This window comes from Bacillus sp. MT(2024) (assembly GCF_036362845.1).
GTDB classification, from domain to species: Bacteria; Bacillota; Bacilli; order Bacillales; family Bacillaceae; genus Bacillus; species Bacillus velezensis.
Genome location: NZ_CP143632.1, coordinates 288,358 through 346,028, shown reverse-complemented (window position 1 = coordinate 346,028; position 57,671 = coordinate 288,358). Strand labels below are relative to the sequence as shown.

Genomic DNA, 57,671 nt, shown 5'->3' with positions numbered 1-57,671 from the left:
TTTTCAAACGCGACCAAATGATTCAAGAGGCTGCCGTCCAGAGCGGAGCGCTTTTGAATGTCATAGAGCGGCACATAATCATAGCGCTCGGCTTCCACGGCGTTTTTCTGAACTGCCGCCATCACGTCAGAAAAGGCTGCATCTTTGTCAATCTTGATTCTGACGGGAATCGTATTGATGAACAGCCCCGCCATCGTTTCAATGCCGTTGATTTCTGAAGGACGGCCTGATACGACGGTGCCGAACACCACATCGTCTGTATAGTTGTATTTGCTGAGCACCGCACCCCAAACGGCCTGAAACAGGTTAGGCCCCGTGACTTGATGACGGTTGGCGGTCTGCTGAATCTGCGCGACCAGCTCTTCATCCCAGACAAAAGAATATTCTTCATTTTGGTAGTAGTCTTTCTTTTCTGATGCCAGACGGCCCGGGAGCAGGCTCGGCTGTTCGAAATCCGCCAGGCGGCTGCTCCAATATTGTTCCGCCTCCTCATAATCCCGGCCTCCGAGCCATTTGATATAGTCAGAGTAAGGTTTGCCCTGGCTTCCCCCGGCGGGCCGGCCGGCACGAAGCGCTTCATAGTTTTGAAACAGGCTTTTCATCAAAACGCCCATACTCCAGCCGTCCATGACGATATGATGATTGCTCCAGACGAGATACAGCTCCTTCTCACTGAGCCTGAACACCGCCGCTTTAAAGAGAATGTCCTTCGCCAGATGAAAGCCCTGCTGCTGCACATCGCCTTTATAGCGTTCAATATATTCGGTTTGGCGTGCTTCATCTAATTGACTGATATCTTCATAATGCACCTTCGTCTTCCGCTCTGCTAATACGACTTGGCGCGGTTTTTGAAGCTGCTGGTGCACGAATACCGTACGCAGGATGTCATATGTCCGGATCAGCTCGTTGACGCTTTTTTCAAAAAGCTCAAGCTGAAAGCTTCCGTGAATCCTAAGCTCTAATTGTGTGAAGTAGGAGGAAGAATGCGGATCAAGCAGCGCATGATACAGCATTCCCTCCTGCATCGGTGTGAGTGCATACACCTTTTGAATCGATTTTTTGCTCATATGTCACCTCTGTCTTTTCTGTTAGAGAATTTCCATTAATTTATCAAGTTCATCAAGCGTCAGATCATCATCGCCAAGATCGCTAGGCGTAAGCTCAGGTCCGTCTTGGGCCAGGCAGTGATCTATGATTTTCAAGAGGTGCCCTTTAAAGCTGTCACTGAACGATTGAATGGTTTTTTCATGAAATTCGAGAGAATGATAGGCAAACGTCATCGTCATCTGCCCATTTTCTATAAATCCGACAATATCAAGCGCATTCGGCTTCTCTGTGTCAGGGCTCAGCGATTGTCCTGACGGCATCCCGGATCTTGTAAATAAGCCGGAATCCGACATCTCATTAAACTGGCCTAAGTAGTTAAAGCTGATATCCGGATCAATCTCAAATGAAAGACCCTCTTTATGCTCAGGCGCCGTTACATAACGCAGAATGCCGTAGCCGACTCCTTTGTTCGGGATGTGTCTGATGTCTTCTTTCATTTGTTTCAGCTGATATGAAAGATCGTCGGCGTGCTTCATCTCAAGGATCATCGGATACATGCTCGTAAACCATCCGACCGTCCGGGTGATATTCAGGCCGTCAAGAATGTCTTCGCGCCCGTGGCCTTCCAAATGAACGCCGATCGTGTCTTCACCCGTCCACTCTTTCAGCGCCAGTCCGAGCGCCGTGAGCAGGATGTCGTTCATTTCCGTATGGTAGGCTTCATGTACGTTTGTCGTCAGCTGTTCAGTTTGTTCAGGCGTCAGAGAGAAGCTGACCGTTCTCGTATGTCTCATGCGCTGATCACCAGACTGCCTGTCTTTCGGAAGCTGAGTGCATACCTCTTTTTCCTCAAGCTCTCTCCAGTAATCCGCTTCTTTCAGAAACGCCTTCGTATTTGCGTATTCTTTGATTCTCTCAGCAAATTCGGCGAATGAATGTGTTTTCGGAGGCAGCGCCGGTTCATTGCCTTGCTTCAGCTGCGTATAAACGGACGTGAAGTCCTCCAGTAAAATCCGCCAAGATACACCATCCACGACTAAGTGATGGATTGCGAGAAGAAGGTGGTCTCCATCTTCAGCCCGGAAGAGCCCGGCCTTCAGCAGATGTCCTGTTTCCAGTGAAATACTGCTTTGAAGACGGTCTGCTTCTCGTTCGATACGGTCCTCATGGTCTTCAGCAGGTCCGTTCAGCTCAAAGACGTTCAGTTCAACAGACGCATCCTCAAGCCCTCTGTAATACGGTTTTTGTTCACGATAAATCATCCGGAGCGCATCATGGTGCACCGTCAGGACATGTAATGTTTTTTCTGTTATCTCCGGATCAAAGCCGTCTTTCGCATGAAGCATGACGGATTGGTTCCAGTGGTGTTTGTCAGTAAAGTTTTTCTCAAAGAACCAGCGCTGGATCGGCGTTAAGTCCGCTTCGCCTTCGACAGGTCCCTGATCGGCCTGCTTGCCTTCCGTCCGCTCCACGTAAGAGACGAGCTCTTCGATGGTCGGATGCTGGAAGAGATCTTTCATCTCCAATTTATACCCGTGCTGGTTCAGACGGCTCGCCATTTGAATGCCTTTGATCGAGTCGCCGCCGAGCGTGAAGAAATTATCACTTACGCCGATCTGATCAAGACCGAGCACTTCCTGCCAAATGTCAGAAAGCAGCGTCTCCATCTCCGTTTCCGGCGCTTTATACGCGGCGCTTCCCGCTTCAATGTCCGGTTCCGGCAGGGCTTTTTTGTCAATCTTTCCGTTTGCGGTGACCGGAAGCTCGGCCAGCTCCACCCAGAACGCCGGCACCATGTAGTCCGGCAGCGTGTCTTTCAGCGCGGCTTTGAGCGCTTCAATATCGTTCTGCTGAGGCGCGACATAGGCGCAAAGCGCGGTATTGCCCGCTTTGTCTTCCACAGCCGTCACCGCTGCGTCATGAACGTCCGCAAGCTGAGCGAGACGGACTTCGATTTCTGAAAGCTCGATCCGGTAGCCCCGCACTTTGACCTGCTGGTCGATACGGCCGATGTATTCGATGCCGCTCTGCGCGTTCCATTTGACGAGGTCGCCGGTCCGGTACATGCGCTCGCCGGGCACGAACGGATCTGCGGTAAACCGCTTCGCCGTCTCTTCTTCACGGTTCAGGTATCCGCGTGCCAGACCGCGGCCGGCCACGCACAATTCGCCGGCAATGCCTTCCGGCTGCACCTGATCGCCGTCGCCGAGAATATAAGCTCTCGTATTGGCAATCGCCCGTCCGATCGAAAGCGATCCTTCCTCAGGATTGATGACGCCGCTTGTCGCGACGACGGTGTTTTCCGTCGGGCCGTAGTTGTTGACGATCGTGTACGGCTGTTTCACCGCCCGCTTCAGCTTGTCGCCGCCGACGAGAAGCATGCGGAGAGAGGTATTTTCCAGCTCCATAAATTGTTCGGCCAGCTGCGTCGGCAGGAAGGTGATGGTCACGCCGTGCTCCTCGAAATAGTGATTTAAGCGGGTGATATCCAGCCGGATCGCTTCGTCAATGACGTGAAGCTCCGCGCCGATGGTCCATGTCGGGAACATCTCCCAGATGGAGGCGTCAAAACCGAAGCCCGCGTATTTGGCGCTTTTATCATCCGCCGTCATGGCGAATGCGTCGTGATGCCAGAAGCACAGGTTCACCAGCGCATGGTGTTCGACCATGACACCCTTCGGCTGTCCGGTCGTTCCTGACGTGTAAATCATATAAGCGAGATGATCCGCCGTTGTTTCCGTCTGCGGGTTCGCTTCATCGTTTTCATCAAGCGGCAGGCTCAGAATGGAGCGTCCGCCGTCAAGCAGAATCGTTTCTCCTTTGTAGCCATCCGGCACGCCCAGCGCTTCCTGTGTGAGAAGCAGCTTGGCGCCGCTGTCCTGCAGAATGTAGCTGATGCGCTCTTCCGGGTAGTCGGGATCAATCGGCACAAATGCCGCACCCGCTTTTAAGACGCCGAGTACGCCCGCGGCCATTTCCAAGGACGGTTTCGTTAAAATGCCGACACGTTCGTCAGCCGTGACGCCGCAATCCATGAGAATGCGCGCGATCCGGTTCGCCCTTGCGTTCAGCTCGCCGTACGTCCATTTCGCGCCGTTGTATGCCGCGGCCGGCCGGTTCGCGTAGCGGGCGGCCGTTTCTTCAAAGAGACGATGAACCGTTTTGTCCCGCGGCACAGGAATTGTTTTTCCTTTCCATGCACCAAGGAGGGCTTGTTTTTCTGTTTCATTCACCAATGAAAGCTCAGAAAGCTTCGCAGCCGGATTTTCCGTTGCGGCTTTTAACAGCTGAAGCCAGTAATGCTTCCACGTCTCTGCCGTTTCCGGTTTAAACAGCGCGGTGTTATATTCAAGCACAAACGTTAAGCCTTCGCCTGTGTCCTCAGCCGTCATTGTCAGGTCAAACTTGGCTGTTTTTCTGTCAAACGGATGGTGCTTCAGCTCGATTCCTTCCATGACCAGATCTTCAGCATTTGCATTTTGCATTGAGAATACCGCATCAAACAGCGGATTTCGGCTCGTATCACGCTGCACCTCAACCTTTTGCAGAAGGTCTTCAAGCGGATAATCCTGCGCGTCAAATGCATGTAAAGCGGTTTGTTTTACTTCTTTAAGATAGTCCGTGAACGTTTTGTCCGCTTCCGGATACGTACGAAGCGCGAGTGTATTCACAAAAACACCGATGACGTTTGCGAGATCCGCATGTGATCGTCCCGCAACCGGCGAGCCGACAATGATGTCATGCTGTCCGCTCAGTTTTGAGAGAAAGGCGCTGTATGACGCCAGCAGCACCATGTACATGGTAGAATCCGTTTGTTTCGCAAGACTGCGAAGAGCCGACGTCTGTTCCTCAGTCAGAGAAAAGACCAGCTTGTCTCCTTCAAAGGTTTGCACGGCCGGACGGCTGTAATCAGCCGGCAGCGTCAATACCGGAAGCTCGCCGTCAAGCTCCCGAAGCCAATGCTCCTCCTGCTTGCGGTACTGCTCTGATTGAATAAATTTCTGCTGCCATACCGCATAGTCTTTATAATGAATCCGCAGCGGCTCAAGCGTTTCGCCGCCATACAAGCGGGACAGTTCATCTATCAGCACGCCGACTGAAGCGCCGTCCGAAATGATATGGTGCATATCAAACAGCAGCAGGTGGTCATGTTCAGCCAGCTTGACCAGTCCCGTTCTGACGAGAGGAAGCTGATCCAGACGGAACGGCCGGATAAAGCTCTGAATAATCTGTTCAGCATCTTCTTCAGAGGCTTCATAATATTCCATGTCGATATCAGCTTCCGCCCATATACGCTGAACCGTTTCTCCATCCTTTATGTCAAATGTCGTTCTGAAGGCTTCATGGCGTTCTGTCAGCTGTTTCATAACGGATTTCAGCTTTTCTGCATCAAGCTTTCCTTTTAAGCGGAGCACAGACGGCATGTTATAGCTTGTTTCAGCGCCTTCCAGCTGCTGAAGCACGAACATCCGCTTCTGCGGTGAAGAAACCGGATACGTTTCCCGCTCGGCCGCCGGTGCGATGCTCTCAGCCGCCTTCCGTTCAGCCCCTTCAATCAGCTGCGCCAGCCCCGCAGCCGTCGGAGAAGTGAACAGATCCTTTAAGGTAAGCTGCACGCCGAATGTCTTCTGGATAAGGGCCAGCAGTTTCATCCCCGCTAACGAGTGGCCCCCGATCTCAAAGAACTGATCATGGACGCCGACCCGTTCCATTTGCAGCACCTCAGCCCAAATATCCGCCAGTTTTTGTTCTGTTTCATTGCGCGGCGCCGTATATGACACGGCATTCGCTGCGGTCACATCCGGCATCGGCAGCGCCCGTCTGTCGATTTTTCCGTTCCCTGTAAGAGGCAGTTCATCCAATTGAATAAAGACGGACGGAATCATATAAGCCGGAAGATCCTTCGCCGTATGCTCCCTCAGCTCCCGGGAAGAGATTTCCCTGAGGCCGACAAAATACGCGCAAAGAAGTTTGTCACCCGCGCCTTGATCCACAGCGAGCACAATGCATTCCTGAATCTGGTCATGGCTTTGAAGCTGATGCTCAATTTCGCCAAGCTCAATCCGCTGACCGCGGATTTTCACCTGATGGTCGATACGTCCGATAAACTCGATATCGCCATTCGGAAGCCATCTGGCCAAGTCGCCCGTTTTATACATCCGTTCACCTTCCTTAAACGGATGCTTTACAAATTTTTCTTCCGTCAGTTCAGGACGGTTGTAGTAGCCTTCTACGAGACCTTCCCCGCTGACGCACAGCTCTCCCGCGATACCCGCCGGCTGAATGCGTCCGGCTGAGTTCATAATAAAGACTTCCGTATTGCTGACCGGTTTACCGATCGGAACGGAGAGCGTATCCTCTTCAATGACATCCACCGGATGGTATGTCGCAAACACCGTGCTTTCCGACGGACCGTACATATGAAGCAGTCTTCCTTTTCCGACTGCCGCCAGCGCCTTTTTGACATGTTCTACAGACGCTCTTTCGCCCCCGAACATGATTTTCCGAAGCGTCGTCAGACAGGACGGCTCCATATCAACAAGCAGGTGGAACAGGGCCGTCGTAATCATCAGAATGCTGACGTTCTCCCGTTTGATCACACGGGACAGGCGCGACATGTCCAGCACCGTATCTTTCGGGACGATCACAAGCTTTGCACCGTTTAACAGCGAACCGAACATATCAAACATAAAAGCGTCAAAGACGTAGTTTGACAGACCGAGCACTGTATCCTCTTCAGAAACGGTCAAATAGTTCGTGTTTTTTACCGTCCGCAAAATGTTGGCATGTGTGACGATGTTTCCTTTCGGCGTTCCCGTCGTGCCTGATGTATAAGTGAGATTGGCAATCGTTTTGGAATCAAACGGCAATGCTGGATTGCGAGAGTCCTTTTCATAGCTCGCCTCATCATCAGCAAGCACAATGACGCCTTGAAAACCGGCCTTTTCCGCAAGCTGCTTGAGGCTTTGCTGAGTCAGGAGCACATTCGCCCCGCTGTCGCGGAAGAAATGCTGAATCCGCTGAACCGGATGCTCAGGATCAATCGGCACATAGGCGGACCCCGCTTTTAACACAGCCATAATGGAAACAATCATGTCCATTGACCGTTCACATAAAACAGCCGCGGTTTTCCCGCCGCCTCCGACCGAAAGAATATGCCGCGCAAGCCTGTTGGCGCGTTCATTCAGCTGCTGATACGACAGAGTTTCCCCTTCGAACTGAAGAGCCGTCCGGTCAGGGTTCTTTCGGGCCTGTTCTTCAAAGATCTGCACGATCGTTTGCTCTTTCGGGTATGCCGTGCGCTCCGGATTGAACCGCTGTAATTGGTTCAAAGCCTCCCGTTCAGAAAGCAGATCATATTCGCTGATTTTCGCATCCGGCTGAGCTGCCGCACTCTCCAGCAGACGGACATAGTGCGCAAGCATGCGATCCGCAGTTGAGCGCTTAAACAGCTTCGTGCAATAATCCAAATCGAGCGCAATGCCTTCCGCTGTTTCCCGGGCCTGCATTGTCAGATCGAATTTGGCGATGTTGAAGTTGGTTTCATGAAGAGACAGCGTCAGGTTGCCGATCTCCGGAATTCCGTCCGAAGCATTTTGCAGACTGAACATCGTGTCAAATATCGGATGCCTGCTCATGTCCCGGGGCACGTTCAGCTCCTCGGTCAGCCACTCAAACGGATAATCCTGATGGGAAAACGCGTCCAGCACCTGTTTGCGCACATGACCTAACAAGCCGGCAAATGTCTGATCCTGCTTCACGGAGCTTCGCAGCGCAAGCGTGTTGACAAACATCCCGATAAGCCCCTCGGTATCAGAGTGATTTCTTCCCGCTGACGGTGTTCCCACGATGATGTCTTCCTGTCCCGAATACTTAGAAAGCAGCGTATAGTATGCCGATAACAGCACCATGTAAAGGGTGGCTCCGTTTTTCTCGGCAAGCTTCTGCAGCCGTTCCCGCAGCATTTTCGGCAGCTTGGCGGACACGCGGTCACCTTCAAAGCTTTGCACTTGCGGCCGCGGATAATCAGGGAGCAGCTGAAGCACCGGCAGTTCGCCGCTGAAGACTTCTTTCCAGTACGCCCGCTCCTTCTTGTAGCCTTCTTTCGCCCGTTCCGCCTGCCATACGGCATAATCTTTATATTGAATGCGCAATTCAGGCAGCTGATTTCCGCCGTAGATGTCAGCCAGTTCCTTCAGCATGATGGAAATAGACACCCCGTCAGAAATCAGGTGATGCATATCAAACAGCAGCATATGGCGATTGTGACCGAGCGTTTGCAGGCCGATTCTGAACAGCGGCGCCTCAGATAAATCAAAACGGCGCACAAAGTCCTTCATGACCTGTTCATTCGTTCTTCCGCGCGCTTCGATCATTTTAATATGAAACGGAACATGTTCGTGAACCACCTGTCTCGGCGTGCCGTCCTCCGATTGAAACGATGTTCTGAGCGCTTCATGCCTGCTGATTAAGGCAGAAAATGCACGCTCGAGCTTTTCAAGGTCTAAAGCGCCCTCAATCATGGCCGCAGCCGGCATGTTATATCCGACTCCCGCATCTTCAAATTGGCTCGCGATATAAGTCCGCTGCTGAGCGAGCGAAAGCGGATAGCTCGCCTGCTTCTCAGACGGCTCAATCGCCCTGAATGCCTGTCCTTCGTTTCGGTTTTCCGCATAATCGGCAAGCGCCGCAATCGTCGGATGCTCAAACAAGTATTGCAGCGGAATTTCAACGCCCATTTGCTTATGAATTTTCGTCAGAAGCGTCATCGCCTTTAATGAATGACCGCCTGACTCGAAGAAATGATCATAAATGCCCGCCTTGTCCATTCCGAGGACTTCCTGCCAGATGACGGTGAGCGTTTCCTCCGTTTCGTTTCTCGGCGCGGCATATTCGGATGAGCTGACAGCCTGCACATCAAGCGCAAACAGCTTTTTGCGGTCCGCCTTCCCGCTCGGCGTGAGCGGAATTTCGTCCGTTTTTGTAAAGTAAGCGGGCACCATGTAATCAGGAAGGTGCTTGGACACATACTCCCTGTACTCGGCAGGGTGAAACTCGGTTCCTTTTTCCTGAACGATATATGCGCAAACATCTAAGCTGCCCTGCTGATCCGGCCGCGCCAGCACGACGGCCTGCGCCGCGCCCGGAGCTTTTCTGAGCACCGTTTCAATTTCTCCCAGCTCAATACGGTAGCCGCGGACTTTCACCTGATCATCTTCACGGCCGATATATTCGATCGTCCCGTCCGGCAGCCAGCGCGCCATATCACCCGTGCGGTACATGCGGCCGCTTCCGTTAAACGGATCTTGCAAAAACTTCTCTGCGGTCAAATCCGGAAGATTTAAATAGCCGCGGCCTACACCGTCACCCGCGATATACAGCTCACCGGCCGTGCCGTCGGGCTGAAGCCGCTGGTGCTTATCCAATATATACAAACGGGCGTTGCCGAGCGGTTTTCCGATCGGAACGTACGCCGCCTGTTGATTCATTCCGTTATCGGCTGACACCTGATGCACGGATGCATCTACGCACGTTTCTGTCGGCCCGTACACATTCGTCAGACGCGTCGCCCTGCCCGATTGATGAAAGAGCGTCATCAGCTGTTCAGCAACAGCGGCGGACAGGCCCTCTCCCCCAATGAGCATGTGGCGCAATTCAATTCCGCTGACATCTCCCGCCGCAACCATCATCTGCAGATGCGCAGGGGTTCCGTCAGTGGCTTCAATCCGGTTTTGACGATAATAGTCCAGCAGTGCCGAGCCATTCGTTACAGTCGTTTTCGGCACGATATAAAGCGTCTGTCCCAAAAGAAGCGAGGCAAAAATCTGTTTGACGGACGCATCAAAATGAAACGGAGCCAAAAGCGCCATTCTTAATGTCTGCTCACCGCATTGATAAATCTCCTGCTGCAGTGATTGCACCAGATGATGAACTTGCCGGTGCTCAATCATCACGCCTTTCGGCCGCCCGGTTGTACCTGACGTGTAGATGATGTAAGCCAGCCGGTCTGATTGTGTGCTGACACCGTCCGCAGCCGTTTCAAACTGAACAGCCTCGTCAAAATCAATCGGTTCGGCATCCGATACAGGCGCCTGTATTCCGGCCTCCGTCAAAACAGCCTTCGCTCCGCTGTCCTCCAAAATGTACTGAATCCGATCCGCCGGAAAATCAGGATCTATCGGCACATAGGCGCCGCCCGCTTTCAAAATTCCCAATATTGCCGCAATGACACGCTCAGAACGGCCAAGCAGCACCGCGACAGGAGTATCGGCTGATATCCCGGCTTTAAGAAGGCGTCCGGCAATTCGGCCTGACTGTTCATGCAATGTGCGATAGGACAATGTTCGGTCTTCATACACCACCGCCGGTTTGTCAGACAGTGACTTCACTTTCTCTTCAAACAGCCCCGGTATCGTCATCTCCCCGCGGTAATTCACCGGATTGCCGGAGGCCCGTGTCAGCAGCCGCTCTTTCTCGGATTCAGAAAGAAGAGTAAGCTCATCAATTATGCGATCAGGAGATGAAATCGCATCTTCAATCAGCGTGATCAAACGTTCAGAAACAGATACAATCTCCTCTCCCTTGAATATGTCGCTGCGATAGTCAAAATCAATCGTCAATTTCCCAGTGTCCCATCGTTCCTTCACATGAATCGAAATATCATTTGTACCGCTTCCGCTGAAAATAGGGTCTGTCAGGAAGGACAGATTCTCTTTTTTCTGCCACTGCATCACCTGGTACTCCAGAGATACCGTAAACAATCTGCTCAGCGAACTTTTCGAAGCGCGCAAATCATTGACAAGCAGGTTATACGGATACTTTTGGTGGCGGAGAATTTTCATCAGATCCTTCATCCGGCCTTTAACGAATTCCAAGAACGACTGTCCTCCGTCAACGCTTGTCCGCACAGGCACCGTAGATACGAACATCCCGAGCATCTGCTTTTCTTTCGCATTCGTCCGGTTTCCCATAAACGTACCTGTGACAACGTCATCCCGGCCGGTCACTTTGTAGAGATAAGTGATCAGAGCTGATTGGAACAGAGATAGTACGCTGACTTTATGCTCCTCGCAGAATGAATGAATGCGGCCATATAAGTCGTGAGGAATTTCTTGAGAAAACCGTTTCGCATCAAGACCCGCATCTGCCTGGCTCCGTTTCAGGGACACAAGCTCCGGCACGGTCTCAAACTGCCCGTTCCAAAAATCCCGATCCTTTTTAAACCGCTTCGACTGCACATATTCCTGCTCAGTCAGCACATGCTCGATAAAGGAAGGAATCTCCGTCTGTTCCTCACTTGATCCGCCCGAAAGCTCCAAATAAATATCAGTAATCGCATTGCCCAGAATCGTCATGGAAATCCCGTCTGAAATAACGTGATGCACATTAACGTAGAACCAGACCTCATTTTCGCTGATGGTATACACGGAAAAACGGAATAAATCCTGATCATATAATGCCAGAGGCTTGCTTGCCTCGTCACGTCCCCATTTTGACAGCTCTTCCGCAGAGCAGCCTGCTTGCCTGATGTCTGTATGTTCGATAGTCAGCGGACGGTATTCGCTCACATATTGAACGGGCTCCCCCTCATCATCAAGCCGCAGACGGATTCTCATCGACTCATACCGCCGGACGAATTCCTGTATCGCTTTCTCAACGTAATGAGCCTGTACGCCGTCATCAGAAATGAGTTTCCCGAACCCGGCAAGATTTGAAATACTTGTGTTCGGATAGAATTTTTCTGTATACCAGATACGTTTTTGAGCATTTGTTAAAGGATAAAAAGTTATTTCCATATGTGTGCGCCTCCCCTTTTTAAGATAAAATTGTCAATTCTCCCTTAGAAACAGCCTCCCTCAATGTCCCTAACTCATTATCAAGCCAAAAGAACCACTTACCTCCAAAACGATCCCGATTCAATCACCGCCGAAATCCGCAATCCACTCACCCGCACAGTCCGAAATGCGGCTCAAATTTATGAGAAATCAAGACAAGAATCCAATGTTTGTAAGCAACAGGGTTTACCTATTTCTTCATGAATTACTATATATCTACTTACGTTCACTTTATATGAAATTATTGTTTTTATCACCGAAAAATGGGTGAAAAGTTTCATTCGGCACACCGAAAAAAATTCCGACAATTCCAGAGGGTATTTTGCGGCATCCCGCAATTTATTTTTAAAAATATTATTTATGTAAAATTAAAAATCTTTAAACTATAGTATAAATCTTTCGAATATCCAGTTATGGCAGAATGAAAATAGTTTTCATATATGAGCTGATGGGAAAAAAACAGCGCAAGAACCGAAACAGGAGATTTAATCGTTCGCAATATGATTTCATTAAACCGCAAAAAAAGCACTCTATTTTACATAGAGCGCTTCAAAAAGATTCCTTTATTGCAGTTTTATCAATGTTGATTAATTCCATATATTCTTTTCCCCACTTATACATGGCGTCCAAAATCGGCATAAGGGTCTCTCCTTGCTCCGTTAATGAGTACTCCACTTTCGGAGGGACGACAGGGTAAACTTCCCTGTGAACGATCAGATCCTGCTCCAGCTCCCTGAGCTGATTCACAAGAATTTTGTGCGTAATATCCGGAATTAAAGCTTTCAGCTCATTAAAACGCTTTGTCCCTTCTTTTCCCAGGTGCCACATAATCAGCATTTTCCACTTCCCGCCTATCACGGCAAGCGTCAATTCCTTTTCGCAATTAAACGTTTTCTTATCCATTCGGCTCACGGGCCATTCTCCTTCCTCTTACTTTTTGTACGTTCGTCATCTATTCATACACGCTTACTTTTTTACACAACTTTCATCAGTTTATACTACCACGCAGTTTTGCTGAAACAAAGCGCATTGCCTGCGGGGACAGTATCCTCAAAGTAACTATTAGACTTCAAAGTGCGTACTTCTCAATATGCGGGGCACTCTATAGAATGTAAATACACGAAAAAGAGGAGTGGATATAAAGTGGAATTACAGCTGGCATTAGACTTAGTGAATATCCCGGAAGCAATTGAACTTGTGAAAGAGGTCGAACAATATATAGATGTTGTAGAAATCGGCACTCCCGTTGTCATTAATGAAGGCCTGAAAGCCGTACAGGAAATGAAATCAGCCTTTCCTCACTTGAAAGTGCTTGCCGATCTTAAAATCATGGATGCAGGCGGCTACGAGATCATGAAAGCGGCAGAAGCGGGCGCCGACATCATCACCGTTTTAGGAGCGACAGACGACTCAACGATCAAAGGGGCGGTTGCCGAAGCAAAAAAACAGCAGAAAAAAATTCTCGTCGACATGATTAACGTAAAAAACCTTGAAACACGTGCAAAAGAAATTGACCAACTCGGTGTTGATTATATTTGTGTTCACACAGGTTATGATCTTCAAGCAGAAGGAAAGAATTCATTCGAGGAACTGACGGCGATTAAAAAAGCGGTCAAGAGCGCTAAAACCGCAATTGCCGGGGGCATTAAACTTGATACGCTTCCTGAAGCCATCAAACAAAACCCAGATTTAATCATTGTCGGCGGAGGCATTACGGGAGCTGACAATAAAGCGGATGCTGCTGCTAAAATGAAACAGCTGATTTCACAAGGATCATGAAAACGACTGAATACTTACATGAAATACTCAATGAAATATCCCGCACCGCAGCATTAATAGCCGACAGTGAAGCTGACAAGCTTGCGGATCAGATTTTATCGGCAGATCAAATCTTCACGTCCGGAGCGGGACGTTCCGGCTTTATGGCTAAAGCGTTCGCCATGAGGATGATGCACATCGGCCTGAACGCTTACATCGTCGGTGAGACGCTTACCCCTCCCCTCCAAGAAGGCGGTCTCGTCATCATCGGCTCAGGCTCAGGCGAAACAAAAAGTCTGCTTCATACGGCTGAAAAAGCCAAAAGCCTTAACGGCATCATCACTGCATTAACGATTAACCCCGATTCAAGTCTCGGCAAACTTGCGGATCTTACGATAACGATTCCCGGCTCTCCTAAGGAAGAGACCGGCGGAGACAGAAAGACGATTCAGCCGATGGGTTCTTTATTCGAACAAACTCTTCTGCTGTTTTACGATGCGGTTATTCTAAAAATCATGGAGAAAAAAGAATTAAATTCAGCAGACATGTTTACAAAACATGCGAATCTGGAATGATTTGCTGACGGCCTTCTTATCAGATGGCCGTCTTTTTATCGTCTTGTTGCGCACGGTCATGCAAGCCAAGGTTTTCGGGTCGGACACTCGCAGACGAAGATATCCTGCCGGTGAGCTTATCGCTATAATAAGTCAATTGACGATACGGCCGCAACCGTTCATTTCTGAATAGGGAAACGGCAAAAAACACTTTCTGATCGGATATTTAATGAATAAAATTGATTTGTACGGATGGTTCTACAGATATTCAGCTGAATTGCGGCTGAGAAATATATTTTAACAGCTTTACAGCCGGCCGATTCTGCTTTATTCTTGGACCAGCTTTACAGCAATTTAAAACTGGAGGTGATTGATACTCTTGAAAACATTAAAAGCACTGCTGCTTGTTCTTATCATCATTGCCGGAGCAGTCGCGGCCCTGATCAAGGGTGATCTTTTCTCAGATAACGAGCAGACCGTTCAGAAGAGTGATTACGACAAAGTAATCCTATTTCCGTCCGATCGATATCCGGAAACAGCAAAGCATATTAAGGACGCGATAAAAGAAGGGCATTCCAGCATATGCACCATTGACAGAGACGGAGTACATAAGCGGCGTGAGCAATCTCTTAAACATGTGCCTGTCAAAACGGGATACGATAGGGATGAATGGCCGATGGCGGTTTGTAAACAGGGCGGAAACAATGCCTCCGTAGAATATATTTCTCCGGCAGACAACCGCGGAGCCGGCTCTTGGGTCGGACACCAGCTTACCAATGATCCCGACGGAACGAGAGTATTATTTAAAATCAAGTAAAAAAACAGGAGGAACAGCGCATTGAATAAATCATGGAAACCGCAAGAACTGGCCATTTCTTATCATCAATTTACAATCTTCCAAAAAGATTCAGAACCGCCTGTTATCGATTGGACCGATGAAGCCATTGAAAAAGGATATGCGGAAACTGACGGAGCTGTTTCATTCGAAGCAAGGAGAAATACGAGGGCATTTATCGTCCTCAGGCTTAACACAAGTGAACCGGTACTATCCTATGAGAAAAAAGCGACTGTTCCCTTTGAGGCTGTAAAAGATGGAATTGAGATTGAAAGCGTGATGTCAAAGCGGCTTTTCTTTAATATTCCGAAAGGCCGGTACAGCCTTACCTGTTATTCAGTGCCTGCCGAAATATCCGATCTTCATGCGGATACGTATATTATTGATGCAGACGCAATGTAAAAGAAATCCCTGAGAGAATCATATTTCTCTCAGGGGACTTTTACCGTTTGTTTCAATTACATTTTGGTACCAATAAAAACTTCTTTTCCTGATCCGTTTCAAATCCTTTTCATCTTCTTCATCTCGATTGATATACACAAACCGTAGCGTTTTTGATAGCCGTTCAGCCAGCTTAACAGATCAGTGAATGACCAGCTGCAGCAGCCGATGAGATGAACTCCGTCACTAATGGCCTCTCTGCACTGTTCACCCATACTGAAGGTCCTTTACCGCCTTTATTCCAGGCTCCTTCCACCTGATAGGCAGACGAAGCTGACCCCCATAGAAATGTATCAGGGAACAGGCCCTGTTTTTTATGTACCATGGGTTTCATCCTCCTGATGCGTATGATATTGATATCATACGTTATGAAACGCATTTCAGAGCAATCCCGATCAAAACAAAAAAGCATCCGGCTTGCCGGATGCTTAAGAATGATGATGCCGCTTTTCCAATTTATGAGGCGGAGGCTTCGGGACAAAGCCATTTTGTTTCATCATATTAAAGCGCCTGTCCATATGCTGTTTAATATGTTCTGCTTTTTCTTTCGGCAGGACCCCGTACTCAACATATTTGGATATGACATGTTTGCGTTTTTCGAGCACTTCTTTTTCAAGTGATTCAATTTCTTTTTTCTGCTGTTCCGTGAGTGACATTGTTGAAGGCATTTTTGTTTCGGCGTGTGCCGGCATTGTGAAAACCATTGCTGTAATGAAAAACGCAGCTAAAGACAATGCAGCTTTTTTCATGACTCTCTCCTCCTTTAACGTTTGTTATATGTTGCTCCCTCATCCATTTTTTATGCAAAAAAAAGAGCGAAGTTATTCGCTCTTTTCAATCGATTCGTCCGGCAGCGCGTATGTGACATACGTTCCCGCTACAAAATCGTGGATTGACCGTTTGTCTTCTCTCATTCCGACCATGAATGCGCTCACGATCACACCGATTCCAAACGTCACGCCATATATCAGGCCGCCCACAAGCACTCTCAAAATCATAGTGAGAAAGCCTACCTGAGTTCCGTCTTTTTTGACGATGCGGATACCGCAGATCTTTTTGCCGATAACATAACCGTTCCAGTATACAGGGAGCAAAATACCATAAAGAGTCAAAATGATGCTGATCATTGCGCTCTCATTCGGATCTTTTCCTGTTGCCAGCATAAAAATAATCGCCAAAGGCACTGAAGTAATTAAATAGTCGAGTACAACGGCTCCCAATCTGATCCAAAATCCCGCCGGTCTGTAAATATTCATCATGTTTCCCCTCGCTATGGCTTCAAAATCACTTTAATGTTGCCATCTTCTTTTTTGTCAAATATATCATATGCAGCAGGAGCTTCCGCAAGACTCATTTTGTGTGTAATGATATCCGTCGGATCAATTTCATTTTGTTCAATCATTTGATACAGCATCGGCATCAGATGAATAACGGGTGCCTGGCCCATTTTTAAAGAAACGTTGCGTGTGAAAAAATCGCCGAGCGGAAAGCCGTCCGCTTCAGAAATGTATGCGCCCGTGAGCTGCACGGTTCCGAACTTCTTAACGGCTTCTGATGCTGTAAGAATCGGGCTGATCGTTCCGAACTGATTCGGTTTTTGCTCTGCTTTTTCTTTTGAAAGCGGCGTGCCGTCCATTCCGACACAATCAATCACTACATCCGCGCCCCCTGACGTTTGTTCGTGCAGCAGTTTCCCGATCTCATCATGTTCTGAAAAATTGAAGGTCTCTGCTCCGTTTATGCGTCTCGCATGTTCAAGGCGATGCGGGACTTGATCAACTGCGATAACCCGTTTAGCTCCTTTTTTCCACGCGAATTTTTGCGCCATTAAGCCGATCGGACCTGATCCCAGAATAACGACTGTATCTCCTTTTTTCACTCCGCTGTGCTGAACGCTCCAAAAGGCGGTCGGCATGACATCTGACAGAAGCAGCACCTGCTCATCTTCAAGCTCACTGTCTGCCGGAACCAGAAAAGAAGAGAAATCAGCATAAGGAACACGTAAATATTCAGCCTGCCCGCCGGGGTAATTTCCGTTAAACTCCGAAAAACCGAATAAACCGCCGGCATCTGTATGAGGATTTGGATTTGATTCATCACACTGGCTTTCCATCTGATGTTTGCAATAACGACATTCTCCGCAGCCGATGTTAAAAGGAATCACGACCCGGTCGCCTTTTTTCAGCTTTTTGACTTGACTGCCCGTTTCTTCCACAATTCCCATCGGCTCATGCCCGACAATATAACCCGGATCGGCTGGTATTCCGTTTTTATATAAATGAAGGTCTGAACCGCATATCCCGGTTGCGGTAATTCGAACGATGACATCTCTCTCATCTTGAATGGCGGGTGCCGGGACTTCTTTCACTTCCATATGTTCTTTTCCTTGGTATGTCAATGCTTTCACACTTGGTCAGCTCCTTTTTCATCACTCCTTCCCTTTTCACCTGCTTCTAAACTTGGCCGGTATGTTATTCGGCCCGCTGAATATCCCATTGAAAAGGATCTTCAAGCTGCGACCAGTCGGAATCGAACTCAGACGGCGTGAGCAGGCACTGATCCAATTCCTTTGTAATGGCTGCTTCATCTAAATCTGTTCCGATAAACACCAGGTTCGTATGACGATCTCCGAATTGGTCGTCCCAATCTTCCAGAATCTCCGGTTCCTGCTGTTTGATCTGCTCCTGCTCAAGTTTCGGCATTGCCGCCACCCAATAAGAAACAGGCTCAATCGAAACCGCCGGACCCGCCTGAGACATCAGCAGCGCAAGGCTGTTGCGGGTTGCGCACCAAACAATTCCTTTTGCGCGCACAATGTTGTCAGGCATTGATTGATGCAGCCAGCTGTCAAAACGAACGGTATGAAACGGCAGACGCCGCGAGTACACAAACGAAGTGATGCCGTACTCTTCCGTTTCCGGAGTGTGCGCTTCATGACCTGCCGTCAGTTCCTTTATCCACCCTGCTGATGAACTCGCTTCCTCAAACTCAAATAAACCGGTATTCAATATGCATTCGGCGGGCACTTCTCCGCGGACGGACCGGATCAGTCTGGCACGGGGCTGTAATGCGCAAAGAACCGTTTCCAGCTGTTCAAGCTCTTTTTCGCCCACCATGTCGCATTTATTTAAAATGAGCACATCACAAAACTCGATTTGGTCAATTAATAAGTCGGCAATCACCCGTTCATCCTCTTCTCCCGCCGCTTCCTTCCGGTCAAGAAGGGTGTCACCGGACTGGAAATCATGCCAGAAGCGGTTTGCATCCACCACGGTCACCATTGTGTCCAGCCTGCAGAATGTTGTCAGATCAATGCCCATTTCTTCATCTATATAAGAGAATGTCTGGGCAACGGGAATCGGTTCGCTGATCCCTGTTGATTCAATGACAATATAATCAAACCTGCCGTCTTTCGCGAGTTTCTCAACTTCGACTAATAAATCTTCACGCAGCGTGCAGCAGATACAGCCGTTGGATAATTCCACGAGTTTCTCATCCGTCCTTGACAAACCGCCTCCCTGCTTCACCAAGCCCGCGTCTATATTTACTTCGCTCATGTCATTGACGATGACGGCAATTTTTAAACCGTTGCGGTTTTGTAGAATATGATTCAAAACGGTCGTCTTTCCGGCACCAAGATAGCCGCTCAATACTGTAACCGGAATTTTTTCCATATCAATAGCCCCCTAACAAAATAGAATGATTACGATTTATATCCCGCAACTCCCTTATTATCACGATGTACATGGTTACAAATCGTAATCGTTACTATTTATTTTGATATATTCTCCGTTAAAAATCAAGTAAAAGTCAGACATCATACATTGTTTGTCCCCATCCATTGGTCTGACACGCAAAACGTCAACGATTTAATTGGTGAAGCCTTCGATCCGGACTGTAAAATGCCCGGTTTTAAGATGTGTGCGGTACGAATCAGCCCTATCTAATTTTTCATAAAATTTTTAGATTTTTTCGTATTTTTTGTTACATTTCATAACATGCATCTTAAATATTTGTTTTTGCTGTGCTACGCTGAAAAAAACAAAGATAGGAGCGGATCATCTGATGGGAAAAAAACAGCTAGTCCTTGTTGGAAATGGAATGGCCGGGGTAAGAGCGATTGAAGAAATACTGCGTGTTTCAAAAGATGAATTTGAGATTACAATATTCGGGGCCGAACCTCATCCCAACTATAACCGAATCCTTCTGTCAAAAGTGCTGCAAGGCGATACCGACATTCAAGACATTACGTTAAACGATTGGAACTGGTACAAAGAAAACAACATTCAGCTGTACACCGGTGAAACAGTCATCAAAGTTGACACGGAAAACAAAACCGTCATCACCGATGCAGACAGAATCCAGCCTTACGATGAACTCATCCTGGCGACAGGCTCTGTCCCTTTTATCCTTCCGATTCCGGGCGCAGACAAACAAGGCGTCACGGCATTCCGAGACATAAAAGATACCGACACGATGCTCGCCGCGTCAAAACAATATAAAAAAGCAGCCGTCATCGGCGGAGGACTGCTGGGTTTGGAAGCCGCGCGCGGACTGCTGAATCTCGGCATGGACGTGTCTGTCATCCACCTCGCCCCATTCCTGATGGAGCGCCAGCTTGACGCAGCGGCGGGACGCCTGCTGCAAAACGAGTTAGAAAAACAAGGCATGACCTTTTTCCTTGAAAAACAAACCGAAGAAATTCTCGGTACTGACCGTGTCGAAGGCGTACGCTTCAAAGACGGCACAAGCATCAAAGCTGATCTGGTCGTCATGGCTGTCGGCATCCGCCCGAATACACAGCTTGGCACAGAAAGCGGCATCCCGGTAAACCGCGGAATCATTGTCAACGATTATATGCAGACTGAAATTCCGCACATTTACGCGGTCGGTGAATGTGCCGAGCACCGCGGAATCGCATACGGTCTTGTGGCGCCGCTCTATGAACAGGCAAAAGTGCTGGCCAAGCATATTTGCGGCATTGAAACAAAACCGTACGAAGGCTCCGTTCTCTCCACTCAATTAAAGGTATCAGGCGTCGAGGTCTTCTCTGCCGGCGACTTTGATGAATCAGAGGACAAAAAGGCAATTAAAGTGTTCGATGAACAGGACGGCATTTATAAAAAAATCGTCCTGAGGGGCAATCAAATTGTCGGCGCTGTTTTGTTCGGAGACAGCAGCGAAGGCAACCGCCTGTTTTCTATGATTCAAAAAGAAGCAGATATCTCTGAAACCTCCAAAATATCAATCTTACAGCCTCTTGATCAGGAAGCAGGCGCAAGCATGACCGCGGCGATGAGCGACGATGAAATCATCTGCGGCTGCAACGGCGTTTCAAAAGGTGCGATTATACAAGCCATTCAGGAAAAAGGCTGCACATCAACGGACGAAATCAAAGCATGCACCGGGGCATCCCGTTCCTGCGGAGGCTGTAAACCGCTCGTAGAAGACATTCTTCAATATACACTGGGCTCAGAATTTGACTCATCCGCGCAAAAAGAAGCGATTTGCGGCTGCACCTCACTGTCGAGAGATGAAGTCGTAGAAGAAATCAAAGCCAAAGGGCTCTCACATACAAGAGAAATCATGAACGTGCTCGGCTGGAAAACGCCGGAAGGCTGCTCCAAATGCCGCCCTGCCCTCAACTACTACTTAGGCATGATTAATCCGGCTACATACGAGGATGACAGAACATCCCGTTTTGTGAACGAACGGATGCACGCCAATATTCAAAAAGACGGAACATACTCAGTCGTTCCCCGGATGTACGGGGGCGTAACCAACTCTCAAGATCTCCGCAAGATCGCCGATGTCGTCGACAAATATGAGATCCCGCTCGTTAAAATGACCGGCGGCCAGCGAATTGATCTCATCGGCGTTAAAAAAGAAGATCTGCCGAAAGTATGGGCCGAGCTTGATATGCCGTCAGGCTACGCGTACGGAAAAACACTCCGCACGGTAAAAACGTGCGTAGGCGAACAATTCTGCCGCTTCGGCACACAAGACTCCATGGCACTGGGTATTGCGCTTGAGAAAAAATTCGAAGGGCTCAATACGCCTCATAAGGTTAAAATGGCCGTGTCCGCCTGCCCGCGGAACTGTGCGGAATCAGGCATTAAGGACCTTGGCGTTGTCGGCATCGACGGAGGCTGGGAGCTTTATGTCGGCGGAAACGGCGGAACCCATTTGCGCGCCGGTGATTTGCTGATGAAAGTAAAAACGAATGAAGAAGTCTTAGAATACGCGGGTGCTTACCTTCAGTACTACAGAGAAACGGCAAACTATCTGGAGCGGACATCCGCATGGCTTGAGCGCGTCGGTTTATCTCATGTCCAATCCGTATTAAACGATCCGGAAAAACGGCAGGAGCTCAACGACAGAATGAATGAGACACTCTCTGTCCACAAAGATCCGTGGCAATACTTCCTTAAAGATAAAAAAGCATCTAAAGATCTATTCGAAAATGTCGTCACGACTTCATAAAACAGTAAGGGGGAACGGACATGGTTAATAAAGATATGACAAAGGTTTGCATAGGCAGAGTAAACGAATTACCCGAGGAGTTAGGAAAAACCGTATATATAGAAGATAAAGAGCTTGCCGTATTTAAGCTTTCTGACGGGAACATCCGTGCCGTCGAAAACCGCTGTCCCCATAAAGGGGGCGTCCTGGCTGAAGGCATCGTCAGCGGAGAATACGTCTTCTGCCCGATGCATGACTGGAAGATTTCCTTAGAAGACGGAAAAGTCCAGGAGCCGGATCATGGCTGTGTCAAAACATACGAAACACTGATCGAAGGAGAGAATGTATACCTCCTGTATTGATCAAAGACCGGATCACTTTTTCAAGTGGTCCTTCATTTTTTAAATTGCTGAAGGGATGACGCCATCATGAAAAACGGAATCGTATATTTTGTCGGTGCCGGACCAGGAGACCCGGGGCTGATCACCGTAAAAGGAAAACAGGCTCTGGAGAAAGCGGATATCATTTTGTATGACCGGCTCGCAAACCCAAAGTTTCTAGAATACGCCTCACCGGACTGCCGGTTCATTTATTGCGGAAAGCTGCCCGACCGCCATTTTATGAAACAGTCTGAGATAAATGCCCTGCTGATAGAAAAAGCGGCGGAGGGCTACACCGTCGTCCGCTTGAAAGGCGGAGACCCAAGTGTGTTCGGCAGGGTCGGCGAAGAAGCAGAGGCGCTTCATCAGCATGGCATCCGCTACGAAATGGTGCCCGGCATCACCTCGGGAATTGCAGCGCCGCTATATGCGGGAGTCCCCGTTACCCATCGTGATTTCGCTTCGTCCTTCGCGATGATCACCGCTCATGATACATCATTGCAAGGCAGGCCGAATCTCGACTGGGAAGGGCTTGCCCGAAGCGTTCAAACGCTTGTGTTTTACATGGGCGTTAAAAATCTGTCATTTATATGCCGGAAGCTTATGGAGTACGGAAAATCCCCTTCCGTTCCCGTACTCGTCATTCAATGGGGAACGTGGGGGCGGCAGCGGAGTGTTAAAGGAACGCTTCAGGATATCCATGACAAAGTTCAAAGCCAAAACATCACCAACCCTGCCATTATCGTCATTGGTGATATTGTCAATTTTCAAACACACAGCTGGTTTGAAAGCAAACCGTTCATCGGACGGCATATCATGGTGGTCACTCATGGCGATGATGAACATACATTGACAGACAAGCTGCGCGAGTATGGCGCCGATGTTATTGAATGGCCGAAGCGGATCGTTAAAAAAATGCCCGCAAACGAAAACATCCTGAAACAGATCAGCACCTTTGAACAACTATTTTTCACATCACGCCTTGCGGTATGCGAATTCTTTGACACACTGGCTTTCAAGCAGATCGACATCCGCCGGGTGACCGCAAGCCTGAATGCAGCGACTGAAGCCGCAAAGACGGAACTGACAAAACGGGGCTTTCTCCTATCCGAATGGCAAAATGATTCTCCGCATTCTCTCATTGTAGGGAGCCGTCAAGCAGCAGAAAACTTGCCAGACTCAAAATCATGCCCGTTTTATATCACCCATGAACATATCTCGGATGAGCGATTCACTTCCATGATCGAACGCACGATCAGTGAGTCTCCTCTGCAAATGATTATCTGTACGGGCAAAGAATCCGCTCAGCATTTGATCAGCGCCGGAAAACAAATCGGCATATCACCGAATCCATCAGGAAACCGCCCTCCCGTCATCTGCATGGGCGAAGACGTCCCCGCCGGCTGCGGGTTTACCGCCGTGAAAAATCAGGAACAGTTATTTGCGTTTATACGAAATGAAATGAAAGACATGCTCGTTCACAGCTGATACGCCGGAATGCTTTTCTGACCCCCGGGCTCAACATCGGGGGTCAGCCCTTTTTTATTGTGTCACCAATTTTTTATGATGAGTCGAATACATCGCCATCTGATCCGCCTGCGGGTCCAAATAGGCTTTGGCGCTGTTCACGGCGGTCGGCCCCTCCGTGAAACCGCCGGCAATCAATCTGAGCTTGCTTTCATAATGGGCGGCGTCACCGGCGACAAACACGCCCGGAAGATTCGTCCGCATATGTCTGTCAGCTTTAATCCTGCCTTCTTCTATCTCAAGCCCCCAGTCCTTCATCGGACCGAGATCAATTTTAAACCCGTGGTTGATAATGAGCTCATCAAGCTTGATGACTTCAGAAAGTCCGGACTCAGTTTGACAAACGGTGACGCTCTCGATCCGTTCCCCGGTGCCATTGAGATGCTTCAGACGATACGGCGCAAGCACCCGCACGGAAGACCGCTTCATTTTCGCCACGCTGCTTTCCAAACCGCCAAACTCCTCACGGCGGTGCAAAACGGTAACAGACGCCGCAATCGGTTCCAGCTCATTCGCCCAGTCAACCGCGGTATCTCCCCCTCCGGAAATCACGACATGCTTATCTCGAAACGCATCAAGCTTCTCCACCTTATAATGAAGGTTCTTTCCTGAATACCGGCTCGCATCCGCGCTGTCAAGTTCATTGACCTCAAGCGTCCCCATGCCGACGGCCAAAATCACCGTGCGCGTATAGTGCTTTTCCCCTTTGGAACTTTCGAGCACAATGGTTCCGTCTTCCAGCCGTTCAAATCCGGTCACCCGCTGATTCAACACGATATCCGGCTCAAATGTCGCCGCCTGCTCCTTCAGCTGCCTAATCAGCTGTTCCCCGGCAATCCCGGGTATTCCGCCGATATCACGGATGATTTTTTCAGGGAAAAACATAGACACCTTCCCTCCGAGCCGCGGTAAAAACTCGATCACCTTCGTTTTCAGCTCCCGCATCCCGCAATAAAAAGCCGCAAACAGGCCGATCGGGCCTCCGCCTATAATCGTGACGTCGTACACCTCATGATTTTCCGCCATCGTTCTGCCTCCCGTTTAGATCTATACTTCATACATTTTTAATTGAGAATCAATATCAATGAAAGTATAACACATATTGAGGAGCAGTGTTTATTCATTTCTCATCTTGCGGGAAAGGAGTGATTCAGAAGTGAGGTTCTGAGATTGATAAGCGGGAAGGTATTAAAACTGAAACCAGTACGGCGACTGGTTTCTTTTTTATCTCTTTTTCATCAGCATGATATCGAGATACAGCTGGCACCTTGTCCTGAAGTCGTTTAAATTAATTGATGTCATGTCAAGAATCTGTTTGATGCGGTAGTTCAATGTGTTTTGATGAATAAAAAGCTGTTCTGCGGCTGGTTTTGTTTTGCAGTTATTGAGGAGATAGATTTCTAACGTTTTCAGCAGTTCGGTGCTGCTTTCTCTGTCTTTGGCTTTTAATAACGCTAAATCATCGTTTACATATTCCAGTGAGGCGTTTTTTTCTTCGATGCTTTCAAGATAGCGGTAAATCCCGAGCTTACTGTATTCGTACGGGATATTTTCCTGGTTTCCGGTAATTTCGGCGGCCTTTATAACTTCAAGGGCTTCTATATAACTTTTGCCGAGCTTCAGGATGCTGCTGTATTCATTGCCGATTCCGATATAGATGGGAGTGGGGATCTTCTGAAAGTGAAAATGAGTCAGCAGTTTGTGGATGAATTCAGATGCTGCCGAAGTGCCGGAGCTTTTTTGCGAGAAGCTTGCGACGACGATGACAATATTGGAATCAATGGTTAAGACGTGACTGACTTTATCCCGCAAATTCAAGTACGATTTGATATTTTCCTTTACATCTTCGACTGCCTCCCCATCCCCATTTGCGGCATGCAGGACGACTACCGAAAAAACCGACGGCAGCACGGCGTTCATCTTTTCCGCTTCCCGCCTGAACTCCTTTTCAGAGGAGAATTGCTGAAAGATCGCCCGTTTCACCAGGTCTTCCGCTCTCTCTTCTTTTTCCTGTTTCAGCCGGTTCGTTTTATAGATGATTTTTCCGACATGGAATGAAGTTTCATATAAAAAATCGAGCTCCTCGTCCGTCAAGTTTCGGTCGAGCTCCTGAATCCAGATGTAGCCCATCACTTCCCCTTTATGTTTTGCGCTTACAACCACTCTCTGATTCAGTCCGATACTGTCTATTTTTTCGACACGGAACGGTTCAGGAACGGTTTTCAGCTTTTCGATCACCCCGTCCTTCAGAAACCTTTCAAAAATCTGCACGGGGCATTTTTTTGAGAATATCGTCTGCTGGTTGGCGGAGTCGAAGTGATTAATGTAATAAGAATTATAGGCAAGCAAAAAGAAATCCGCGCTTTCCAGAATAACGGGCTTCTGCAATTCATAACTGATGAAATCAATTAATTTATCAATGTCCGTAAATGAAAAAACTCTCTCTAAAAGCTCTTCCATACCTATTTCTCCTATGCTCTTTTTATCTTTATCATACTCTGAGGGGTGACTTTTTGTATAGAAAAAAATTCATATACTCCCAAAACGGAATGATCCGAAAGCCTGTATCGTGAAAAGAGGAAAAAGGGCGGTCCCTTCTTCCTCTCGTTCCTTGCTTTTATTGAGAAAGTGTATCACGGTAGTCATGAAACTGATCTGTGACATCTTTTGACGGAGCCTGTGTCAATAAGCTGACGACAAATACAGCGGCAAGGCTTACAGCAAAGCCCGGAATGATTTCGTACAAAAAGTCTGAAAGACCGGCATTCGCCCAAATGATTACGGTAATCGCTCCCGCAATCATGCCGGCGAGTGCCCCCCATTTCGTCATCCGTTTCCAAAATAAACTGAGCAGTACGACCGGCCCGAATGAAGCGCCGAATCCCGCCCATGCATAGCTGACAAGACCAAGTATCGTGTTGTTTTTCTCCCAGGCGAGCACCAGGGCGACGATTGACACCGCAAGCACTGCCATTCTCCCCAGAAATACGAGTTCCTTATCAGAAGCTGAACGCCTGAACATGGACTTATACAAGTCCTCCACTAAAGAACTGGACGTAACGAGCAGCTGAGACGAAATCGTACTCATAATGGCCGCTAAAATCGCAGAAATGAGAAATCCCGTAATAATCGGGTGGAACAGAATGTTGCCGAGCTGAATAAAAATGGTTTCCGGATCATCCAGCTTCAACCCGCGCTGGTGGTAATACGCGATTCCCGCAAGACCCGTAAACAGCGCGCCGAGTGCAGACAAAATCATCCATCCCATTCCGATCCGTCTGGCGCGTTTGATCTCTTTCACAGATGTGATCGCCATAAAGCGCACAATAATATGCGGCTGCCCGAAATAGCCGAGCCCCCACGCAAATAAAGAAATAATGCCAAGGACGGTGGTCCCTTTGAACATATTAAACAGTTCCGGGTTGACGGAACGGATATCGGCAACGGTTTCTCCCGGGCCGCCCGTATGGAAAATCGTCACAATCGGCACAAGAATAAGCGCCGCAAACATGATGATCCCTTGGACAAAGTCCGTCCAGCTTACCGCCAAAAAGCCCCCGAACAAGGTGTAGGCGACAACGACGCCTGTCACGGCCCACAGGCCGGTGTGGTAATCCCACCCTAAAATGCTGTTGAATAAGACACCTCCGGACACCATGCCGGATGATACGTAAAAAGTGAAAAAGACGAGAATGACGAGACCCGAAAACAGTCTGAGAAGCTTCGTATGATCACCGAAACGGTTTTCAAGGAAACCCGGAATGGTGATGGAATTCCCCGCTTTTTCGGTATACGTTCTCAGCCTCGGCGCCACGAAAAGCCAGTTCGCCCAAGCCCCGAGCACAAGTCCGATTACAATCCAAGCGCCGCTTAATCCCGTCGAGAACATGGCGCCAGGAAGCCCCATCAAGAGCCATCCGCTCATATCCGCCGCTCCCGCGCTGAGCGCTGTGACGGCAGGGCCTAAAGAACGCCCACCGAGCATGTAATCCGTCAGATTCGACGTCCGTCTGTAGGCGAAATAACCGATAAACAGCATGCCCGCCATATAAATACAAATGGAAATAATCAACTGAATGTTTGCTATGGCATTTCCTCCTCCGCTTTATAGGTTTATGGTGAAATGGACACCCCCCGCGAGGAGGATGCCCATTCAGTCCCTCTTAAAACATTTCACTGATTGTTTTCGCCTGCATGTGGAGGGCCAAATAATCCGGGCCGCCCGCTTTTGAATCAGTGCCGGACATTTTGAAGCCTCCGAACGGATGGTAGCCGACAATCGCTCCCGTACAATTGCGGTTGAAGTACAGGTTGCCGACATGGAATTCCTGTTTCGCCCGTTCAATATGTTTGCGGTTATTTGTAATGACCGCGCCTGTCAAACCGTATTCAGTATTGTTGGCCACTTCCAGCGCCTCATCAAAGTTTGATACTTTAGAAAACGCCACGACAGGCCCGAAAATTTCTTCCTGCATGAGTCTGGCTTTCGGATCAAGGTCAGCGAAGATCGTCGGCTTGATAAAGTAGCCTTTTGAATCATCTCCGGTGCCGCCGCTTACTAAACGGCCTTCTTCTTTTCCGATTTCAATGTAGCTCATGATCTTGTCGTAAGAACCTTGGTCGATGACAGGTCCCATATACACGTCAGCGCTGTCAGGGCTTGCCGTCACTTTTGATTCAGTGATTTCGATGACGCGCTCCAATACTTGATCATACACTTTTTCATGGACAACTGCACGTGAACCTGCAGAACATTTTTGTCCCGCGAAGCCGAATGCTGATGTAAAGATGGATTGAGCCGCCAATTCAATGTCCGCGTCCTCATCGACAACAACCGTATCTTTACCGCCCATTTCAGCGATAACACGCTTTAAATGCTGCTGGCCCGGCTGCACTTTCGCCGCGCGTTCGAAAATTCTCGTACCGACTTCACGTGATCCCGTAAACGTAATGATGCTTGTTTTCGGGTGATCGACGAGATAGTCTCCCACTTCCGCTCCGCTTCCCGGCACAAAGTTGACAACGCCCTTCGGAAGACCTGATTCCTCAAGCACTTCTACGAATTTCGCCGCGATGACCGGTGTCGCGCTTGCCGGTTTAAGAACGACCGTGTTGCCCGTTACGATCGGTGCCACCGTCGTTCCCGCCATAATCGCAAAGAGGAAGTTCCATGGCGGAATGACGACCGTTACGCCGGTCGGTGTGTAGACATATTGGTTCTTCTCGCCGTCGCGGCTGTTGACCGGCTTGCCTTTTGCTAATTCAACCATCTGGCGCGCGTAGTATTCCATAAAGTCGATGGCTTCCGCCGTATCCGCATCAGCTTCGTTCCAAGGTTTTCCCGCTTCCTTGACGAGCAGGGCGGAGAATTCGTGCTTTCTGCGGCGGACTTTGGCAGCTGCGCGGAACAGAACGGCCGCTCTTTCTTCAGGGGATGTGTATCTCCACTCTTCGAACGCTTTCGCAGCCGCTTCAATCGCCTGCTCAGCGTGCTCCTGGGACGCCTTTGACACTTTTCCGACGACTTCTTCTTTGTCTGCAGGGTTAATGGATACGATTTTCGCTTCCGTCTCTACCTTTTCACCGTTGATGACGAGCGGATAATCTTTTCCCAGATACTCATTTACCTTCGCAAGCGCTTTCTTAAATTCTTCAACGTTCGATTGATCTTGGAAATTCGTGAATGGTTCGTGTTTATAAGGTGTAGTCATTGTCATCTCTCCCTTTTTTACTTCTTAGTCATTCCTTTAAAGGCGAATGCGATGTTTGAGGGGCGTTCGGCGAGCCGTCTCATGAAATAGCCGTACCAGTCATCCCCGTAAGGCAGGTAGACTCTCATGCGGTATCCTTCTTCCACCAGGCTGAGCTGGGTTTGCGAGCGCATGCCGTACAGCATCTGAAACTCAAAACGGTCGTTTGAAATGCCGTGCTCTTTGGCAAGCTGTTTTGTAAACTCGATCATTTTGTCATCATGCGTGGCGACTGCCGTATAATGTCCTTTTAAAAGCTGTTTGCGGATGAGTCTTTTATAATTTTCATCGACGTCGCTTTTTTCAGGATAGGCCACCTTTTCCGATTCTTTATAGGCCCCTTTGACAAGCCGCAGAAACGGATTCAGCGGGCTGAGGTCATCAAGATCCTTCTCCGTTCTGTACAGATAAGCCTGCACCACGGTGCTTACATATTCATACCGGCTTCGGAAGTCTTTAAAGATATCCAGCGTTTTCTGGCATCTCGTTTCATCTTCCATGTCAATCGTCACCATGACTTTATGTTTTTCAGCCGTCTGGAGGATTTTCGTCATATTTTCATAGACGAGATCGAGATCTATATCAAGACCTAAAGACGTCATTTTTAATGACACTTGGGAATTCAGCTGTTCATCAGCAATTAAGGCGATGGTCTGCATGCACTCCTCGGTGCGTTCTTTCGCGACGTCACCGCTGTTGACAAATTCCCCCAAATGATCGACAGTAACTGACAGCCCCTGGCTGTTCAAATGTCGGATTGTCGGGATAGAACTGCGGAAATCCATTCCTCCGATGATTTTGCCGGCTGCCACACGGCTTCCCCAGCTTCGCGCCATCTTATTGAGAAAGCTGCTCTTGGATAAAAATAAGAAAAAATCTCTTGTAATCACTTCCAACCTTAACACCCCGCAATCTAAGAAGTATTTGTATGAGTCTATTGTAAATGGACAAAACATCCTCTCACAATATTCTAAAAATACAAAGATTCTGATAAATTTTTGTGGTTTTACCACAATCAGCTTCTTAGATAGCAGGCGGATTATGCCGAAAAAAGGCGGACGGAAATGACGGCAATCGTCAATTTCCGCCTTTTTCCCCCCACGCCTCTTCGACAGTCTGAATCAATAGCTGATTCAGTTCCTCCGTTATGTCAGGTTTCGGCGTTTTGATGGTTTTGACATAGTGCCCGATGCGTTCTATTTCTTCTTCTATAAACGCATGAATCATCGTATTTCTCGGTTCCGGAGCCAGCTCCTGACCGCTTTTTTTCCTTGTAAGCAGTATATTGATTTCAGAAATGAGCGCTTCATCCGTCAATAAGGCATCGGCCAGTACGGGAAATGACATCGGCGGTACGGAGCCGAACGTTTCAATCCATCTGCAGGCAAGGAGAGGACGCAGAACATAAAAATACTTTTTAATCTTCACTTCACTGCCCTGCAATTCCGTTTTTTCATTCCGTTTTGCCATATTGAGATAATGATAAATGCCGGCTTCAGGCGAAAAGGCGCGGATTTTCAGTTTTCGAAGCTTTTCAGCCGCTGAGAAAGCTTCATAATAGATCATCTCAGAAGAGAGCCATTCCAAAAGAGGCGGATTTGATTTTTTAAAAAGCCGCAGCGCTTTTCTCAGTTCCCAGCCGCTGATGTCAAGCATGTCATGAATCGGCTCTTCTATGACATCCCTATGCGGTTCGATCGAAAAGTACCATTCTTTTTTCGGCACATAGAGAAACCGCACATCGTAGTCGCTGTCGCTTGACGGAAATCCCCATGCGCGGCTCCCTGATTCTACGGCGTAAAGCACCTTGACGCCGTGCTGTGCTTCAATTCGTTTTAATTCTTCGATGATCCTTTGTTCCATCTGTATCCGTCCTTTTCCGTGATCATTCCTGAAAAAAGCCCAAGTACTTGGGCTTTTCGCTGTTGTCAGCCTTTCAGATGCGCTTTCAGAAAGGCCAGCTTTTCCGTATGGAAAGAAGGTATGTATTCATGTCCGAAATATCGGTACACCTTCAATTCTTTTTCCGTTTCCAGATGATTGTAAGCGGCAAACACCGTCGACGGCGGAGTCACGCGGTCAATCAGCCCGATGGACATGAGCACCGGAACTTTTACGCGGTCCGCCAGATTCATGATATCAAAATAGGCCAGTGTATTCATCGCGGCCTTCTCCGTCTCAGGGCTGCCGTTCTTTCTGAAAAAGGAGTTAATCTCAAGATACGGCTCATCAAGAGCGACATCAATGGCCCGCTCAAAATTGCTTAAATAAGGATAATCGGCCGCAACCGCTCTCGGAATGTCAGATAGTGCCGCCGCGGCGATTGAAAGTCCGCCTCCCTGGCTCCCGCCGATGACGGCGATTCTCGTTTCATCCACTTCATCAAAGCCGCTGATGACTTCCAAAGCCCGGACGGCGTCTAAGTACACGCCGCGGTAATAATATGTATCTTTATCTAAAATCCCTTTCGTCATCCAGCCGGGAACGTGTCCGTGCGGTGAGACGCTTGTATCTGTGCTGCTGTGCTGGCCGCGGACAAGCATCCCGAACGCGGCATATCCGTGAAGCGCCCAATTTACGATGTCATGTATATCCCCGTCATAGCTCGCGTTGTAGCCGTGATATTTCACGATGGCCGGATGCGGTCCTTGCCGGTCGGGAACGGCGTACCATCCCTCAATTTCCGCCTTGCCGAAGCTCCGGTATGTCAGCCGGAATACTTTCACACCGTCAGCCGGGTAGCTTTCAGCCGTCAATTCAGGCTTTGCCTCTTCCTTTGCAAGCTCATGTAATGATGATGCCCAAAAATCCGAAAAGTCATGAGGAGCGGTTTTATTTGGTTTATAGGTTTGCAGTTGGTCGAGCGGCAAGTCGTATAATTGCATATCCGATTAATCTCCTTTGTTTTATAAGATTTAATTTTCTGACTCTATCTTAACACGATTTTACACTCATTTTCTAAAAATTTTAATAAACGTTTGTTTAAAAGAAAACAAAAAAGCCGTACGCTCACAGCGTCACGGCTCTTTTTACATCGGCTGATACAGATCCCAGCCGATTTTTAACGTTTCAACGATATAATTTGCGATTTCTTCTGGTTCCAGATTATCCGTCGCCACTTTTGAATTATGTTTATCATAGATGCTTTGGCGCTCGTTAAAGAGCTGTTGCATTTCATCCATGGAACGGTTATGCAGAACGGGACGGCTTTCAATCAGCAGATCAGCCCGCTGCTTCCAATTCTCCCATGATAAATCAAGATGGAGCACGAGACAGTTTTCAAGGCAGCACTGTCTGATTTCCTCTTGTTTAAATGAACCGCCCCCAAGTGACACGATCTTGAATTTCGTATTGCGGCAGATATCTAATATATAATCCTTTTCGGTCTGACGGAAAAAGGCTTCACCTTTTTTCTCAAACATTTCAGGGATGGACATATTGAAATCTTTCTCAATCTGCAAATCAATATCAATGAAGTCTCTGTATAATTTCTTAGCGACCAGCTGGCCGATTGTTGTCTTTCCGACACCCATGAATCCGATCAGTACGATATTTCTTTCTCTTACGGGAATGGCACGTTTTGCGTTCATCTTCGGCGAAATCCTCCTAAGAAATGAAAAAGTTATGTTTATTATATGATAACTCAATATTGAAATATAGAGATAATGCAATGAAGGAAAACCCATCATTTATAAGAAGAGATGAGTTTTTCTTTCTATCGGAGCGTAATGCGTTCCACCTTTCCGACAATGAAAATATAAGAAAATGCCCCGATAAATGCGACAGCGCCGACAAACAGAATCGCTCCGTTATATGAACCGGTCGCAGAAACGATAAACCCGATGATAAGCGGGGTGATAATGCCGGCCATATTGGCGAAAAAGTTAAACACGCCTCCTGCCAATCCGATTGTTTCGCTTGGCGCCACCTCACTCAGCATCGTCCAGGATATATTGGACATGCCCTGCGCAAAAGAAGCAATGGATAAGATCGTCAAAACCGCAGGAGCAGAATCCGTAACATTCGCGAGCACGATGGAGCCTGTCAGCAGAAGACCGAGGATGACGGGGGTTTTCCGGGCAATGTTCACCGACACGCCCCGTTTCATCATTCCGTCAGACCAATATCCGCCGAACAATACGCCGAAAAAGGCGGCGATATACGGGATTGATGCGGCGAAGCCGACTTTTAAGAATGCCATGTGCTTTGCCTCCGCCAGATAAGTCGGAAACCATGTCAAAAAGAAGAACAGTGTGGAGGCTACGGCGAATTGGCCGATATACAAGCCGACAAGCTTGCGGTATTTAAGAAGCTGGACGAAATCCCGCCACGTGATCCTGCCGGCTGATTCAGACACCTCTGTCAGTCCGCCGCCTTCTCTAATATAATCAAGCTCTTCCCGGTTCACTTTCCGGTACCGATTCGGCTCGTGATACATTTTGAACCAGAAAACGGAGAAAACAAGCCCGAGCACCCCTGAGGAAATAAAGACGGCGCGCCAGTCAAATGCCGTTAACACCCAGAATAAAACCGGTGTGGCGAACGCCAGTCCCACATATTCCCCCGCCGTATAAACACCCGTCGCAAAGGCGCGTTCCCGCCTTGGAAACCATGTCGTGACAATCCGGTTGTTTGCCGGAAACGCAGGCGATTCAGCCAGCCCGATAATCAGGCGGCAGCCGAATAAAAACCCGAAACTGGCCGCAAAAGCCTGCACTCCGGTGAAAACAGACCAGATCATTAAAGAAACGCCGTACGTCCGTTTTGACCCGAATTTGTCCAAAATGAGCCCGCCGGGAATCTGCATACCCGTATAGGTCCAGCTGAATGCGGAAAAGACGACGCCCAAAAGCGCGGGGCTTATGTTCAGCGATGTCTGAATGGACGGGGCGGCGATGGATACACTGGCACGGTCTATATAATTAATCGCAGTGATAAAAAACAAAAGAAACAGTATCACATAACGAGCGCGAGTCGGTTTATTGCGGACGGGACTGAAGTCCGTCAGCTCCGTTTCATTTTTCAATGGCTTCTCCCCCCTTACTCGAATGAAATTAATTGTACAACACTTCGGTCAATTATTTAATACTTTGACGCAAAAAAGCGCTAAACAATTTGTATGCCGCACTGACACCCTGCTTATAAAAGTGTCTGCCCTTTTCACCTGTTTATCCGTATCTCACCCGGGGAAAAGTACACATATACAGTTACGGGAGGATTACCGATGAAACTGAGTTTTTGCACGACAGGATTTAAAAAAAAGCATATTTTCGACATCATTTCTTTCGCAAAGGAGCACTCCTTTGACGGAATCGAACTGTGGTACGGACACGCTAAACAATATATAGAGGAAATCGGCCCGCTCGACAGGCTTGATCAGCAGCTTCAGGAGGAAGGCATCGGGGTGCCTGCCGTCAGTTTGTACACTGACTTCGCCGCTCAGGATGAAAGGCAGGCGTTAAAGGATGTTCAAAGGGCATTAAGCGCGGCACGACAGCTGCACAGCCCCTTGATCAGAGTCTTTGCCGGCAATCTTCCTTCGCATCGGACGTCACCGGAAAAGTGGCAACGTGCGGTTGATCAATTTCAGCAGTCGGCACGGCTCGCAGATGACTATGAAGTCGATATCGGGCTTGAGATTCATTACGATACGTACGCGGATACACCGGAGGCGGCGCTGGCATTTTTGGAGGATGTCGGCCATCCGCGGGTCCGCACCATTTTTGACGGCTCCAACCTACGCGTCAATCACGTTGACCAAATGTCCGCTTTAGAAAAGCTGTATCATACCGTAAGCCATATTCATCTGAAAAACTATCACTGGAATTTTGACAACTGGTATCTCAGCAAGCCAACTCCGATTTTTCAAGGAGATCTCGATCAAAAAGCATTTTTAAAAGAGCTGATGAACAGACAATATGACGGTTTTGTTTCTCTTGAGTATTTTGGAGAACATGCCTTTACGCATATAAAGGAATCGCTCCGGGAATATACGTCTGTTTTTTCCCGCTGACTCTTCGATCGAAGGGTCTTTTTTTGTATCATATAGAAAAAGGGGGATATCATGATGATCATTTGGATAAATGGGGCTTTCGGTTCCGGAAAAACACAAACAGCGTTTGAACTGCACAGAAGACTGAAACCGTCTTACGTATATGATCCTGAAAAGATGGGGTTTGCGATGCGTTCGATGATACCGCCGGATATCGCTGAAGATGACTTTCAAAGCTACCCTCTATGGCGGGAATTCAATTACAGCATGCTTTCCTATTTGTCAGATACATATCAGGACATCATCATTGTGCCCATGACCATTACGAACGATCAATACTTCCATGACATTATCAGCAGGCTGAGACAGGATGGCCGGACCATTCACCACTTTACCCTGCTGGCTTCAAAGGAAACATTGCTGAAACGCCTGCGCACCAGAGCGGAAGGAAAAAGCTCCTGGGCCGCAAAACAAATCGACCGCTGCATCAACAGCCTGTCTGATAGCCTCTTCACAGAACATCTCCATACAGACCAAATGTCTATTCAGCAGGTCGCAGAAACGATCGCTGCCCAAGCAAATCTGCCTCTTGAGCCTGATTCGAGAGGCAGCCTTCGAAGATTCACCGACAAATTAATGGTGAAGCTGAATCATATCCGTATCAAATAAAAAAATGTTTTGAAAACATGTCCCTGATCCATGCAAATGGATCAATAAATAAAAAGTCCCTCCGAAGAGATGTTTTTTTCAATTTAAGAAAAAAATTTTAGAAATAAAGGAGGAATTATATGGATAATCGTCTAATTATTAACACTGTAATACATTTCATTTGAAAAGGGAGTGTTCGAAATGAAATTCAAAAAAGTGTTAACCGGTTCTGCGCTGTCTCTTGCCTTACTGATGTCTGCCGCTCCTGCCTTTGCCGCATCACCAACAGCATCTTCATCCGTGGAAAATAGCCCAATCTCAACGAAAGCAGATGTTGGCATTAATGCCATCAAGCTCGTTCAAAGCCCTGACGGCAATTTCGCTGCTTCTTTCGTTTTAAACGGAACAACGTGGATTTTCAAAAGTAAAACTTATGACAGCGGCAGAGGGATTTGGATAGGGGTTTATGAAAGTGTAGATAAATAAAAACGATAACAAAAACCTCCCTTTCAAAAGGGAGGTTTTTTCATTCTATTTCCACCAATCATCAAACATTGATGCCGGCACCTGGCGCTTGTGCTCCGTACTGAGGTAGCGTTTTTCCAGCGCCTCAATCACTTCGGAAGAAACGTCCTTGCCTTCTAAATAATCATCAATGTCATTGTATGTGATGCCGAGTTCGGTCTCATCCGTCTGCTGCGGTTTTTCATCAAGCAGATCGGCCGTCGGTAATTTCAAATACAGGCGTTCCGGCGCGCCGAGCTCTTCTAATAAACGTCTGCCCTGGCGTTTCGTTAATCCGGTCAGCGGCAGCAGATCAGCTCCGCCGTCACCGTATTTCGTGAAGAAACCGGTCACCGCTTCAGCCGCATGGTCGGTTCCGATGACAAGCAGCCCTTCTTGTCCGCCGATGGCATATTGCGCGATCATCCTCATTCTGGCTTTTACATTTCCTTTGTTAAAGTCAGACAGCTGATCGCCCGTGTCTTTTTTGTACTGATCGGCGAACGCGCTGACAGCGGACTTAATATCAAATGTCCATGATTTATCAGGTTTAATGAATTTGAGCGCCAATTGGGCGTCATCCTCATCCTGCTGTGTGCCGTGCGGAAGACGGACGGCGATAAATTCCGCGTTTCCGCCTTCTTCTCTGATGCTTTCAGCCGCCAATTGGGCGAGGCGTCCCGCAAGCGTGGAATCCTGCCCGCCGCTGATGCCGAGCACAAAGCCTTTGGCACCTGTTTTTTTCAAATATTGTTTCAGAAAGTTCACTCTGTCCTCAATTTCTTGTTTCGGATCAATTGAGGGTTTTACATGGAGATCATTCATAATTTGTTTCTGGATGCTCATCCCAATCACTCCTCCTGCATTGTTTCTTTATGATTCATTTCCCGTTCATGCTGAAAATGAATCATGCCACTATGTACGACTCTTTGTTAAATATAGCACAGGTGCGGATTTTAAGTGAATCAAATACACCGGGATCAGCTGATTTCCACCCGCAGCGCCGTGATGCTGTCGCCGTTGCATTTTCCTTTTTCGATCGGACAGGATGAAAATGCAACGACGAGATCCATTTCCGCACGGAGCCGTACATAATCACCCGCGTCAGAAAGAGGCGTTTCGACTGATAAGTTCCCCTTCTCATCGAGCACCGTGTTCATAAAGATGGCAAATGGGTAATGCATATGCGGCCGCGGCACCCCGAACGGTTCAAGCGCCCCGCTCATATTGTCATAGCACGTATCCTGGAGCTCATCTTTATGCTTTCCGTATAAAAGCCTGTTCATATCCGGACGGCAGGCGGGAAGCAGCAGGTCATGCTTGCCGACTGTATCCTCAATCAGCGTCAGCATCGGCTTGTATAAATTCGAATAAATATGATCACCCGTTTTTACATGAATGGACTGGTTGGCATCGATCGTCGCGCCCTGATCAAGATGTTCATAAAAATCCTTGGCATGATATGCCGTAAAATCAGCCACCTGCTGTCCTTCCACATCGACAACTTTTATAATCTGCCCTTTGTGAACCTTCAGGCCGAGCCCTTTTTTCGGCGGTACGATAAATTGCTGTGTCATCAGACTGCTCCTTTTTTTCTTCTATTATGAACTCCGGCCGTTTGTTTCATGTAAAGCAATTTATTGGATGTATATTCCCCTTCTGACGGCCGCAATCTAAGCTTTGATAAAGGGGTTGAACTTCATGGGTAAATCACAGGACCAGCCTAAAGGAAATCTCGCTTGGTGGCAGCTCTCCTTAATCGGTGTCGGCTGCACAATCGGGACGGGCTTTTTTCTCGGGTCCAGCATCGCTATTGTCAAAAGCGGATATTCCGCGCTGATCTCATTTCTTATTGCCGGGCTCGGCACCTATTTTGTCTTTGAGCAGCTCGCGAAGCTTTCGGCTAAACAGCCCGAAAAGGGGTCTTTTTGCGCTTATGCGAGAAAGGCTTTCGGCACTTGGGCCGGTTTCAGCAACGGATGGGTGTACTGGTCGTCCGAGATGCTGATCACGGGAAGCCAGCTGACAGCGATCTCGCTGTTTACGAAGCATTGGTTTCCGAATGTGCCGCTGTGGATTTTCGCCTCCATCTATGCGGTGCTCGGTCTTTTGATTATATTTACGGGGCTGTCCGTTTTTCAAAAAACGGAAAATGTGCTCGCTGTTGTCAAGACGGCGGCGATTTTTATGTTTATCGTGATCGCCATATTGGCGCTGTGCGGTATATTTTCTCATAAACCGGATGTGCAGGTGCCGAACGAATCGAAGGATTTGTTCCTGCACGGAGCGATGGGGTTATGGACGGGACTGATTTATGCGTTTTACGCCTTCGGAGGAATTGAAGTCTTGGGGCTGATGACCGTACACTTGAAAAAACCGGAGGAAGCCTCAAAATCAGGCCGGCTGATGCTTGCCGTACTTGCGGTGATTTACGTCATTTCTCTCGGCCTGGCGCTGCTGTTAGTGCCGCTGGGCAAATTCACCGAACAGGACAGCCCGTTTATTACATCGCTGAAGGGTTTTCATTTAGATATCATTCTTGATATTTTTAACGGAATTTTTATTATTGCGGGATTTTCCACGCTCGTCGCCTCGCTGTTTGCCGTGACGACATTGCTTTGTACAATGGCCGATGACGGGGATGCGCCGAAATGCTTCAGATTAAAGGAAAACAAAAAAATCTGCTGGCCCGCGCTCGGATTGACGTTTGCCGGACTCATCGTCTCCATCATCCTGTCATTGGTGCTGCCGAAAAATATATATGAACACATGACAACCGCGGCGGGCCTCATGCTTCTGTATACGTGGCTGTTCATTTTGTTCTCGGGCAAGAAACTGCTTGAAACGACAAAGATGGGAACCGTACAGATTGTTATCGCCCTTGTGCTGATTGTCGCGGCCGTCTCCGGGACGCTGTTTGAGAAATCGAGCCGGCCCGGTTTTCTGGTCAGCCTTTGTTTTCTCGCCGTCATTGCGATCGTGACATGGATCGTACAAAAAAAGCAGGGACACAGCCCTGCCGGATCATAGCTTATTTCATCGGTTTAAACAGTCTCTTCAAATAAGAAAAAGGACACTTTGACACTTGCGTCTCATCATCACGGAGGAAATATTGCTTCCATTCTAAATTGTCTTTTCCTCCGTACCACCCCAATCGGGGATGAAGAGGGGCTTCATCATACGCCTCTAAGCGTTTTCTGATCAGCCGGCTCATGTTTCGTCCGAATGCGGTTGAATCGTTTAATCCTTCGAAAACCCATCTCGGCTGAAACGCCAGCATAAAAAACGGGAAGCTTCTGCTTTGTCTCGCTTCATGCGCAGGCGTCGCGCACAGAATAAAATACGGTTCGCCGTCAAAGCAGAACTCCCATTTATAATGTTCAGGGTCTTCCGGCATGTCTTCCGGCCAGTCTTTCGGGTCGCAGCCGCTCAGCCGGTTTAAAAAAGACCAGAACAGCTCTTCATACGCCTCAACGGAATAATGCTCAGCTAAATCCTCAGGCGTATCAAAAATCACAAGCAGCGACGCGTATCTTCCGGTATTCCTTGAGATCTTTCCGTACTCTGACAGCAGCATCCCCACTTCCTCCGGGGTTCCCTCTTCGCGGGGATCACCCGCAAAGGATATCCGGAGCTGATCTGTCAAAAATCCCTGACGTCCGGGAATGCACGGAAACGTATCCGCTTTATCGCCTACTTTTTCTGATAGAAGCTCAAAAGCGATTCTCTGCCAATTTGGCAGATCCAACAACTTTTCCTCAAGGCAACTTTTTGTGTACAGCCCGCTTGCCATCGGCCCACCTCCAGTATCGTCATGATACGTTATGACGGAGATAGGCGATGGGTGACTCTTCTATTTATGAGATGAGCATTTGAATCCCCTGCCATCCGAAATAAAACCCGAAAACGATCAAAGACACACCCGCCGCTCCCGTCAGCCAGCGGAGCGCTTTTTCATGAAGGAGATTTCTGAAAGTGCTCGCGGCGACCGCCATGCAGAAATCCCAGATCAAAATGCCGAGAAGAATGCCCGAGCTGTAAATCAAAAGCTGATTTGCATCGAAGGATTCAGCCGTTTTGGCGAGAATGCTCCCGTATATGCCGAGCCAGAATAAAATGCTCAGCGGGTTGGAAAGAGAAATAAAAAATCCCGCGCCGAAAGTTTTGTAAAAAGCCGGTTTTCCTTTTCCGCTTCTGACATTCATGGCTTCCCTGATATTTTTTAACGTTTCGACTCCCGTGTAGGTCAGCACGAAAAAACCGAAGAGCCACAAAAACGTTTTTACAAAAGGAGCGGTCAAAAATTGAGACAGCCCGAAATAGATCAGAATCATATACAGCCCGTCCGCGGCCATAGCGCCGAGACCGAAAATCCATGCATGCCAAAAGCCATTTTTGATGCCTTTGTCAATTTGCGCCGCATTGACCGGTCCGACAGGTGCTGACAATGACAGCCCGAGAACGATGTAGCTTAAAAAGATGTTCATTGGCTTCCCCCTCATTCATGCAACTTGTACAAGTTATTCATGAATGGGCCGTGCTATGATATTTTATTTTAATTTCTCAAGCTCGTCTTCCATTATGTCCGTCACTTTTCCTAAAAAATCGAATATCAGCCGCAGTTCTTCTTCTTTATATTGCCGGCAAAGGCTGATCGTGGACTGGGATAAGGAGCTGAACAATTGCTTCACATTCGCTTTTCCGGCTGTCAGCGGCACGATTATCACCCGCCGTTTGTCTTCGGGGTCTTTTTTCCTCATGACATATCCCGCTTTTTCGAGCCGGTCAATGAGCGCCGTTACCGAACCTGTGCTGAGGCCGGTTTTTTTCCCAAGCTCGCCTGCGGTCATCGGGCCTGCTTCATTTAAGATATCAGCTGATTTCAAATCGGTCGGAAACAGACCGAGAGATTGAGCGGCCGCCTGATGAAACAGGATCGTCCTTGTGGCCATCTTCCGGAATAACTGTATGGCGGTTTCCTCCGTCTCGCTTCTGGTATTTCTTGTTGACAACTGACAGGCCTCCCTATAAAATCAATTTATCTTGACGATCAAGATAATTTTCGGCAAATCTAATATGATCATAGCAAATTTAATGATCAAAAGTAAGTATGGGAGGAAAAAAGCATGGAACAAACAGCCGCGAAGGACGCCACGACAAAGTTTGTCGTCATCGGTCTTTTGCTGGGCATTTTAATGTCGGCTATGGATAATACAATCGTTGCCACTGCGATGGGAAATATCGTGGCGGACCTCGGAAGTTTCGATAAGTTCGCGTGGGTGACGGCATCATACATGGTAGCCGTTATGGCCGGTATGCCGATTTACGGAAAACTGTCCGATATGTACGGACGCAAACGTTTCTTTTTATTCGGTCTTATTCTTTTCTTAATCGGATCTGCATTATGCGGAATCGCCCAAACAATGGATCAGCTCATTATTTACCGCGTCATTCAGGGAATCGGCGGAGGCGCGCTGATGCCGATCGCCTTCACGATCATTTTTGATTTATTTCCGCCGGAAAAACGCGGAAAAATGTCGGGCATGTTCGGTGCCGTTTTCGGCCTTTCCAGTGTTCTCGGGCCGCTTTTAGGCGCGCTCATTACCGACTCCATCAGCTGGCACTGGGTGTTTTATATCAACGTGCCGATCGGTATTTTATCATTGTTTTTCATTCTTCGTTATTATAAAGAATCCCTTGAACACAAGAAACAGAAAATCGACTGGGCCGGCGCGATTACGCTGGTGGTTTCCATTGTCGGTCTGATGTTCGCTCTTGAGCTCGGCGGAAAAACGTATGATTGGAACTCCGTGCAGATCATCGGTCTGTTCGCTGTGTTCGCCGTGTTCTTTATCGCCTTTTTTATCGTGGAAAGAAAAGCGGAAGAACCGATTATCTCATTTTGGATGTTTAAAAACCGTTTATTTGCTACGGCACAGATTCTGGCGTTCCTTTACGGAGCCACGTTCGTCATTTTAGCGGTGTTTATCCCGATCTTCGTTCAGGCTGTGTACGGAAGCACCGCGACAAGCGCGGGCTTTATTTTGACGCCGATGATGATCGGTTCTGTTATCGGAAGTATGATCGGCGGAATTTTCCAGACGAAAGTGCGGTTCCGCAATTTAATGCTGATTTCCGTGGTCGCTTTCTTTATCGGAATGCTGCTGCTTTCCAATATGACACCGGATACGGCGCGTACGATGCTGACGGTATTCATGCTGATCTCAGGATTCGGCGTCGGCTTCAACTTCTCACTGCTGCCGGCTGCGTCCATGAACGATCTGGAGCCGCGTTACCGCGGAAGCGCCAACTCAACAAACTCGTTTTTGAGATCATTCGGTATGACGCTCGGTGTGACGATTTTCGGAACCATCCAGACGAATGTGTTTACCAACAAGCTCACAGATTCATTCAGCGGCATGAAAGGAGCAGGCAGCGCGATGCAGAACATCGGAAATCCGCAGGACATTTTCCAGGCCGGCACGCGCGCTCATATTCCGCCGCACATTCTGGATCGCATTATTGACGCCATGTCGCAAAGCATCACATATGTATTTACGCTTGCGCTGGCGCCGATCGTCATTGCGGCCGTTACCATTTTGTTTATGGGAAAAGCGAGAGTAAAAACCTCTCAGGAAATGGCGAAAAAAGCGAATTAAAAAAAGCAGTACATGGCGTTTGTCATGTACTGCTTTTTTGTTTACTCTGCGAAATGCGGAGCGAGAATATCTTTCAGCACGTGTGCGCTGCGGCTGAATTGAGCCTGTTCTGTTTCATTCAGCTCAAGTTCCGTCACGCCTGCGATGCCGTTCCGATTGACGACGGCCGGAACGCCGATAAAGACGTCGTTTACACCGTATTGGCCGTCCAGATATGTGCTGACGGTTAAAATGCTGTTTTCATTACGCAAAATCGCTTTTGTGATGCGGGCGAGGCTCATCGCCACTCCGTAATATGTCGCGCCTTTTTTCTCGATAATATGGTAGGCCGCGTTTTTCACATCGTCAACGATCTGATCCAGCTCGTCCTGTTTGTAAGCTGCATTTTTCTCCAGCAATTGCTGTACCGGCACTCCGCCGATATTGGCGTGACTCCATACAGGAAGCTCGGTATCGCCGTGCTCACCGATAATGTGGGCGTGTACGTTTTGCGGAGCGGCGCCGAAGTATTCACTCAGCATATAACGGAATCGCGCAGAATCCAGTGTCGTGCCGCTGCCGATGACGCGTTCTTTCGGCAGGCCGCTGAATGTCCATGTCGCATAAGTGAGAATGTCGACCGGGTTTGTGGCAACGAGGAAGATGCCGTCAAATCCGCTTGCCATTACTTCACCGACAATGCTTTTAAAAATGGCGAGATTTTTTTCGACCAGCTCAAGTCTCGTTTCGCCCGGTTTTTGATTGGCCCCGGCACAGATGCACACGATATCGGCATCCTTGCAATCCTCATATGTGCCGTAAGACGTTTTGACCGGATGAGGCGCAAATGCCTTTCCGTGATTTAAATCCATGACATCGCCCATGGCTTTTTCTCTATTTACATCAATGATCACAAGCTCATCTGTGATCCCTTGGTTAATTAACGCAAATGCATAACTGCTTCCAACAAAACCTGCTCCGATTAATGCTACTTTGTTCACTCGTTCGTTCATCATGTATGCTCATCCTCCAGTGTTTCGTGGTGTCTGTTTTTAACTTGTGAAGTATTTCACATTTATATTGTGCAATACTTCACAAACTTTTGCAAGAGAAAAGTTTGATTTTTGGACAAAAAAATATCGGTGATGGTTTCCAGATTGTTGACAACATCCTAAAACGGAACCGTTTTAGGATGTTGTCATCTTTTCAGCGTGATTGAAGATGCGCTGTCCTTTTCCCAGAAGCAAGGGTTTGCCGGCACGCTGATGTAATGATAGCCCTATCCATTAATGCGGAAGATAACCGTTTAAACCGGAGTTGTTATACAAACCATTCTGCACATAATCAAATCCGGGCTGGTTCTGTCCGGGCACTTGGGCGCTGCCATTGTTAAAAATCACTTTGGCATTAGCCGTATCCGCATTCGCAGGCAGCGTCAGCGTGTAAATTCCATTTGCATTCTTAGTCATTGCTTTCCCCGGCCACGATCCGGTTAATTCTATGGCCCTGCCTCCATCATGTTTGTAAATATAAGCATTTACCTGGCCCCAATGATCCGGATTTTGATAGCCAATGATGTTGGTTTGGGCCGGGTCTTTTTTGACAAACGTGTATTCTTGGGTTCTCTCTGCACCCTCGCCGTTCGTTCCGGTTAACTTGATGTTGTATGTCGTGCCGATTGGATCTCCTTTCCCGATCGTTAATCGGTCTCCATCCTTAAATGCTGTCTGCTGCCCATTATTGATTTGGTAAACGGCTTTTGTTGTTTTCGCATTTGCACGCAGGGTGACCGTCAGCTGATCATTGAAAGAATGGACTGCCCCCGTTTGGTAATTCTCAAGAAAGACCTGAGGCGCATTTCCAATATCATCAGAATAAAGAACAGCCGCGGATCTGGCATTGATCGTACCTGTCAGTTTGCCGTTCGCCACTTGAAATGAACCGGCGCCGGCCCTATTATCATACCTGCCGTCAGGCAATTTCGTTGAAGTATTGACGGTGACAGAAGACGATCCTGCATTAGCCAGCACAACGCCTTTTGAGCCGCGCTGATTCATAAATATTTGATTGTTCCCATTCGGATTCGAGAGTTCCTCAGGCTGCCCGGCCATTACATTGTGAAATTGATTGACCGCGGTGATCGCCTGATCTTTAAATAAGGCGCTCCCGCGATCTCCTATTTGACTTTTTCCGGGAAATCTTACACCATTTCCTCCGCCCTCAGGTCTGGAAAAGAAAAGAGGGGTGCTTCCTGAGCGGGAACCAATCACTGCCCAGCCTAAACGAATATCGTCATCACTCATCCATGTGGACTCTTCCTCATCATTGGCATACGTATCATGTGATTCCACCCATGTGACTAACTTGTCCGCAGACACGTCAGATGCATAATGGGAGATATTCGACACACTCAGATTACGGTTCTTTAAAGCGGATCTGATGGAATGCCCATAGTTAGAAGCCGTCACATTCATATAATTCGCATAAGCAGTATCTCTGGACGCGCTGTCTTGCAGGATTTCTCCGTATTGGAACTCCGCCGATGTATTGGTGATATTCGGCCAAAATCGGCTGCCGTAATTCCCATCATCCGGAAGCTCTATATGCTTGGCGGCATCATAGCGGAACCCGTCTGCTCCGTCATTCAATGCTCTTTCCAAGAAACGTTTCAGATAGGCCTGCACCTCAGTATTCTGTGTATTCCAATCATACAGCCCAAGCAATGAATTTTGAGTGACGTCCCACCTGTCCGACCAATTTTTAATTTGTGTGTTTCCATGGGTCCAGTTTGGAATACGCTTAATCTCGTCAGAAATCGCGGCGTAATCGCTGGTGGTATGATTGATAACCGCATCGACAATGACTTTTACGCCATACTTTTCCGCGGCTGCACACATGTCCTTAAATTCTTGTTCAGTGCCTAAGTAACGGTTGCCGATTTGGTACGATGTCGGCTGATACAGCCAGTACCAGTTCCTCATGCTTTTATCTCCTTGGTTCCCTTCCTTTACTTGGTTAATCGGAGACGTCTGAATAGCTGCATAGCCCGCATCACGAATATCTTTCATATTTTGTGTTAACGTATTGAACGACCAATTCCAGGCATGAAGGATGGTCCCGTTTTTGACCGATGACGCGGCCGCCTCATTCGATTTGTTTGCAGTTTCAGCGTTTGCAGCCGCCGGGCCTGACAAAACCAAATGAAACAGCAATAAAAATCCGGCGAATAACGGCAGTAAAGAGGTTTTGAATCGTTTTTCAAACATTTTTGACACTCCTTATTTCATTTTTGAAGACTGACTGCGGAGTCAAAAATTCCTCTTACTCTTTCTTCAGCTCCTTTCAACTGTTGTGAAGACTGGAGAATTCTGTTAACGCTTACATTTCAACTTATCACACTCTCTCTATCAAAGCAACGTGACAGAGTGAATTCAAATCTATATTCCTATCAAATCAAAAGACTTCCCGATTTCAAACAAAAAAAGAAACCACCTGTCAAGATGATTTCTTTTTTATTTCTTTTATCGCTCTTCTGTAAGACAGCTTCACAATGACATACCGAAGCAAAAATAGAACGCCTCCGCAGACGATAAAAAGAAAGATCATTTTCAGCCAAGCAAAGAATGTATGGGGAAACCCCCTGTCGTACATCGTAAGCGCCGCCACCGCAAAAGTGACCGCAATTGAATCTATCCGCTGCTGCTTCACCCGCTTTTTCAGTTCTTCTTTGGTGTCTATTCTCGGCATGAGCATTCCCGACGCTCCCGCCCTGATGCAATAATAAACAATTATAATGAAGAAAACCGCCAAGCTTCCGGCCCATTCCCTAAATGGACAGTTCAGAACAAGTCCGCGTACGATGATGTCAAGCAAAGACAGTGTGCCCACAAGCATTCCGACTTCTGACCAAATCATTCGTTCTTTCTCTTTCACACTCTCACTCTTTCCATTCACGTTTGAAAGTCCGTTCCGACGCTGATTCATGACTTCCTCCCGTACTATTAAGAATGGCTTACAACTCCCATTATATCTTGCCGATTCATAATGATAAACCGAAATATCATTGACAAAATGTTTAATAAGGACCCCAATTGATCAGGACGCCTATGCAGATAAACACGAGGCCGATGACAAACCAAATCAGCGCCAGCGGAATCATGAAGCGAAGCCACTTTACGTACGGAATGCCGCTGGCAGCCAGTACGGCCATCAGCACGCCGGAAGTCGGATTGACACAGTTTACGACGCCTTCCCCGAGCATGACCGCTTCAACCGCGACCTGTCTCGTGATGCCCATCAGATCGGCAAGCGGCGCCAAGATCGGAATAAATACGACCGCCTCCCCTGAGCCCGATGATATCAGAAAATGAAGCAGGGCGCTGGAAATATACATTCCGATTGCGCCTGCCATCGGGCTGAAACCGTGCAGCAGTGACGCAAGCCCATTGACTACCGTATCAAGCAGCTTTCCGTGTTCCAGAATAACGGAAATGCTTCTCGCCATTCCGACGATCAGCGCGCCGTAAACGAGGCCCTGACAGCCTGTAATAAACGTTTTTGCGATATCATTTGCCGCCATTCCCGCAATCAGGCCTGACACGATTGAGATAAAAATGAACACGGCGGCCATCTCTGAATCAGACCAGCCAAGAGTAAGCGCGCCGTATAAAAAGCCGGCAAGCGACAAAGCCGCGACAGCCAGAATCAATTTATGGCGGACGGTAAACGGGACTGGCTTGTCCTCCGGATCGGAAGCCTGCGGGATTGAACCTGCCGCCGGAAACCAATCGTTTCCCAGCAGACTGGCGTCCTTTGCTTTTCTGAGCCTTCTCGTATACCGATAAATATATAAAATAGATGATAGCAGAAAACAAATGTAGACGGCAATCCGCAGGCCGATGCCGGAAAACAGCGGCAGCTCCGCGATGCTTTGTGATAACCCGAGCGGTGAAGGTGATAAAATCGTCGCGTTAAACCCGGCATAGCAGCCGATATAAATGACGGCCGCTCCGGCCACGGCGTCCCATTTCAGCGAACGGGCGACGATCAGGCCGATCGGAATAAAACCGATCACGGAATTAACGACGATGCCGGTTGTGCCGAGGATCGAAAATAGAGATCCGACAATCGCAATAAACAGCAGCTGTTTTGTGCGGAACGTACTGATGACATTACTGATCAATCCATTGATGGCGCCCGTTTTCTCCAAAATCGCAATGGTGCCGCCCGTAAACAGGATTAAAAAAATAATCGGCGCGGAACTTGTCATCCCTTCCTGAATCGCGGTAAAAAAAGCGATCGGGCTGACAGGAGACTGGTCTAAAGAATGATAACTTCCCGGGACGGCGGACGTCACACTGCCCTTTGTCACCCTGTCAAATTCCCCCGCGGGAACGATGTACGATGCTATCGCGCATAGTAAAGCGACAATGAACAGCAGCACATAAGCATCAGGCATCACAAACAATTTCTTCTTTTTCAATACAGGTTCGGCCTTCGGCACAGCCATAACATCACCATCCCGCTTTAAATTTATAAACTATTCAGAAAATACAGATATGTGCTATATTATATACAGACCGATTGCCTGTTTTCAATATCAAAAAATAAAAAACAGACAGCTTTTGAAGGAGGACTTACGGCATGAACAGACTCACAGAGCATGAAAAGCAAGTCATTATGGACATTTTTGACCACCTGCACGCCAATCCCGAAGTAAGCTGGAAAGAATATCAAACAACTGAATATCTGACTGAAAAACTGAAAGAGGCCGGCTGCCGAATCCGTACGTTTGATGATTGCACCGGTGTTGTCGGCGAAATCGGAGAAGGCTCGCCCGTTGTGGCTGTCCGGGCGGATATTGACGCGCTGTGGCAGGAAGTGGACGGTGTCTTCCAGGCGAACCATTCATGCGGACATGATTCACATATGACGATGGCGCTCGGCACGATGATGCTTTTAAAGAGTCAGCCGAAGCTTCCGAAGGGCACCATCCGCTTTATTTTTCAGCCGGCTGAAGAAAAAGGCGGCGGAGCGCTGAAAATGATTGAAAAAGGCGTACTGGATGATGTTGACTTCTTATACGGCGTGCACGTGCGCCCCGTACAGGAAACGGCAAACGGCCGATGCGCACCGTCCATTCTGCATGGCTCAAGCCAGCATATAGAAGGCCTGATTATCGGAGAAGAAGCCCACGGCGCGAGACCGCATCTCGGGCTTAACAGTATCGAAATCGCCGCTCTTCTCGTCCAAAAACTCAGCTTCATTCATCTTGATCCCGGCATCCCGCATTCCGTGAAGATGACAAAGCTTCAGGCAGGCGGAGAAAGTTCCAATATCATTCCGGGAAAAGCATCGTTCAGCCTTGATCTCCGCGCACAAACCAATGCCGCCATGGAGAAATTAACCGCCGAAACCGAAAGAGCCTGTGAGGCGGCGGCTGCCGCATTCGGCGCAAAAATCGAACTGCAAAAAGAACACAGCCTCCCGGCAGCCGAGCGAAACAAGGAGGCGGAAGCCATCATGGCATCTGCGATCAGCAGCATTCTCGGAGAAGAACATGTGGATGAACCTCTTGTGACAACCGGAGGAGAGGATTTTCACTTTTACGGGTTAAAGGTTCCGAACTTGAAAACGACGATGCTCGGCCTAGGGTGCGGCCTGGAGCCTGGACTTCACCATCCCCAAATGACATTTGACCGAAGCGCCATCTTTACTGGCGCTGAGATATTAACGGCCGCCGTCCTCAAATCGTTTGAAGCATAAAAAAAAGCAGCCCGTTACAGGGCTGCTTTTCCTCATTACTTCTTCAGATCTTCAATTGAATTGACGTTTTTCATATACTGAGGAACGACCAGACCCATCTTGACGCCTGTCAGACTCGTTCCTACATCTTCATATTTGCCTTTATATTTAGACGCATATGCCTTATGGGTATTCGGAAGCCAAGCAGACAATGACGCATCCGCGCTGCCTGTCGCAATCGCAGTCCACATCGGTCCTGCCTCCACTTGCGTCAGCTTCACGTCATAGCCGAGGTCTTGAAATACTTTTCCGATTACATTCGTACTTGCGATTTCACTGTCCCATGCCACATAAGCCAGGTTGATTTTATCCCCTTTGACTTTATGGGCGCCTTTTGTCCATTGAGCCACTTGGTCTTTATGTTTTTTCACATATTCAGCAGCGGCTTTGGCCGGCTTTTCGCCTTCCTCAACGGCAATCATGACTTCTCCCATATCGTCCTGCGTCCATTTGAACTGGCTGAGAACTTTGGCCGCGTTAGGCTGTTCCTTACTGAAGCCGGTTCTTGTAATCGTATGAATCTGCTCGGCAGTTCCGTACGTTTTTTTCGGATCATCAAGGAACTTCAGCTTGTATCTGGAGAACATCCAGTGCGGCGTCCAGCCCGTTACGATGATCGGCTTTTTCCGGTCATATGATTTCTTCAATGTCGCCGTCATGGCAGCACTTGACGCCGTGACGACATTCCAGTCTTTCAATCCGTAATCGTTCACGGCCTCATCCGTCAGGGCCATGATGCCCGATCCCGGATCAATACCGATAATGGTTTTGTTCACCTGGTCCGCAGCCGTTGCCTTACCATCAGTCTGCGACCCGCAGGCAGCCAAAGAAAGAGCCAGCGCAGCGGTAACGCCGACACCGATGATTTTCTTAAGCATCAGGCATTCCCCCTGCTCTTCTTCTTCACTTTAATGTTTTGCGTGATACGGTCGAGTGTAATCGCTACGATAACGATCGCGATACCCGCTTCCACTCCGACACCGGTTTTCAACTGTGTCACGGCGCTGTATACTTCAGAACCGAGGCCCGGCGCACCGACCATGGCCGCGATAACGACCATTGACAAAGCAAGCATGATGCTTTGGTTAATACCGGCAAGAATTGTTTTTGTGGCAAGCGGAAGCTGCACCTTGAACAGACGCTGAGACGTCGTTGAACCGAATGCTTCCGTCGCTTCAATCAGATCAGCCGGAACCTGTTTAATACCGAGAACCGTCATGCGGATCGTCGGAGGCATCGCGAAAATAACAGATGCCACAACGCCTGGCACAACCCCGATATTAAAGAAGAAAATTGCAGGCAGCAGGTATACGAAAGCCGGCATGGTCTGCATTAAATCCAGAATCGGTGTGACAATGCGGCGGACCGTTTCTTTCTGAGACGCCCATATGCCGATCGGAACCCCGATAATAATGGAAATCAAAACAGATGTGACGACAAGCGCCAACGTTTGCAGCATCGGCGACCAATAACCCAAATAATCAATAACAAGGAATCCGATTAACGTAAAGAGTGCAATTCCTCTCGTACTGATCCACCAAGCGAGAGCTGCAAAAATAACAGTCAATAAAATAGACGGGATGAAACCCAAACCGCTCACAATCGCGTTTACGAAAGCGGCCAAACCGTTTGAGATTCCGTCAAAGAAACCTCCGAACGTCATGGTAAGCCAGTCAACAAACCGGTCAACGATATCTGCTAACGGAATTCTAGGCAATCTGTCCATTTACTTCACCCCCTGAACAGAAGAATCCTGAGCTTGTTCAGCAGAATCTTCAACATTTATATAATCGTTATTTCCTGAAAGCGCGCCGATTAATGCGCCTTTTACGACAATGCCTTTCATGCGGTCCTTATCGTCCGTGACGGCGATCGGAATATTCGCATCAGACACGACATCGAAAATTTCCGTCAAGTATGTGCTTTCATGCACAGTCGTAAATTCAGTATTTAAAATATCCTGAAGCGATAAGTCGGATTCCACCGCTTTTTTCGCATCCGCCGCGTGAATGACGCCGAGAAGCTGTTTCTGTTTATCAACGGCGTAAATAGAAGAAATACCGAGATTCTTCATGAGCTGCAGCGCTACACGAGGCCCTTTGTCAATCCGCACGGTTTCAGCGCGCTTCATGATGTGGCCCGCTGTCAGAACTTTGGATAAGTCAACGTCCTCAACGAATTTCTCAACGTATTCATTGGACGGGCTCATCAGAATTTCTTCAGGCGTCCCGATCTGAACGATGTTACCGTCTTTCATCAGCACGATTCTGTCACCGATGCGCAATGCTTCATCAAGATCATGCGTGATGAAGATGATCGTCTTGCCGACAGAGTCATGAAGGTCTAAAAGCTCATCCTGCATGTCTTTGCGGATCAGCGGATCAAGCGCACTGAAAGCTTCATCCATCAGAAGAATGTCAGGATCATTCGTCAATGCGCGGGCAAGTCCGACACGCTGCTGCATTCCTCCGCTGAGCTGATCAGGGAATTGGTGTTCAAAGCCTTCAAGACCGACAAGTTTAAGCGAATCAAGCGCTTTTTGCTCACGCTCTTTTTTGTCGACGCCTTGGAGTTCCAACCCGTATTCCGTATTTTCAAGAATCGTTCTGTGCGGAAACAGCGCAAATTTTTGAAAGACCATGCTGATTTTTTTCCGGCGCACTTCCCGGAGCTGGTCTTTTGACATATTTGTTATCATGTCACCATCAATATAAATATTCCCGGCAGTCGGTTCAATAAGCCGGTTTAACAGCCGAACTAAAGTTGATTTACCGCTCCCCGATAGACCCATGATGACAAATATCTCCCCATCATATACATCAAAGTTTGCTTGATTGACACCAACGGTTGATCCGGTCGCTTTCAGGATCTCTTTTTTGTTTTTTCCGCTGGACAGCATCTGAATGGCTTTTTTTGTCTGTTTTCCGAAAACCTTAGATACATTTTCGACTTTTATCTTAATTGGTTTCTCATCCAAATTCATATTTTCCCTCCATAATAAGCAATCTTTAATACCGTAACACGTTTGTAATAAGTCAAACAAACATCATAATCCCTTTTATTTTGTATCATTACTTTAAAAACATCCCTGTGTCTTATTTTCCTCTGGTATGCTTCTAAATACTCTCTAATCCTCCTTATTGAGGATAAATTATAACGGAAACCGGGCTTTTATCAGGCTTGAGAACGTTTCCATCGAATGTGCTGCAAACTGATTTCCTATCCTTTTTTTACAAATACAAGAACTTTTTTGCGACATTGTCCCGGAAAAAGAAGTTTTCGCTTCCTAAAAATAAGGAATTTTAAGGAAAAATATAGGCCTGTCAACAGACAGCCCCACTAAAAAAAGCACCCCAAAAGGGTGCTCATTGCGCAAGCTCTGTCTGTTTCGTTTCTTTTCCGAGAATAATAATGGTGATGACGGCAATCAGGATGGCCGCACAAAAGACGGCGAAAATCACTGTAAACGAAACGTTCCGTGCTGCAAGCGATCCGACGAGAAGCGGACCGAAAATGCCGCCGATTCTGCCGACGGCCGCCGTTGTTCCGGAACCGGTCGCACGGATCGCCGCAGGGTACTGCTCCGGTGTATAGGCGTAAAGCACGCCCCATGCGCCGAGATTGAAGAAGGACAGCAGCATGCCGGCTGTGAGCAGCATGCCCAATGAATCCGCGGCACCGAAGAAATAAGCGCTGCCCGCCGTTCCGAGCAAATAGATGACTAAGATGGTCTTCCGCCCCGCTTTTTCGATCAGCCACGCCGCTGAGAAATATCCGGGAAGCTGGGCAAGTGTCATCAGAAGGACGTATTCGAAGCTCTCAATCATGCTGTAGCCTTTCATCAGCATCACGCTCGGTAGCCATAAAAACATGCCGTAATAAGAAAAGACGACACAGAACCAAACGACAGACAGCAGCACCGTCGCCCGGATATACGGTTTCGTCCAGAGACTTCCCGCCTGCCCGCGTATGCTTTTTTTCTGCGGCAATGCCTGATGCGCCGGTGATTCCGGAAGGCTTTTCCGCAAGTACAGCGCATAAAACGCGGCCAGCGCCGTTAAGAGCAGCGCGGCCTGCCAACCGAATGCCGGTATGACAAAGTAGGAAATCACCGCCGCAAGAAGCCAGCCCGCGGCCCAAAAGCTCTCAAGCAGCACGATGATCCGTCCCCGCTTTTCGGGAGCGGACGCTTCTGACACGAGCGTCGAGGCAACAGGCAGTTCCCCGCCAAGCCCCATTCCGATCAGAAAACGCAATATGAGAAAAACCGTCAATCCCGTTGCGAAAGCGGATATGCCGCTTCCGACAGAAAAGAATAACAGCGTGATCATAAACACTTTTTTCCGGCCGATCCTGTCGGCCAGCATTCCGAATACAAACGCACCCGCTGCCATACCTATGGAATTGACGCTTCCGATCCATTTCATTTGATCGGGTGTTAAATTCCAATCAGTGTGTAGCGCGGCGATAATAAACGATAAAATTCCGACATCCATCGCATCAAACAGCCAGCCCATTCCGGCAATCGCCAGAAGTTTTCGCGGAGTGACGGCAGGTTGTTTGTTCATAAGCAGCACCTCAAATCGAAAATGATTACCGTATAAGTTTACACCTGTCTTTACACATTGTCATTACCTTTTTCACAAAAAAATCCCGCTTGCCGTAAGCAAGCGGGGTGTGCGTTAATTCTTTAAGACTGCGTTTTTAATATTATCCTGAAGCTGTTGAATCCGTTTCGCTCCGTCTTCTCTGATACGTCTGTTCTCTTCCTCGATCTGTTTCGTTTCCTGCATACCGCTGACAATCGTATTCCAAGACGTTTCAATCGTCTCAATGTCAATGCTCGGACGGCCTGCCATACGGGCAATCTCCACGCTTTGGTTTGAAATATTTTCAGCGTTGCGCTTCAGCATTTCATTCGTGCGGCGGTCCAGCTCGCTCATTGAATCAGCCACAAGCTTTTGCCGTTTGACTGTGACAGCCTGAATAATGCCGTTTTTGAAAATCGGAATTGTAATGACGAAAGCGGAATTGATTTTCCCGATGAGCTTCGTATTTCCGCGCTGAAGGAGGCGGATCTGCGGTGCCGTTTGCAGCGCCACCATCCGCGCCATATCTAAATCATAGACACGTTCCTCAAGCGCCTGAAGCCCGTCACGCAGCGTGTCAAGCTGCATTTGCGCAAGCTGGTTCCCGCCGGCCGCTTTTTCTTCATAAGAAGGAATGAGCGCCTGCATTTCCTCAAGCTTCATCTGCCCGGCAACGACATATTTTTCAAGCTCCATGTAGTAGTTAATGTTGTTTTCATACATCTCTTCAAGCGTATGGTTCGTCTTTGCCATTTCATCTTTGTATTTCGAAATTTCGACGTGGATTTTTTCAATTTCTCCGCCCAGGGTGCGGTACTTTTGAAAAATCTTTTCAATCATGCTGTTGCCGCGTTTGAACATTTTAGCGAGAAATCCTTTTGGTTCATCGAAATCATTTTTGTCGAAACGGTCCATGATTTTTCCGAGCTGCGTCAGCATTGTGCCTGAATCCGTGACACTTGTTGTTTTCATCATATTTAAGATGCGGTCGGAGAACTTCGAGATTTCAACTGCCGGTTCTTTTCCGTACTCAAGCAGCTCCATTTGGTTTTTCACGTCAATCTGCTGCGAAATGCGCTGCACTTCAGGGTCTTGGCGCAGCTGCACCCTGATGTCATCTGCTTTTTGTTCAGAAATCTCTTCATTTTTATCAAGAACAAGCGGATTTTGATTTTCTGTCATGTTTATTTACTCTCCCTGCTTTTGCGTAATGGTTCTAAACAGCTTTCTTACGAGTGACGGCTCCTTATATTCCTGCCGAAACACCATGTCCTCCAGCCAATGGACATCAAATTGGCTTTCTTCAATATAATGCTCAATGTCCTGATGGCCCGGCGGATTATACAAGATGATATCGACGCCGAATTTATTTAAAAACAAAAGAGCGGCAGCATCAGAACGTGTGAGTTCGCCATTTTGTTCCGTATGATATAAAACGAGTTTCGGAACGGTTTGGGCGTAATCAAACGTCTGAATCAATTGCAGCAGCGAAGCGGGCAGATTCGTCGCCTGGCGGAACAAATAGATTGCGGCATCCCTTGACTGCTCCCCGGGCAAAGTCTTCAGCCCTGGGTTTCTGCACATGTCAGAAATCACATTGGCGATGGCGCTCTGCACACCTGAAGGCAGATGCTTGTACTGCCAGATGTTGCTTCTTTTCAGCCTGTCCGCGTCAATCGCTCCTTCTTCGTTCAAAACCTGACTGTAGTGATACTGGTAGTTGGCTTTCAGCTCTTCCGTAAACGGAAAACTGCGGATCATGTGTGTCTCCTGATAGTCTGCGGCGGTATGGAGTCTGTTCCAATATTCTTTCGTATCTTTGGAAACCCCCATCACTTTCGCAAAAAGGTTCGGAACGGCCACCCGCTCCCTGTCCGCTTTAAATTGCGGCCGGATAAACGCCCGCTCCTTCGCAATGAGAAATAACTCATCATATGTCGTTTTTAAGGTCACGGACTGCGGGGTGTGCTCCCTGAACTGCCAAGGCTTATACATCATGGATTCCTCATGGTTCAGCACATGCTCAATTTCTTTCGTTGACCGGTAGGCCGTCGTGGACGTTCTGTCCGGCTTTTCTTTCGGAAAAGGATCAAGACTGCCTGTTGCGGGGAGCTTTATCACAAAGCTGAGCTCCTCATCCGGATCAATCAAGCTGAACGGATCTTCCGCAGCCGGATGAAACAATAGGACATCACAGCCGATCAGCATGAGATAATAGAGAAAATAGAGCTGGCTTTTGGTCGCGTCTCCATACCACACCACCTTCGGCATCTCACGCTCTATATCGGCTTGTTCGAGCCATGGATTCAGGTGGTTCAGCGAAAACTTTGACACATCCAAGAGCACACGCCGGAAATCGGGATGATTCAGCCCGTTTTCATGCCGGTCCGCAAAGGTTTCCAAAAGCGTCATAAACGCGGTCCTCAGCCGGCGGTGCATAAGCGGATCGGCGTGTTTGGCAAGCAGCCTGCCCCCATCGAGAAACGCGACAAACCTGGAAACCGAAAGCCCTTTCTCTTTTTGATTGACCGAATGGATGTGCTGCAGCGCCTGAAACGTTTCCGGCGCGATGGTCTTATCCAGCGTCTCGCTCAACACATGGATGTTTTCATGAGAAGACAGCTCGAAAAGCTTATTGTAATACTCCGTCTCATCATAAGGAGTGCCCAAAATCCGGACGGCAAGACGGGTAAACGCCAGCCCGTTTTCCCGCTCGTAACCGGGACGTTCCGGCAGCGGCCGCATCAGAAACGTTTCCCAGTCATCATTTTCCGGCTCGGCCTTTCGGATCACCAATTCCTCCTGCTTCATCATTTTCCTCCTTTCTCTTCATGATAATCGGTACAAAAAAGGAAGGAAATGAACTCTCCCTCCTTTTTTGTTTTATTCTTCTTTAGATGCAGCCGT

At 48.2% G+C, this 57,671-nt stretch carries 46 protein-coding genes and 2 pseudogenes (2 of these 48 only partly in view); 14 read left to right on the top strand and 34 right to left on the bottom strand.

Features of this window, described 5'->3' with window-relative positions; translation table 11 throughout:
- From srfAB to VP472_RS01795, 3 genes are all read right to left on the bottom strand, one after another.
- Positions 1–1,067: the 5' end (the start) of a surfactin non-ribosomal peptide synthetase SrfAB gene (gene srfAB / locus VP472_RS01815; protein ID WP_153986645.1), read on the bottom strand. 9,697 nt of this gene lie to the left of the window's left edge; only the first 1,067 of its 10,764 coding nucleotides appear in the window; the start codon lies at positions 1,065–1,067; its stop codon lies off the left edge, out of view.
- 21 nt (positions 1,068–1,088) lie between these two features.
- Positions 1,089–11,843 carry a surfactin non-ribosomal peptide synthetase SrfAA gene (gene srfAA / locus VP472_RS01800; RefSeq protein WP_153986644.1) on the bottom strand — a complete coding sequence of 3,585 codons (10,755 nt, stop codon included), beginning with the start codon at positions 11,841–11,843 and terminating at the stop codon, positions 1,089–1,091.
- Between the two features lie 588 nt (positions 11,844–12,431).
- On the bottom strand, positions 12,432–12,794 hold the full coding sequence (locus VP472_RS01795; RefSeq protein WP_016936795.1) for a transcriptional activator HxlR: 363 nt from the start codon (positions 12,792–12,794) through the stop codon (positions 12,432–12,434).
- A 231-nt stretch (positions 12,795–13,025) separates the two neighbouring features.
- On the opposite strand from VP472_RS01795, the gene hxlA reads away from it, so the two are divergent.
- The 4 genes from hxlA (at position 13,026) to comJ (ending at position 15,431) form a co-directional block, all read left to right on the top strand.
- Complete coding sequence (hxlA, locus tag VP472_RS01790; protein WP_014304319.1) at positions 13,026–13,661, top strand: 3-hexulose-6-phosphate synthase; 636 nt, start codon at positions 13,026–13,028, stop codon at positions 13,659–13,661.
- Positions 13,658–14,215 (top strand): 6-phospho-3-hexuloisomerase, encoded by a 558-nt coding sequence (gene hxlB / locus VP472_RS01785; protein WP_077721772.1) that lies wholly within the window; start codon positions 13,658–13,660, stop codon positions 14,213–14,215. The genes hxlA and hxlB overlap by 4 nt, the downstream gene beginning before the upstream one ends.
- A gap of 358 nt (positions 14,216–14,573) precedes the next feature.
- Entirely contained in the window at positions 14,574–15,011 is a 438-nt protein-coding gene (locus VP472_RS01780) for a NucA/NucB deoxyribonuclease domain-containing protein (RefSeq protein WP_003156588.1), read from the top strand.
- 21 nt (positions 15,012–15,032) lie between these two features.
- Positions 15,033–15,431 carry a competence protein ComJ gene (gene comJ, locus VP472_RS01775; protein ID WP_077721770.1) on the top strand — a complete coding sequence of 133 codons (399 nt, stop codon included), beginning with the start codon at positions 15,033–15,035 and terminating at the stop codon, positions 15,429–15,431.
- 18 nt (positions 15,432–15,449) lie between these two features.
- Here the strand turns inward: comJ and VP472_RS01770 are convergent.
- From VP472_RS01770 to VP472_RS01750, 6 genes and pseudogenes are all read right to left on the bottom strand, one after another.
- Positions 15,450–15,679 (bottom strand): annotated as a pseudogene (locus tag VP472_RS01770) (family 1 glycosylhydrolase); the annotation flags it as partial.
- Positions 15,604–15,795 (bottom strand): family 1 glycosylhydrolase, encoded by a 192-nt coding sequence (locus tag VP472_RS20035; protein ID WP_071392145.1) that lies wholly within the window; start codon positions 15,793–15,795, stop codon positions 15,604–15,606. The pseudogene VP472_RS01770 and the gene VP472_RS20035, both read right to left, overlap by 76 nt.
- 103 nt (positions 15,796–15,898) lie before the next feature.
- On the bottom strand, positions 15,899–16,174 hold the full coding sequence (locus VP472_RS01765; RefSeq protein ID WP_369719109.1) for a YckD family protein: 276 nt from the start codon (positions 16,172–16,174) through the stop codon (positions 15,899–15,901).
- 117 nt (positions 16,175–16,291) lie between these two features.
- On the bottom strand, positions 16,292–16,726 hold the full coding sequence (locus tag VP472_RS01760; protein ID WP_021494203.1) for an RDD family protein: 435 nt from the start codon (positions 16,724–16,726) through the stop codon (positions 16,292–16,294).
- 14 nt (positions 16,727–16,740) lie between these two features.
- Positions 16,741–17,877 carry a zinc-dependent alcohol dehydrogenase gene (locus VP472_RS01755; protein WP_146276090.1) on the bottom strand — a complete coding sequence of 379 codons (1,137 nt, stop codon included), beginning with the start codon at positions 17,875–17,877 and terminating at the stop codon, positions 16,741–16,743.
- Between the two features lie 64 nt (positions 17,878–17,941).
- Positions 17,942–19,144 (bottom strand): GTP-binding protein, encoded by a 1,203-nt coding sequence (locus VP472_RS01750; RefSeq protein ID WP_146276088.1) that lies wholly within the window; start codon positions 19,142–19,144, stop codon positions 17,942–17,944.
- A gap of 144 nt (positions 19,145–19,288) precedes the next feature.
- Here VP472_RS01750 and VP472_RS01745 point away from each other — a divergent pair.
- The 4 genes and pseudogenes from VP472_RS01745 to cobA all read left to right on the top strand — a co-directional run.
- A pseudogene (locus VP472_RS01745) lies at positions 19,289–19,417 on the top strand (hypothetical protein); the annotation flags it as partial.
- Positions 19,418–19,535: 118 nt separating this feature from the next.
- Positions 19,536–21,953 (top strand): NADPH-nitrite reductase, encoded by a 2,418-nt coding sequence (gene nasD / locus VP472_RS01740; RefSeq protein WP_071181520.1) that lies wholly within the window; start codon positions 19,536–19,538, stop codon positions 21,951–21,953.
- A 20-nt stretch (positions 21,954–21,973) separates the two neighbouring features.
- Positions 21,974–22,294 carry a nitrite reductase small subunit NirD gene (nirD, locus tag VP472_RS01735; protein ID WP_146276086.1) on the top strand — a complete coding sequence of 107 codons (321 nt, stop codon included), beginning with the start codon at positions 21,974–21,976 and terminating at the stop codon, positions 22,292–22,294.
- A 66-nt stretch (positions 22,295–22,360) separates the two neighbouring features.
- Positions 22,361–23,800 (top strand): uroporphyrinogen-III C-methyltransferase, encoded by a 1,440-nt coding sequence (cobA, locus tag VP472_RS01730; protein ID WP_076851416.1) that lies wholly within the window; start codon positions 22,361–22,363, stop codon positions 23,798–23,800.
- A 54-nt stretch (positions 23,801–23,854) separates the two neighbouring features.
- Here cobA and VP472_RS01725 read toward each other — a convergent pair whose 3' ends face one another.
- The 9 genes from VP472_RS01725 to VP472_RS01685 form a co-directional block, all read right to left on the bottom strand.
- On the bottom strand, positions 23,855–24,865 hold the full coding sequence (locus tag VP472_RS01725; protein WP_076851417.1) for an NAD(P)/FAD-dependent oxidoreductase: 1,011 nt from the start codon (positions 24,863–24,865) through the stop codon (positions 23,855–23,857).
- Between the two features lie 198 nt (positions 24,866–25,063).
- Positions 25,064–26,299 (bottom strand): proline utilization transcriptional regulator PutR, encoded by a 1,236-nt coding sequence (locus tag VP472_RS01720; RefSeq protein ID WP_003156600.1) that lies wholly within the window; start codon positions 26,297–26,299, stop codon positions 25,064–25,066.
- 157 nt (positions 26,300–26,456) lie between these two features.
- Entirely contained in the window at positions 26,457–27,911 is a 1,455-nt protein-coding gene (gene putP / locus VP472_RS01715; protein ID WP_076851418.1) for a sodium/proline symporter PutP, read from the bottom strand.
- A 91-nt stretch (positions 27,912–28,002) separates the two neighbouring features.
- Positions 28,003–29,550 carry an L-glutamate gamma-semialdehyde dehydrogenase gene (gene pruA / locus VP472_RS01710; protein WP_071181519.1) on the bottom strand — a complete coding sequence of 516 codons (1,548 nt, stop codon included), beginning with the start codon at positions 29,548–29,550 and terminating at the stop codon, positions 28,003–28,005.
- A gap of 17 nt (positions 29,551–29,567) precedes the next feature.
- Positions 29,568–30,479, bottom strand: coding sequence for a proline dehydrogenase family protein (locus VP472_RS01705; protein ID WP_102421795.1), 912 nt, complete (start codon positions 30,477–30,479; stop codon positions 29,568–29,570).
- Positions 30,480–30,666: 187 nt separating this feature from the next.
- On the bottom strand, positions 30,667–31,452 hold the full coding sequence (locus VP472_RS01700) for a nucleotidyltransferase domain-containing protein (protein WP_025650333.1): 786 nt from the start codon (positions 31,450–31,452) through the stop codon (positions 30,667–30,669).
- A 65-nt stretch (positions 31,453–31,517) separates the two neighbouring features.
- Positions 31,518–32,474, bottom strand: coding sequence for a cephalosporin C deacetylase (gene cah, locus VP472_RS01695; protein ID WP_025284201.1), 957 nt, complete (start codon positions 32,472–32,474; stop codon positions 31,518–31,520).
- A gap of 144 nt (positions 32,475–32,618) precedes the next feature.
- Entirely contained in the window at positions 32,619–33,179 is a 561-nt protein-coding gene (locus VP472_RS01690; protein ID WP_146276082.1) for a shikimate kinase, read from the bottom strand.
- Between the two features lie 125 nt (positions 33,180–33,304).
- A complete protein-coding gene (locus VP472_RS01685; protein ID WP_146276080.1) occupies positions 33,305–34,615 on the bottom strand; it encodes an MFS transporter in 1,311 nt (436 codons plus the stop codon).
- 198 nt (positions 34,616–34,813) lie between these two features.
- On the opposite strand from VP472_RS01685, the gene VP472_RS01680 reads away from it, so the two are divergent.
- The 3 genes from VP472_RS01680 to VP472_RS01670 all read left to right on the top strand — a co-directional run bounded on the left by VP472_RS01680 (position 34,814) and on the right by VP472_RS01670 (position 36,715).
- Positions 34,814–35,602, top strand: a complete 789-nt coding sequence (locus tag VP472_RS01680) for a sugar phosphate isomerase/epimerase family protein (RefSeq protein WP_146276078.1) — start codon at positions 34,814–34,816, stop codon at positions 35,600–35,602.
- Between the two features lie 54 nt (positions 35,603–35,656).
- Complete coding sequence (gene tmrB / locus VP472_RS01675; protein WP_077721765.1) at positions 35,657–36,250, top strand: tunicamycin resistance ATP-binding TmrB; 594 nt, start codon at positions 35,657–35,659, stop codon at positions 36,248–36,250.
- A gap of 180 nt (positions 36,251–36,430) precedes the next feature.
- Positions 36,431–36,715 carry an antimicrobial peptide LCI gene (locus VP472_RS01670; protein WP_017419366.1) on the top strand — a complete coding sequence of 95 codons (285 nt, stop codon included), beginning with the start codon at positions 36,431–36,433 and terminating at the stop codon, positions 36,713–36,715.
- Between the two features lie 45 nt (positions 36,716–36,760).
- On the opposite strand, the gene nadE is transcribed toward VP472_RS01670, so the two are convergent.
- Positions 36,761–37,579, bottom strand: a complete 819-nt coding sequence (nadE, locus tag VP472_RS01665; RefSeq protein ID WP_007409061.1) for an ammonia-dependent NAD(+) synthetase — start codon at positions 37,577–37,579, stop codon at positions 36,761–36,763.
- A gap of 134 nt (positions 37,580–37,713) precedes the next feature.
- Positions 37,714–38,310: a DUF1989 domain-containing protein gene (locus VP472_RS01660; RefSeq protein ID WP_011996295.1), complete on the bottom strand. Its 597-nt coding sequence runs from the start codon at positions 38,308–38,310 to the stop codon at positions 37,714–37,716.
- Positions 38,311–38,434: 124 nt separating this feature from the next.
- Here VP472_RS01660 and VP472_RS01655 point away from each other — a divergent pair, with 124 nt between their 5' ends.
- Positions 38,435–39,763 (top strand): amino acid permease, encoded by a 1,329-nt coding sequence (locus tag VP472_RS01655; RefSeq protein ID WP_070081336.1) that lies wholly within the window; start codon positions 38,435–38,437, stop codon positions 39,761–39,763.
- A gap of 1 nt (position 39,764) precedes the next feature.
- Here the strand turns inward: VP472_RS01655 and VP472_RS01650 are convergent, their stop codons facing one another.
- The 3 genes from VP472_RS01650 to VP472_RS01640 all read right to left on the bottom strand — a co-directional run bounded on the left by VP472_RS01650 (position 39,765) and on the right by VP472_RS01640 (position 41,745).
- On the bottom strand, positions 39,765–40,526 hold the full coding sequence (locus VP472_RS01650; RefSeq protein WP_101562683.1) for a YqcI/YcgG family protein: 762 nt from the start codon (positions 40,524–40,526) through the stop codon (positions 39,765–39,767).
- A gap of 64 nt (positions 40,527–40,590) precedes the next feature.
- Positions 40,591–41,220, bottom strand: coding sequence for a LysE family translocator (locus tag VP472_RS01645; protein ID WP_007409057.1), 630 nt, complete (start codon positions 41,218–41,220; stop codon positions 40,591–40,593).
- A 63-nt stretch (positions 41,221–41,283) separates the two neighbouring features.
- Positions 41,284–41,745: a MarR family transcriptional regulator gene (locus VP472_RS01640; protein ID WP_017419364.1), complete on the bottom strand. Its 462-nt coding sequence runs from the start codon at positions 41,743–41,745 to the stop codon at positions 41,284–41,286.
- Positions 41,746–41,859: 114 nt separating this feature from the next.
- On the opposite strand from VP472_RS01640, the gene VP472_RS01635 reads away from it, so the two are divergent.
- Entirely contained in the window at positions 41,860–43,392 is a 1,533-nt protein-coding gene (locus tag VP472_RS01635; protein ID WP_146276076.1) for an MDR family MFS transporter, read from the top strand.
- A 41-nt stretch (positions 43,393–43,433) separates the two neighbouring features.
- Here VP472_RS01635 and VP472_RS01630 read toward each other — a convergent pair whose 3' ends face one another.
- The 4 genes from VP472_RS01630 to VP472_RS01615 form a co-directional block, all read right to left on the bottom strand.
- The gene (locus tag VP472_RS01630) at positions 43,434–44,387 is read right to left on the bottom strand and encodes an L-lactate dehydrogenase (protein ID WP_017419362.1); all 954 of its coding nucleotides are present in this window, start codon (positions 44,385–44,387) and stop codon (positions 43,434–43,436) included.
- 270 nt (positions 44,388–44,657) lie between these two features.
- On the bottom strand, positions 44,658–46,637 hold the full coding sequence (amyE, locus tag VP472_RS01625) for an alpha-amylase (RefSeq protein ID WP_146276074.1): 1,980 nt from the start codon (positions 46,635–46,637) through the stop codon (positions 44,658–44,660).
- Positions 46,638–46,866: 229 nt separating this feature from the next.
- On the bottom strand, positions 46,867–47,355 hold the full coding sequence (locus VP472_RS01620; RefSeq protein ID WP_064107321.1) for a DUF6773 family protein: 489 nt from the start codon (positions 47,353–47,355) through the stop codon (positions 46,867–46,869).
- Positions 47,356–47,446: 91 nt separating this feature from the next.
- A complete protein-coding gene (locus VP472_RS01615; protein WP_003156632.1) occupies positions 47,447–48,880 on the bottom strand; it encodes a YfcC family protein in 1,434 nt (477 codons plus the stop codon).
- A gap of 134 nt (positions 48,881–49,014) precedes the next feature.
- On the opposite strand from VP472_RS01615, the gene VP472_RS01610 reads away from it, so the two are divergent.
- Entirely contained in the window at positions 49,015–50,136 is a 1,122-nt protein-coding gene (locus VP472_RS01610; protein WP_094247259.1) for a M20 peptidase aminoacylase family protein, read from the top strand.
- A 35-nt stretch (positions 50,137–50,171) separates the two neighbouring features.
- On the opposite strand, the gene VP472_RS01605 is transcribed toward VP472_RS01610, so the two are convergent.
- The 7 genes from VP472_RS01605 to VP472_RS01575 form a co-directional block, all read right to left on the bottom strand.
- Complete coding sequence (locus tag VP472_RS01605; RefSeq protein ID WP_077721760.1) at positions 50,172–51,053, bottom strand: glycine betaine ABC transporter substrate-binding protein; 882 nt, start codon at positions 51,051–51,053, stop codon at positions 50,172–50,174.
- Positions 51,053–51,901, bottom strand: a complete 849-nt coding sequence (gene opuAB / locus VP472_RS01600; protein ID WP_003156639.1) for a glycine/proline betaine ABC transporter permease subunit OpuAB — start codon at positions 51,899–51,901, stop codon at positions 51,053–51,055. Before opuAB ends, VP472_RS01605 begins: the two co-directional genes overlap by 1 nt.
- The gene (gene opuAA, locus VP472_RS01595) at positions 51,902–53,158 is read right to left on the bottom strand and encodes a glycine/proline betaine ABC transporter ATP-binding protein OpuAA (RefSeq protein ID WP_003156640.1); all 1,257 of its coding nucleotides are present in this window, start codon (positions 53,156–53,158) and stop codon (positions 51,902–51,904) included.
- Positions 53,159–53,540: 382 nt separating this feature from the next.
- A complete protein-coding gene (locus tag VP472_RS01590) occupies positions 53,541–54,743 on the bottom strand; it encodes an MFS transporter (RefSeq protein ID WP_146276072.1) in 1,203 nt (400 codons plus the stop codon).
- A 114-nt stretch (positions 54,744–54,857) separates the two neighbouring features.
- Complete coding sequence (locus VP472_RS01585; RefSeq protein ID WP_007609246.1) at positions 54,858–55,946, bottom strand: toxic anion resistance protein; 1,089 nt, start codon at positions 55,944–55,946, stop codon at positions 54,858–54,860.
- 6 nt (positions 55,947–55,952) lie between these two features.
- Entirely contained in the window at positions 55,953–57,575 is a 1,623-nt protein-coding gene (locus VP472_RS01580; RefSeq protein ID WP_146276070.1) for a YceG family protein, read from the bottom strand.
- A 72-nt stretch (positions 57,576–57,647) separates the two neighbouring features.
- Positions 57,648–57,671, bottom strand: the final stretch of a protein-coding gene (locus VP472_RS01575; protein ID WP_003156644.1) for a TerC family protein. 750 nt of this gene lie beyond the right edge of the window; the window shows 24 of its 774 coding nt (coding positions 751–774); its start codon lies beyond the right edge, outside the window; its stop codon occupies positions 57,648–57,650.

Coding starts and splice junctions, on each gene's coding strand:
- VP472_RS01720 (WP_003156600.1), bottom strand. CDS start 26,299: ATGGAAGAGCTTTTAGAGAGAGTTTTTTCATTTACGGACATTGATAAA.
- amyE (WP_146276074.1), bottom strand. CDS start 46,637: ATGTTTGAAAAACGATTCAAAACCTCTTTACTGCCGTTATTCGCCGGA.
- VP472_RS01650 (WP_101562683.1), bottom strand. CDS start 40,526: ATGGCAAGCGGGCTGTACACAAAAAGTTGCCTTGAGGAAAAGTTGTTG.
- nirD (WP_146276086.1), top strand. CDS start 21,974: ATGGTTAATAAAGATATGACAAAGGTTTGCATAGGCAGAGTAAACGAA.
- nadE (WP_007409061.1), bottom strand. CDS start 37,579: ATGAGCATCCAGAAACAAATTATGAATGATCTCCATGTAAAACCCTCA.
- cah (WP_025284201.1), bottom strand. CDS start 32,474: ATGCAATTATACGACTTGCCGCTCGACCAACTGCAAACCTATAAACCA.
- VP472_RS01655 (WP_070081336.1), top strand. CDS start 38,435: ATGGGTAAATCACAGGACCAGCCTAAAGGAAATCTCGCTTGGTGGCAG.
- VP472_RS01645 (WP_007409057.1), bottom strand. CDS start 41,220: ATGAACATCTTTTTAAGCTACATCGTTCTCGGGCTGTCATTGTCAGCA.
- cobA (WP_076851416.1), top strand. CDS start 22,361: ATGAAAAACGGAATCGTATATTTTGTCGGTGCCGGACCAGGAGACCCG.
- opuAB (WP_003156639.1), bottom strand. CDS start 51,901: ATGGACAGATTGCCTAGAATTCCGTTAGCAGATATCGTTGACCGGTTT.
- VP472_RS01765 (WP_369719109.1), bottom strand. CDS start 16,174: ATGGTTTTCACAATGCCGGCACACGCCGAAACAAAAATGCCTTCAACA.
- nasD (WP_071181520.1), top strand. CDS start 19,536: ATGGGAAAAAAACAGCTAGTCCTTGTTGGAAATGGAATGGCCGGGGTA.
- pruA (WP_071181519.1), bottom strand. CDS start 29,550: ATGACTACACCTTATAAACACGAACCATTCACGAATTTCCAAGATCAA.
- VP472_RS01590 (WP_146276072.1), bottom strand. CDS start 54,743: ATGAACAAACAACCTGCCGTCACTCCGCGAAAACTTCTGGCGATTGCC.
- tmrB (WP_077721765.1), top strand. CDS start 35,657: ATGATCATTTGGATAAATGGGGCTTTCGGTTCCGGAAAAACACAAACA.
- VP472_RS01580 (WP_146276070.1), bottom strand. CDS start 57,575: ATGAAGCAGGAGGAATTGGTGATCCGAAAGGCCGAGCCGGAAAATGAT.
- opuAA (WP_003156640.1), bottom strand. CDS start 53,158: ATGAATTTGGATGAGAAACCAATTAAGATAAAAGTCGAAAATGTATCT.
- VP472_RS01700 (WP_025650333.1), bottom strand. CDS start 31,452: ATGGAACAAAGGATCATCGAAGAATTAAAACGAATTGAAGCACAGCAC.
- VP472_RS01680 (WP_146276078.1), top strand. CDS start 34,814: ATGAAACTGAGTTTTTGCACGACAGGATTTAAAAAAAAGCATATTTTC.
- VP472_RS20035 (WP_071392145.1), bottom strand. CDS start 15,795: ATGGTACATAAAAAACAGGGCCTGTTCCCTGATACATTTCTATGGGGG.
- VP472_RS01630 (WP_017419362.1), bottom strand. CDS start 44,387: ATGATGAACGAACGAGTGAACAAAGTAGCATTAATCGGAGCAGGTTTT.
- VP472_RS01635 (WP_146276076.1), top strand. CDS start 41,860: ATGGAACAAACAGCCGCGAAGGACGCCACGACAAAGTTTGTCGTCATC.
- VP472_RS01585 (WP_007609246.1), bottom strand. CDS start 55,946: ATGACAGAAAATCAAAATCCGCTTGTTCTTGATAAAAATGAAGAGATT.
- VP472_RS01670 (WP_017419366.1), top strand. CDS start 36,431: ATGAAATTCAAAAAAGTGTTAACCGGTTCTGCGCTGTCTCTTGCCTTA.
- VP472_RS01660 (WP_011996295.1), bottom strand. CDS start 38,310: ATGACACAGCAATTTATCGTACCGCCGAAAAAAGGGCTCGGCCTGAAG.
- VP472_RS01615 (WP_003156632.1), bottom strand. CDS start 48,880: ATGGCTGTGCCGAAGGCCGAACCTGTATTGAAAAAGAAGAAATTGTTT.
- VP472_RS01610 (WP_094247259.1), top strand. CDS start 49,015: ATGAACAGACTCACAGAGCATGAAAAGCAAGTCATTATGGACATTTTT.
- VP472_RS01690 (WP_146276082.1), bottom strand. CDS start 33,179: ATGAACGCAAAACGTGCCATTCCCGTAAGAGAAAGAAATATCGTACTG.
- srfAA (WP_153986644.1), bottom strand. CDS start 11,843: ATGGAAATAACTTTTTATCCTTTAACAAATGCTCAAAAACGTATCTGG.
- VP472_RS01620 (WP_064107321.1), bottom strand. CDS start 47,355: ATGAATCAGCGTCGGAACGGACTTTCAAACGTGAATGGAAAGAGTGAG.
- VP472_RS01750 (WP_146276088.1), bottom strand. CDS start 19,144: ATGGAAAAAATTCCGGTTACAGTATTGAGCGGCTATCTTGGTGCCGGA.
- VP472_RS01760 (WP_021494203.1), bottom strand. CDS start 16,726: ATGAATATTTACAGACCGGCGGGATTTTGGATCAGATTGGGAGCCGTT.
- hxlB (WP_077721772.1), top strand. CDS start 13,658: ATGAAAACGACTGAATACTTACATGAAATACTCAATGAAATATCCCGC.
- VP472_RS01725 (WP_076851417.1), bottom strand. CDS start 24,865: ATGGCGGAAAATCATGAGGTGTACGACGTCACGATTATAGGCGGAGGC.
- VP472_RS01605 (WP_077721760.1), bottom strand. CDS start 51,053: ATGCTTAAGAAAATCATCGGTGTCGGCGTTACCGCTGCGCTGGCTCTT.